This window comes from Pseudomonas sp. ACN8 (genome assembly GCF_002303925.1).
Classification (GTDB): Bacteria; Pseudomonadota; Gammaproteobacteria; order Pseudomonadales; family Pseudomonadaceae; genus Aquipseudomonas.
In genome coordinates this window covers 114303-170579 of sequence record NZ_MRCS01000002.1, presented here as the reverse complement: position 1 = coordinate 170579, position 56277 = coordinate 114303, and the positions used below count along the sequence as shown (strand labels likewise).

Genomic DNA, 56277 nt, shown 5'->3' with positions numbered 1-56277 from the left:
CTTACCCAACGCGATACAGACTCGACGAACCGGCTATCGAACTGCTCAACCACGCCAATGTGTTTTGCCGCGAAGGCCTGGACATCGGCACCCGGGCATTTTTGCCACACCTGCCGAAAAACCTCGGCTCGGCGCGGGTCGCCGACCTCGGTTGCGGCAACGGCGTCCTGGCCATCGCCAGCGCCCTGCAAAACCCCGAGGCCCACTACACGCTGGTGGACGAGTCGTTCATGGCCGTGCAATCGGCGTCCGAGAACTGGCGCGCAGCCTTGGGTGAACGGGAAGTGATCGTACGCGCCGGTGACGGCCTGGCCGGCCAGGAACCGCAATCGCTTGACGTCGTGCTGTGCAATCCACCGTTTCACCAACAACAGGTGGTGGGCGACTTCCTGGCCTGGCGGATGTTCCAGCAGGCCCGCGAAGCGCTGGTCGTGGGCGGCGCGCTGTACATCGTCGGCAATCGTCACCTGGGTTACCACAGCAAGCTGGCGCGGTTGTTCCGTGGCGTCGAGCAAGTGGCGGCCAATCCGAAGTTCGTGATCCTCAAGGCACGCAAGTAACAGAAAAAAAACCTCCGGTCGGAGGGTCGTAAATCCGTGCCCTGAGGCCACGGGAGAGATGTCAGTGCGTGGTCAGGCCGGCCGCGTTCATGAACAGGCGCATCAGGCTGGCGACGATGAACAGGGCGCCCACGCTGCCGACCCAGATCAGGGCCAACCAGCCGAGCCGCTGCCATAGCGGCTTTTTTTCGGCTTCTTCAATGTCGTGCAGGGTGTGTTTACCGGACATGGCTCATTACTCCGTTTAAGGTGGATGGCGTCTGTGAGGACGCCATCGCGAGCAGGCTCGCTCCTACAAAGGTTCGTGGTGCACAGGACTAGTGATAGCCGTCTTCATGGGTGACCTTGCCGCGGAACACGTAGTAGCTCCAGAAGGTGTAGCCCAGGATGAACGGGATGATGAACAGCGTGCCCACCAGCATGAAGCCCTGGCTTTGCGGCGGCGCGGCGGCATCCCAGATCGAGATCGACGGCGGGATGATGTTCGGCCACAGGCTGATGCCCAATCCGCTGTAACCGAGGAAGATCAGCACCAGGGTCAGCAGGAACGGCGTGTAGTGCGCGTTGCGGGCCACGGCACGGATCAGGCCGTACATCGTCACCAGCACCAGAATCGGCACCGGCATGAACCAGAACAGGTTCGGCATGGTGAACCAGCGAGCGGCGATATCCGTGTGGGCCAACGGGGTCCAGATGCTGACGATGCCGATCACCGCCAGCAGTACGAAGGCCAATGGCCGTGCCAGGTCATGCATCTGTTCCTGCAACTTGCCTTCGGTCTTCATGATCAGCCAGGTGCAACCGAGCAAGGCATACGCCACCACCAGCGCTGCACCACAGAACATCGTGAACGGTGTCAGCCAGTCCAGTGAACCACCGGCGAACTGCCGGTTGACCACCGGCAGCCCGTCGATGAACGCGCCAAGCGCAACGCCCTGGAAGAATGTCGCGGTGACCGAGCCACCGATGAACGCCTTGTCCCACAGGTGACGCTTGTCGTCTCTGGCCTTGAAGCGGAACTCGAAGGCCACGCCGCGGAAGATCAGCCCGATCAACATCAGGATCAGCGGCAGGTACAGCGCCGAGAGCACCACCGAATAGGCCAGCGGAAACGCGCCGAACAACGCCGCACCACCCAACACCAGCCAGGTCTCGTTGCCGTCCCACACCGGGGCGACGGTGTTCATCATCACATCGCGATCGGTCTTGCCCGGAATGAACGGGAAGAGAATGCCGATGCCCAGGTCGAAACCGTCCATGACCACGTACATCATGATGCCGAAGATGATGATCACGGCCCAGATCAGCGGAAGATCAATACCCATGATTCAAATCTCCTTGGTCAGGCTGTGATCGGCGTCGGTGTGATCGTCGTCGGCTGCGGAAAACGGCCGGGCCGGCGTGCGTTTCTGGCCGGGGCCACCGTCGTTGGTTTCCTTGCCTTCGTCGGTCTTCGGCCCCTTGCGCACCAGGCGCATCATGTAGCCAAGACCGGCACCAAACAGAGCGAAATAAACCACGACAAACAGGATCAGGGTGATGCTCATCTGCATGAAGCTGTGATTGGACGAGGCATCCGCCGTACGCATCAGGCCATAGACCACCCATGGCTGACGGCCGATTTCCGTGGTGAACCAGCCGGCGAGGATCGCGATCAGGCCGGACGGCCCCATCCACAGCGCCAGGTACAGGAACGGCCGCGAGGTGTAGAGGGTGTCGCGCTTGCGCAGCCACAGGCTCCACAAACCGGTGAAGATCATCAGCATGCCCAGGCCCACCATGATCCGGAACGACCAGAACACGATGGTCGAATTCGGCCGGTCTTCAGGTGGGAACTCCTTGAGTGCCGGCACCTGCTTGTCCAGTGAGTGCGTGAGGATCAGGCTGCCCAGATACGGGATCTCGACGGCGAATCTGGTTTTTTCTTCCTTCATGTCCGGCCAGCCGAACAGGATCAGCGGGGTCGCCTCGTCGCCCTTGTTTTCCCAGTGGCCTTCGATAGCGGCGATTTTCGCCGGCTGATGCTTGAGCGTATTGAGACCGTGGAAATCACCGATGACCGCCTGGATCGGCGCAACGATCAATGCCATCCACATGGCCATCGAGAGCATTTTGCGAATCGCCGGGTTGTCCTTGCCGCGCAGCAAATGCCAGGCCGCGGAAGAACCGACGAAGAAGGCCGTGGCGACGAACGCCGCCGTAGCCATGTGCATCAGGCGATACGGGAACGACGGGTTGAAGATAACCGCCAGCCAGTCGGTGGGTATGACCTGACCGTTGACGATCTCGAAGCCCTGCGGGGTCTGCATCCAGCTATTGGAAGCGAGAATCCAGAACGTGGAGATCAACGTGCCGATGGCCACCATCACGGTGGCGAAGAAGTGCAGGCCACGCCCGACCTTGTTCCAGCCAAACAGCATGACGCCCAGGAACCCGGCTTCGAGGAAGAATGCCGTGAGTACTTCATAGGTCAGCAACGGCCCGGTCACGGAACCGGCGAAGTCCGAGAAACGGCTCCAGTTGGTGCCGAACTGATAGGCCATTACCAGACCGGAAACCACCCCCATGCCGAAGTTGACGGCAAAGATCTTCGACCAGAAATGGTAGAGGTCACGGTAGGTGTCGTTATGGGTTTTCAGCCACAGGCCTTCGAGTACCGCCAGGTAACTCGCCAGGCCGATGGTGATGGCCGGAAACAGGATGTGGAACGAGATGGTGAATGCGAACTGAATTCGGGCGAGATCAAGTGCCTCTAAACCGAACATAAGTCTTCCTCTGTCAGGTAGTACGGCTGCCGGCTTAAAGCCTGCACCCACGGCCCCCACGGATATGGAGTGTGGCGAATCTCTGTTTGTTCTTTTTTTTTGCACGCATCACAACGCAGGGAGTCTGGCCTTGCGGCCGCCGGATCAAATCCTTTTGTGGGTTTTGACCTGGATCAATCAACGTTGAAAGAGTAGTCCCAATTTCGGGGATGAACCGCGTGGTCTTTTGCCGCGTGACAAGTTGCCTCACGGCTTTTGTCATCCTCAGCAACACATTCCCTGTGGGAACCTGGAGAAAATCGATGTCTGGCTAACTAAAATTTTTGTCACGGCAACTTTCTGTTACAGGTTGGTGATAATCTCGCCGTTCCCCTCTCCCCCAGACTTCCCCGCAGATGCCCAGCCAAGAGCCCTTGCTGTTACGTCACCATCGCCCTTTTCTCGCGTTCTGGCTGGCCCGGGTATTTACCGCCAGCGGCTTCCAGATGCTCACCGTGGCCATCGGCTGGAACCTGTACCAATTGACCGGCAACGTGCTCGACCTGGGTCTGGTCGGCCTGGTCGAGTTCGCCCCGCGTGTACTGTTCATGCTGCACACAGGGCACGTCGCCGACCGCTATGACAGGCGCAAGGTCGCGGCGATCTGCCAGTCTTTGCAGGCATTGATCGCCCTGTCGTTGGCCATCGGCAGCGCGACTGATCATGTCACCCGGGAAATGATCTTTATCCTGGCCTTCCTGCTCGGTGCCGCTCGCTCCTTTGAAATGCCCACCACCCAGGCCCTGCTGCCCAGTATCGTGCCCAGCGCGCTGTTTCCCCGTGCGGTCGCCGCCGCGCAATCGGCCCAGCAATCGGCCACCATCGTCGCCCCGGCCCTCGGCGGTTTGCTCTACGCCTTCGGCAGCGTCTGGGTGTATGGCCCGACGGTACTGCTGTATGTCATCGCCTGTTCGCTGATGCTCAATCTGCCGGCCCGGCAAACCCCGTTGAACAAGGGCAAGGCCACTCTGGATTCGCTTCTGGCGGGCATTCGCTTCATCCGCAGTCGTCCGGACATTCTCGGGGCGATTTCCCTCGATCTGTTTGCGGTGCTATTGGGTGGCGCCACGGCGCTGCTGCCGGTGTTCGCCAAGGACATTCTGCTGACCGGCCCGTGGGGGCTTGGCCTGCTGCGTTCGGCACCGGCGGTGGGCGCGCTGCTGATGTCGCTGTTCCTGGCGCGGTTTGCCGTGGAGCGCAACGTCGGGCGAGTGATGTTCACCGCCGTGGGCATCTTCGGTGTGGCAACCATCGCCTTCGGCCTGTCGACCTCGTTCTGGTTTTCCCTGGCAGTGTTGGTGGTGCTGGGCGCGGCAGACATGATCAGCATGGTGATCCGCGCCTCGTTCGTGCAACTGGAAACCCCGGACGAAATGCGTGGCCGGGTCAGCGCCGTGAATGGTCTGTTCATCGGTGCCTCGAACCAGTTGGGCGAATTCGAATCGGGTCTGACCGCCCACTGGTTCGGCACCGTGCCAGCCGTGGTCATGGGCGGGATCGGCACGCTGGTGGTGACCGGGGTGTGGGTCAAACTGTTCCCGACACTGGCGCGCCGCGATCGCATGCACATGGCTAAAGATGAAGAGACGGAAGAGGCGAAAGTCTAAGCAATCTAAACCAACAACTCCCCCGCCACCGCCGCACGTGTGGGTTTTCCGCAGAGTTGTTCCACCAGCGCCAGGGCAAATGCCAACGCGGCAGCCGAGCCTTGGGCGGTGATGCAGTTGCCATCGACCACTACCGGTTGATCGACGAAGTTACAGCCCAACAGTTGATGGCTGGCCGATGGCAGACAGGTCATGCGTCGTTGACGCAATACGCCAAAGGCCTGCAGCGCCACGGCAGGCGCTTCGGCGATGCCGGCGAACAGACGACCGGCCGCTGCCTGATCCTTGATCAATTGTTGCAGGGGTTGGTGGGCTGCCAGGTGCTGCGAACCCACCGCGCCACCGGGCAAGGCAATCAGGTCGAAGGGTTGCGCCAACAGGTCCACCAGCATCGCATCGGACGTCAGGCGAGTGCCGCGGGCGCAGGTGAGCATGCGTCGCCCTTCGATGCTGGCCACCACCACTTCCACTTTGGCGCGGCGCAGTACGTCTATCAGGGTGACGGTTTGCAGGTCATCGGTACCCTCGGCGAGGGCAATCAAGGCTCTAAAGGTCATCAGGGACTGTCCACGGAATGATCTTTTAAGCGTAGTCAGCTTTCCCGACCCTTGTTCGAGAGCCGTGGTTACTTGATGTAAAGCTGCGTCGACATCGTGTTGCCGGGCGCATTGATCGAGGTGTTGCTGAAGGTCAGCGTACCTTCCTGCTTGCCCGCCAGATCGAGGGCATACACGTAACCGACGGTTTTTTCCCCGGGGGTGCAACTGGTCAGGTTGCCGTTCTTGAACGCGCAAACCGGCGTCCGTGTACCGTTCACTTCGAAACCGTCCAGGGCGACATGGGCCTCACGCCCGTAACCCACTTCCAGCACGTACACCATGATGTTCGGGCCATTGTGATCGCAGCGCGTCCGGGCTTGCCCCTCGTCGATATTCTCGACACCACAGGACGGCGACGCGATTTTGAGCACTTTCAATTGCGTCAGCGGTGGAGCCGAGGCCGCCACGGCCGTTTGAGCCCCGAGAAACAACGCCATCCCTACTCCGAAGGCGGCAACCAGACGCTTTTTCATGCAGTACTCATCCCCCCAAAAAACCAGCGCGCAGTATGGCGCACTTGGCTTTGTCGCAAAACATCGACGACGATCACCGCCAAAGCAGCCATATTCCCAAGCTACTGGTATGATGCGCGGCTTTTTCCGGCCCACAGTAATTTCCAGGCGCGTTCTGCTGCCTGTGCTTTGCTGTTGAGGTCGATACATTCACGGCGCCCGGCGCGCCACGGGGAGCAGACATGCTGGAAAGGCTGTTTCAACTCAAGGCACACAACACCAACGTGCGGACCGAGATTCTGGCGGGCGTCACGACCTTCCTGGCCATGGCCTACATTCTGTTCGTCAACCCGAGCATCCTCGGCGAGACCGGCATGGACAAGGGCGCGGTGTTCGTCGCCACCTGCCTGGCCGCCGCCATCGGCTCGACAACCATGGGCCTGATCGCCAACTACCCGATCGCCCTCGCACCGGGCATGGGCCTGAACGCCTTCTTTACCTACACCGTGGTCCTGCACATGGGCCATACCTGGCAAGTGGCGCTGGGCGCGGTGTTCATCTCGGCGGTGTGTTTCTTCCTGCTGTCGATCTTCCGCATCCGTGAATGGATCATCAACAGCATCCCGCTGCCGCTGCGCTCGGCGATTGCCGCCGGCATCGGCCTGTTCCTGGCACTGATCGCCCTGCACAACGCCGGCATCGTGGTCAGCAACCCGGCGACCATGGTCGGCCTCGGTGACCTGAAACAACCGGCCCCGATCCTCGCTACCCTCGGTTTTGCCCTGATCGTCGCCCTCGAAGCCCTTGCTGTGCGCGGTGCGGTGCTGATCGGCATTCTGGTGGTGACCATCATTTCCATCGTGATGGGCTTCACCCCGTTCGGCGGCGTGATGTCGATGCCGCCGTCCCTGGCCCCGACTTTCCTGCAACTGGACATCAAGGGTGCGCTGGACATCGGTCTGGTCAGCGTGATCTTCGCCTTCCTGTTCGTCGATCTGTTCGACAACTCCGGCACTCTGATCGGTGTGGCCAAGCGCGCCGGTCTGATGCGCAAAGACGGCCACATGCCGAAAATGGGCCGCGCGCTGATCGCCGACAGCACCGCCGCCATGGCCGGTTCCCTGCTGGGCACTTCGACCACCACCAGTTACATCGAATCCGCCGCCGGCGTGAGTGCCGGTGGCCGCACCGGCCTGACCGCCATCGTGGTGGCATTCCTGTTCCTGCTGGCGCTGTTCTTCTCGCCCCTGGCCGCCAGCGTTCCGGCCTTCGCCACCGCACCGGCACTGCTGTTCGTCGCCGTGCTGATGACATCCGGCCTGGCCGAAATAGACTGGGACGACATTACCGTCGCCGCGCCGGTGGTGATCACCGCGCTGGCAATGCCGTTCACTTACTCCATCGCCAATGGCATCGCCTTCGGTTTCATTTCCTGGACCGCCATCAAGCTGATGTCCGGTCGCGGCCGTGAACTGAACCCGGCGCTGGTGATCCTGTCGATTCTGTTCGTGATCAAGCTGGGTTGGTTCAACGCATGACTTTTGATTCCCAGGCCTACGCCGTTCAGCTCGAAGAAAAGGTCACGCGTCTGCGTGACCTGCTGGCTCCGTTCGATGCACCGGAGCCAGCCGTTTTCGATTCGCCACTGAAAAACTTCCGCCTGCGCGCCGAGTTCCGCCTGTGGCGCGAGGCCGGCGAGCGTCACTACGCGATGTTTTCCCAGGAAGACAAACGCACGCCAATCCTGATCGAAGAGTTCCCGATTGCCAGCCTGCGCATCAACCAGTTGATGCCGCAGCTGAAGGCAGCATGGCAAGCCAGTGCGCCCCTGAGCCACAAGTTGTTCCAGGTGGAGTTCCTGACCACTCTGGCCGGCGACGCGATGATCACCCTGTGCTATCACCGCCCGCTGGACGAGCACTGGCATGCGGCGGCGTCGAAACTGGCAGCCGAGCTGAACGTCAGCATCATCGGCCGCTCCAAGGGCAAACGCGAAGTTATCGGTCACGATTATGTGGTCGAGAAGCTGGAAGTCGGCGGTCGCACCTTCAGCTATCGCCAACCTGAAGGCGCGTTCACCCAGCCCAACGGCACGGTGAACCAGAAGATGCTCAACTGGGCATACGATGCGCTTGGCGATCGCTCCGATGATTTGCTGGAGCTGTATTGCGGCAACGGCAACTTCACCCTGCCCCTCGCCACCCGCGTGCGCAAGGTGCTGGCCACCGAAATCAGCAAGACCTCGGTCAACGCGGCGCTGAGCAATCTCAGCGAAAACGCTGTGGATAACGTCACCCTGGTGCGCTTGTCCGCCGAAGAGCTGACCGAAGCCCTGAACGAGGTGCGTCCGTTCCGTCGCCTGCACGGCATTGACCTCAAGAGCTACGAGTTTGGTAGCGTGTTCGTCGATCCGCCCCGCGCCGGCATGGACCCGGACACCTGCGAGCTGACCCGACGCTTCGACAACATCCTGTACATCTCCTGCAATCCGGAGACCCTGGCAGCCAACATCGCCCAACTGCACGACACCCACCGCATCTCCCGATGCGCGATGTTCGACCAGTTCCCGTGGACCCATCACATGGAATCCGGGGTGATGCTGACTCGGCGTTGATTGCAAACGCCACCACAAAAAAACCGTCCTCGTGACGGTTTTTTTGTATTCGTGCGCGGGAGACTGATAAATACTGGGTCGGGTACTTCATCTGATCCCCGGTGTAATCAATCATGCAGCGACAATTCGACGATCTTCAGTTGGGCAGCATCGAGCTGTTTTGCCTGGCCGCCGAGGCCGGCAGTTTTACTGCCGCGGCGCTGGTGGCGGGTGTCACTCCCGCTGCCGTGAGCCGTTCGGTGTCGCGCATGGAAGAACGCCTGGGCGTGCGTCTGTTTGCACGCACCACCCGCAGCGTGAAGCTGACCGACAGTGGCCGCCGCTATTACGAGGAGTGTCGCCTGGCCCTGGCACAACTGATCGAGGCCCAGCGTGAGGTGATGGGCCAGCAGCAAGTGCCATCCGGTACCTTGCGCATCAGTATTCCGACCACCTACGCACATCATCGAATCTTGCCGTTGCTGCCAGAATTTCGGGCGCGCTATCCGGCGGTGAAGGTCGAGTCGCACATCAGCAATCGCAACATCGATTTCGTCGGCGAAGGCTACGACATGGCGATTCGCGTGCGAGCCATCCCGGATTCCGGCCTGATCGCCCGACCGCTGGAAGATGCCGCCCTGGTAATGATCGCCAGCCCTGATTACCTGAAACAGGCCGGTACTCCGCAAACCCTCGACGATCTCGAAAAGCACGAGTGCATTCAGTACGAACTGCCCAGCAGCGGCCGGCGCATTGCCTGGTTGTTCAACGATGAAGGCGTGCCCAGGGAGATTCTGGCCGAGGGCAGCCTAAGCTGTTCCGACGATGTGCTGGGCGGTGTCACCTTGGCCAAACATGGGGCGGGGTTGTTTCAGACCTATCGTTTTATCGTGGAAAAGGAACTGGTCGACGGCTCGCTGGTGGAAGTGCTCAAACCCTATGGCGGGCGCTCGCGGCCGTTTACCTTGCTGTATCCGCAAAGTCGGCATGTACCACTGCGCTTGAGGGCGTTCATTGATTTTCTGGTGGAGCATTTGCCGCGCTGAACTGCAAAAGTGTCCGATCACCGCACACAAACCGCCAGTGTGCCTTCACTTCAATTGACCAAATTAACCAGTTAGTACAATTTATCTCCACAGGCCGGGATCCTCGGCCGATTCCAAAAATAATAAGTGGAGAGATTCCGATGTCCCCTATCGTTCTGGTGCTCAACGGCCCGAACCTGAACCTGCTCGGCACCCGTGAACCAGCGACTTACGGCCACGAAACCCTGGCAGACATCTCGGCCTTGTGCGCACGTACCGCCGAAGAGTTCGGCCTGGCAGTTGAGTTTCGCCAGACCAACCATGAAGGCGAATTGCTCGACTGGATTCACGCCGCCCGCGGTCGCTGCGCCGGGATCGTCATCAATCCTGCCGCGTGGACCCACACCTCGGTCGCCATCCGCGACGCCCTGATCGCCAGCGAATTGCCGGTGATCGAAGTCCACCTGTCCAACGTGCACGCCCGCGAGCCCTTTCGCCACCACTCGTTCGTCTCCGCCATTGCAACGGCGGTGATGGCCGGTTTTGGCAGTCATGGCTATCGCCTGGCGCTGGAACACTTCAGTCATCGTTTGAAGGGGTGATCGCCTTGACTCAGAACCACGTGATACTGGCCGGGCTGATTGGCGCCGGCATCCAGGCGTCCCGCACACCGGCCATGCACGAGCATGAAGGCGATGCCCAGGGGCTGCGCTACCTGTATCGCCTGATTGATCTTGATCAGTTGAAGCTCGACATCAACGCCCTGCCCGACCTGTTGATGGCCGCCGAGCGCATGAACTACACCGGGTTGAACATCACCTTTCCCTGCAAGCAGGCGATCATCCCGCTGCTCGACGAACTCTCGCCGGAGGCCCGCGGTATCGGTGCGGTCAACACGGTGGTGCTCAAGGACGGCAAACGCATCGGCCACAACACCGATTGCCTGGGCTTTGCCGAGGGTTTTCGCCGGGGTTTGAAAGGCGTTGCCGTTGAGCGTGTCGTACAAATGGGTGCCGGCGGCGCAGGTGCGGCGGTGGCCCACGCGTTGCTGAGCGAAGGCGTACAACAGCTAAGCATTTTTGACGTGGACATCCGCCGCGCCCAGGATCTGGCTGACAATCTCAATCAGCATTTCGGCGTCAGTCGGGCGGTAGCCGGGTATGACCTGCCCAGCGCCATGGCCCAGGCTGACGGCCTGGTGAACACCACGCCGATGGGCATGAAAAAGCTGCCGGGCATGCCGGTGCCGGTGGAGTTGCTGCGGGCCGAAATGTGGGTGGCGGAGATCGTCTACTTCCCGCTGGAAACCGAACTGCTGCGCAACGCCCGCGCCCTCGGTTGCCGGACGCTGGACGGCGGCAACATGGCGGTGTTTCAGGCAGTGAAGGCATTCGAGTTGTTCAGCGGCGTGGTGCCGGATGCCCAGCGGATGCTCGAGCATTTCCAGAGCATGAATGACTGAAAAGCTTCGCGGGCAAGCCACGCTCCCACAGGATCGGTGTTTGCCCGCGATGGATTCAGGCTTGCAGGTACCGCAGAACCGACTCGCAAATCATCTCCCGATGACGCTGCTTGATGCGTTCGTCCGGCAGGTCGATCTGGAAAATCTCACCAAAGGTGTGGCGGTTCGAGACGCGATAGAAGCAGAACGAACTGATCAGCAGATGCACATCCAGCGGATCAAGACCGGTACGGAACAGCCCTTGCTCGGCGCCGCGGCGCAGAATCTCGCCCAGTGAATCGAGGATAGTGTTGTTCATCGCCTTGATCGCATCGGAGCGCTTCACGTACTCGGCGTTGTGAATGTTCTCGATGCTGACGATGCGCACGAAATCGACGTTGCGATCATGGTGATCGAAGGTGAACTCCACCAGCCGCCGAATGGCTTCGACCGGCGCCAGTTCCGCCAGGTGCAGGCGGTTTTCGGTGTTGCGGATATCGCCGTAGAGTTTCTCCAGCACCTCGACGTAGAGCTGTTCCTTACTGCCGAAGTAGTAATAGATCATGCGCTTGGAAGTGTGGATGCGCTCGGCGATGGCATCGACGCGAGCCCCGGAAAGCCCCTGCTGGACGAATTCGACAATCGCCTCCTGCAGGATGTTTTCGCGGGTCTTTTCCGGGTTGTTCTTGCGACTCTTGCGCGGCTCGGCACCAGGTTCTACGGAGGCTGCGGGGAGTTCTGAAGTCATTGTCATTGCGGGCTCACGGCCATCACTGCACAGGCTGGCGATTATGGGCTGCGCGGCACGGTGAAGGAAGCCGCGCGGCCCACGTTTAATCCCGCGTTTACGAATTACCTACAACTTCGCCTGGCGCAATGCGCCGCTACGGGATTTGGCCATGGCCGCCAGGCGCACCGCGACGTTGGCCGCGCCGTAGCCGGCATAACCGTTTTTACGCTGGATGATTTCGAAGAAGAATCGCCCCTCGAACGGCTCGGTGTACACATGAAACAGTTCACCGCCCTGGGCGTCGCGATCGTACAACACATTGTAGTAGGCCAGTTCGCTCAGGAACTCGTCGTCGAAATCGAACCGCGCCGCCAGGTCATCGTAGTAGTTGAGCGGGATATCCAGCAGCGGCACGCCCGCCTCTTTGGCACGGCTGACCTGGGCAAAGATGTCATCGCAATCAAACGCGATGTGATGCACACCGGAGCCGCGATAACTCGACAGCGCGTGTGAGATCGCGGTGTTGCGGTTCTCGGAAATGTTCAGTGGCAGGCGGATCGAACTGTCGCGACTGCGCAAGGCACGGCTCTTCACCAGACCATAAGGATCCGGCAGCACGACTTCATCGTCCGCCTCGAAATCCAGCAGGCTCTTATAGAACAGCACCCAGCTGTCGAGGCTGTCGGCCGGCAGCGCCATGGCCATGTGGTCGATGCGCTTGAGGCCACCGCTGACCGGCGCATCCGCCAACAGATTGAAGTCGGTGCCGTAGACGTCGGCATCCTGGTCCACCAGATAGATCAGGCTGCCATCCGGCGCACGCACCGCCGCCAGTTCCAATTCATTGGGGCCCACCAGCCCGCGATAGGGCTGGCCCTTGTAGGCCACGGCTCGGGCCAGCGCACTGGCGCTGTCCTTGACCCGCACGGCAGTCGCGCATAACGAAGGGCCGTGGGCTTCGAAAAAGCTGTGGCCGAAGGAGTAAGGCTCTGAGTTGAGGATCAGGTTGATATCGCCCTGACGCATCAGGCTGACGCTCTTGGAGCGATGCTGCCCGGCCTTGACGAAACCCAGTCGCGCCAGCCAATGGGCGAGCTTGGCGCCGAGGCTTTCGTCCACGGCGAATTCAAGAAACTCGATGCCGTCGTACTCGCTGGCCTTGGGCGTTTCGAACAGAATCCCGGGGTTGGCCGCAGGCTTGGCTTCCTGCGCCAGACGCTCGCGGGTTTTCTCTTCCAGGTACAACAACGAGCGCAAGCCGTCGGCGGCGTTGGCCCGTGGAGGCGCGGCGCGGAAACCATCGTTGAAGATTTCCAGTGACAAAGGCCCGGTGTACCCACTCTTGATGATCGGCGCGAGGAACCCCGGCAAATCGAATTCACCCTGGCCCGGGAAGCAGCGAAAATGCCGGCTCCACTCCAGCACGTCCATGGCCAGGATCGGCGCGTCGGCCATTTGCACGAAGAAAATCTTGTCGCCTGGAATCTCGGCAATAGCGCTCGGATCGCCCTTGAGCGACAAGGTGTGAAAGCTGTCCAGCAACACGCCGAGGCTTGGGTGATCGGCCTGCCGCACGATGTTCCACACCTGTTGATATGTGTTCACATGCCGACCCCAGGCCAGCGCTTCATAACCGATGCGCAGGTCGCGTGCCCCAGCATGTTCAGCCAGCAGCCGCAAATCGTCGACCAGAATCTGTTCATCACCGATGGACTCGGCCGAGGCGTTGCTGCACACCAGCACCAGGTCAGTGCCCAGCTCCTGCATCAGGTCGAATTTGCGCTCGGCGCGTTCCAGATTGCGCGACAATCGATCACGCCGACAGCCTTCGAAATCACGGAACGGTTGAAACAGGGTGATGGCGATCCCGAGATCGACGCACATCTGTTTAATTTCCCGCGGACTACCGTCGTAGTAGAGAAGGTCGTTCTCGAAAATCTCGACGCCGTCGAAACCGGCGGCGGCAATGGCTTCGAGCTTTTCCGGCAGGGTACCGCTCAAGGATACGGTGGCAATGGAACGCTGCATGTTTCGGCTCCCGGTGGAGGCTTCGGCTACAGGGAATTTGCGCCGCTTTTAAAAGAGTGAGGGGATTATTGAGGCGGTTGGTGCATTGAGCAATTTAAAGTGTACTACCCAGTTAGTTTTGTGTTCGATTATCGAACATAATGGTGATTAGCGAATTGACGATTTTTTGTCCACTGCCCAACATCGTCCTCACATTAAGTCCGGACACGCAACACCGGTCGCGATGTCCAAAACACCAAATAACAAATTCAAAAAACGGGTGGTACACATGATTCCTTCCCAAAGCTCACGCATGGCTCCGGCCATGAACGTCACTGCCGGTGGCATCGGCGACAAAATTCGCGGCGCCATGGCTGTCGGCAAAACCCGTTGGGGGATGCTGGCACTGGTGTTTTTCGCCACCACCCTGAACTACATCGACCGCGCCGCCCTGGGCGTGATGCAACCGATCCTGGCCAAGGAAATGAGTTGGACGGCGATGGACTACGCCAACATCAACTTCTGGTTCCAGGTCGGTTACGCCATCGGCTTCGTGCTGCAAGGCCGCTTGATCGACCGGGTCGGCGTCAAGCGCGTGTTCTTCTGCGCGGTATTGCTCTGGAGCCTGGCGACCGGCGCCCATGGCCTGGCCACTTCGGCGGTCGGCTTCATGGTTTGCCGATTCATCCTCGGCCTCACCGAAGCTGCCAACTACCCAGCCTGCGTGAAAACCACCCGCCTGTGGTTCCCGGCCGGCGAGCGCGCCGTGGCTACTGGCATTTTCAACGCTGGCACCAACGTCGGCGCGATGTTCACCCCGATGCTGCTGCCGCTGATCCTGCACGTTTGGGGCTGGCAGGCCGCGTTCCTGTGCATGTCGGCACTGGGCGGGATCTGGCTGCTGTTCTGGGGCCTGAAGTACTTCAACCCGGAAGATCACCCGAGCGTCAAACAGTCGGAGCTGGACTACATCCAGAACGAAGTCGAACCGGAACAAACCCGCGTATCGTTCTCGAAAATCCTGCGCATGCGTGGCACCTGGGCCTTCGCCCTCGCCTACTCGATCACAGCGCCAGTGTTTTGGTTCTACCTGTACTGGCTGCCGCCGTTCCTCAACCAGCAATACAACCTGGGCATCAATGTCACCCAGATGGGTATCCCGCTGATCATCATCTACCTCACTGCCGACTTCGGCAGCGTTGGCGGCGGCATCCTCTCCTCGTTCCTGATCGGTCGCGGCGTCAACCCGATCAAGGCGCGACTGATGTCCATGTTCCTCTTCGCCTGCTGCATCATCGGCGTGATCATGGCGGCCGGCTCCAGCAACCTGTGGGTCGCGGTGGCCGCCATCTCCCTGGCCATCGGCGCACACCAGGCCTGGACCGCGAACATCTGGAGCCTGGTGATGGACTACACGCCCAAGCACATGATGAGTACGGTGTTCGGCTTCGGCGGCATGTGTGCGGCGATTGGCGGGATGTTCATGACCCAGCTGGTCGGCCACATCCTGACCATCACCAACAACAACTACACCGTGCTGTTCACCATGATTCCGGCGATGTACTTCATTGCGCTGACCTGGATGTACTTCATGGCACCGCGCAAGATTCCGACCGTCACTGACTAAAGATCGCCGCACTACCCCCTGTAGGAGCGAGCATGCTCGCGAAAAACCTGAGAGCGACGCGGGTATCCAGACAACCCGTGTCATCGTTGACGAACATCGCGAGCAGGCTCGCTCCTACAGGTCGTTTCTCTTTGGGCTTTTACCGGCGGCTTTGTTGCCACGCGGCCGCCAACCCGCTGCAGCAGATCACGGCAATGCCGAGCACGGTGGTCAGTGTCGGTGTATGGGAAAACAGCAGCCAGCCCAAGAGGCCGGCGAAGATGATCTGGCAATAGCTGAACGGTGCCAGCAGTGCCGGTGCCGCGAGGCGGAACGCCTGGGTCAGGAACAGGTGTGCCGTCATCCCGCAGGCCCCCAGCGCCAGCATCATCGCGCCATGCACCAGGTTCGGCGTCTGCCAGAAGAACGGCACCAGCGCACTCATCACCAGCGTGTTGCACAAGCCTGCAAAGAAGTTGCTGGTGGTCGGGCTGTCGATCTCGCTGAGCTTGCGCGTCAGCAGTTGATAGAAGCAGAAAAACAGCGCCGAGCAGAACGGCAGCAACACCGCCGGGGTAAACAGATCACCACCGGGGTGAACGATGATCAGCACCCCACTGAAACCGAAAATCACCGCCAGCCATTGCCCCCGGGTCACCCGCTCGCCAAGCAGCGGTACCGACAGCGCGGTGACCAGTACCGGCGCGAGGAAGTTGACCGACGTCGCCTCGGCCAGCGGGATGTACATCAGCCCCGTGGTGAAAAACAGACTGGTGCCCAGCAGGCACAGCGCCCGGATCACCTGCAGCAATGGCCGCTTGGTACGCAACACCCCCAGCCCGGACTGCGGCAGGAAAATCCCGGCCATCAGCAAGGTGTGAACCACGTAACGCGCCCAGACCACCATGACGATGGGATAGAAACCGGAGAGGTATTTGGAAAAGGCGTCGTGGCTGGAAAACAGGAAGGTTGCGACAACGATCAGCAGGATCCCTTTGAAGGGCTGATTGACGCCGGAAAGCGGGGTGCTGACGGTCATGGGGTTTCCTTACTGAAGTCAAAAGCATCACATGCAGGAGCGAGCTTGCTCGCGATGGTCGTCAACGATGATGATGGCCGCCTGGATAAACACGGCGCCCTCACGTCCCTCGCGAGCAAGCTCGCTCCTACAAGCGAAAGGTGCGCAGCACCGATTACAGCCGCGCCAACAATTCCCGGGTTTTATCCAGCGCCATCTGCGCCCGGTCCAATCCACTCACGCCCTGCTCCAGCAACTGCACGGTGGGAATCTCCAGACTCAATGGAATGTCAGCCGGCAAACCGCGCAACAACCCCTGCAGGTCACAATCGCCATCGCCGGGGAAGCGCCGTTCGTTACGCGCCTGACGCAAGATCTCCGCCATGTCGGCCGGCCGTGGTCCTGCGACGTCACACAACTGTGCATACCGTAACCGTGAGGGGGCAACTTTGACCAGTTCTTCCAGCCGCGATCCTGAGCGGTCAAAGTGAAAGGCGTCCACCAGTACGCCGCCGTTTTCACGCCCGGCGTTTTCCACGATTCGCGCGGCTTGTTGAAGATTGCGCGCATCGGTCCAGGGCATGAACTCCAGATGCGGGTGCAGCCCATAGGCTGCCGCCAGATCACAGAGTTCGGCAAAATGCTGCGTCAGCCGCTGTTCGTCAGGATCGTTACCGGCCACCAGCAACTCACTGGCGCCGAACTCGGCACCCACTGCCAGGATTTGCTCGAAATCGGCGACGACGGTTTCCGGCTTGAGCCGCAGGATTTCGACGTCCAGCACCCGAATTCCGGTATCGCGCAGACGCGCCAGGGTCTGGCGCCGCAATTGATGGTCGCCCACCAGGGCAAAATGGTGCTCCTCAGGAGTCGCCGGCACCAAGCGCAAGCCGACATGGCTGTAGCCGGCCCGCGCGGCGACCTCGACCATATCGGGCGGCGACAACTCCAGCACGGTCAGGCTGGCCAGGGAGAACATACGCTCGCTCATGCTCAACCCTCGATCAAGGATGGCGCGCAGGCACGCCCGGTTTCGGCGGCTTCGCGGATGGCTTCGATCAGCGCCAACGTACGCGCGGCATCGGCGGCACTCACCAGCGGCTCGACCTCCCGACGCACAACACGCGCGAAGTGCTGCAACTGCAAACGCAGGGCCTCATCAGTACTGAAGCTTTCCTGGGTTGCCAGCAACGGTTGATGCCAGCCTCCGTCGACTTCGTTGTAGTGCCAGTGTTTAAGCTGCGGAATGCTCAGCGCCCCACCTGTCCCGGCCAGCAAGTAACACGGTTGATCAGGATGGCGCGGATACACCGGGTTCTCCCCCGAATCCAGCTCCCAGCTCCAAGGCGCGGCCACCGCATCGGAGCCGGTCAGGCTGCCCAGTGCGCCGTTGTCGAATTGCAGCAACACCGCCGCGCAATCCTCGTTGGCAAACCCGCGAATGGCATTGCTGGTGATGGCCTGAACCTGACGCACTTCACCGCACAAGTGTCGCAGAAGATCGAGGTCGTGGATCAGGTTGGTCAACAGCATCCCGGCACCGGCCTCGCGACGCCAGGGTGTTTCAAAATAACTGTCGGGCTTGCGCAACTGCCAGAGCGCCGTGACCGTGGTCAACCGACCCAATGCGCCGCTGTGGACAAGTTCGTGGGCGCGGACGATCAGCGGATTGTGCCGGCGGTGATGTCCGACCAGTACCGGAACGCCACTCACCTTCGAGGCAGCCACCAGCTCCCGGGCTTCATCCAGGTGCACGCCCACCGGTTTTTCCAGCAGCACCGGCACACCGGCCGCGAGGCAATCGAGGGCCGTGTTGACATGCTGCGTGTTCGGGTTGGCGACTATCACGGCGTCCGGCTTCGCCTGCTCCAGCATCTGACGATGATCGGCGAAACAGGCTACGCCCCATTGAGCCGCAAGGCTGGCCGCCTGCGGTCCCGGATCGGCCACGGCACATAACGTCGCTTCAGTCAGGGATTGCAGATGCTGGTAATGCTGCTGGCCCATGTTGCCAGCACCGATCAGGGCGATGCGAAGTGGCGAATTCAAGGTGCGGTCCTCTTGTGAATATTATTGGAGCGATGAATCTCCAATAATTTAGAACCTGGTTCCAGATTCTTACACAGACCTGTCCTGAAAGTGTTCGAACAGCGCACAGCTTCTCAAGTTGAACGCAGTTCAAAATGTGGGAGCGAGCCTGCTCGCGAAGAGGGTGTGTCAGTCGCCATCCAGATCGCATGACACACCGCATTCGCGAGCAGGCTCGCTCCCACAAGGGATTTGCAGTGGCCTTAACTGAACAACTCCGACGCCAGGCTCGCGGCACTCAACTCCTCGGTGTACGCCAGCAACAACGGCGCCAGCTCATGCAGCCGCACCCCCGGCATCCGCGCGCTAGGCCCGGCGATGCTGAGCACGCCGATCACCCGCCCATCGGCGGGATGGCGCACCACGGCCGCAATCGCCGAAGTGCCTACCGCCGAGCTCTCCTCGACCCAGGCGTAGCCCTGCTCCCGCGCCAGACGCAGGCGTTCGAGCAATTCGATGTTCGAGCGCGGCGCGTTCGGCCCCACATGTTCCGGCACCTGCGCACCCTGCCGTTCCACCAGCGACAAGGCTTCGGCATCGCTCATGCACGCCAGCCACGCATGCCCCGAGGCGGTGTAGAACAACGGCGCATCGCGGCCCATGTCCGGGTCGTAACGCAGACCGGAACGCGCGCCCTGGGATTTGGCGATCCAGGTCTGACGCTCACCGTCGATCACCCCGAGACGCACCAGTTCGCCGGTTTCCTGAGCCAGGCGGTCAAGCACCGGCTGCACGATATCGGCACCGCTGCTCGACAGGTAACGGAAGCCCATCGCCACCAGTTTGGTCGAGAGGTGATAACGCAAATTATCCGGATTCTGCCGCACGTAACCGAGGCGAATCAGCTCGGCCAGTAGGCGATGGGTCGCGCTCTTGGGGATGTCCAGTTGCTCCGCCAGGGTCTGCATCGGCAGGCCACGGGGATCGCTGGTGAGGCTTTCGAGCACACTGAAAACACGTTCGATCTGACTGCCGGCCATGGTCGCTTCCACGCAAAATTTGCTCGATTCTAGAAGACAACCGCACGAATGCGAAATCTGGAACTGAGCGTTCGATAACCGCCCGCTTTACGCCCTCCAGACTTGTACGGCTCCACTTGATTCTTATATTTTTTGGAACCAGATTCCAAAACAATAAAACACCGGAGCTCAAACAATGCCTGCCCAAGCGCACGTTCTTCCCGACATCGACTGCGATGTGCTGATCGTAGGCTCCGGTGCGGCGGGACTGTCGGCGGCCGTGACCGCCGCGTGGCACGGGCTGAAAGTCATAGTGGTGGAAAAGGACCCGGTGTTCGGCGGTGCCACGGCCTGGTCCGGTGGCTGGGCCTGGGTGCCTTGCAACCCGCTGGCCCGGCGCGCGGGCATCGTCGAAGACGTTGAACTGCCCCGCACTTACCTGAAACACGAACTGGGCGAGCGCTTTGATCCGGCGATGATCGACGCATTCCTGGAAGCCGGCCCGCGGATGGTGTCGTTCTTCGAGCAGCACACCTCGCTGCAATTCGCCGACGGCAACGCCATTGCCGACATTCATGGCGACACGCCCGGGGCAGGCACCGGTGGACGCTCGGTGATCGCCGCCCCTTACGACGCACGAAAAGTCGGAACACTGCTCAAGCGTCTGCGCAAAACCATGCGGGAAACTTCGTTCATGGGCATGCCGATCATGGCGGGGGCAGACCTCACGGCATTCCTCAACCTGACCCGCTCGCTGTCGGCGGCCTGGCACGTTACGCGGCGTTTCAGCCGTCATCTGTTAGACCTCGCCATGCATGGCCGGGCGATGCAACTGGTCAACGGTGTGGCCTTGGTGGCGCGCCTGGCGAAATCCGCCGATGACCTCGGCGTGTTGCTCTGGGAATCAGCGCCCGTGACCCGATTGCTGCGCGAGAATGATCAGGTACGAGGTGCGGTGATCAGCACCGCCAAAGGCTCTGTGCGCATCCATGCACGCAAGGCCGTGGTGCTCGCCGCAGGTGGTTTCGCCAATGACGTCCAACGCCGCAAGGCACTGTTCCCCCGCACACCGACCGGGCATGAGCATCTGGCCCTGCCGCCCCTCGGCGTTTGCGGCGATGGCCTGCGCCTGGGCGAAAGTGCCGGCGCCCGGATCAATAGCGACATGGCGTCCGCCGTCGCCTGGGCGCCGGTCTCGCAGGTGCCGCACAGCGACGGCAGCACGGGACACTTCCCGCACATCATCGAGCGGGGCAAACCCGGCATCATCGGTGTGCTGAGCAACGGCCAGCGTTTCGTCAATGAAGCCAACGGCTACTACGACTACGTCACAGCCATGGTCGCCGCTGCCCCGCCGGGTGAAGAAGTAGTGTCGTGGCTGATCTGCACCCATGGCTTTCAACGTCGTTATGGCTTGGGCATCTCTCGGCCATTTCCGGTGCCACTGTCATCCTTCATCCGAAGCGGCTATCTGAAAACCGGCAACACTCTTGAGGAATTGGCGGCAGCCTGCGGCATCGACCCGATTGGCTTGCTCAGCACCGTATCGGACTACAACCGCCACGCGCGCAACGGCGAGGATCCGCAGTTCGGTCGTGGCTCCACGCCCTACAACCGCAAGCAGGGTGACGCACTGCAACGACCCAACCCATGCGTCGCGCCGATCGACCAGGGCCCCTTCTATGCCGTGAAAGTCCAGCCGGGCTGCTTCGGCACCTTCGCCGGGCTCAAGGTCAACCAACATGCCCAGGTCCTGGATGGCGCGGCGCAACCCATCGCCGGCCTGTACGCCGCGGGCGGTGACATGGCCAGCATCATGGGCGGCCACTACCCCGCTGGCGGCATCAATCTCGGCCCGGCGCTGACCTTCGGCTACATCGCCGCGCGCCATATCGCAGGCGTCACCGCTTATGAATAATCCGCGAGACCGGCGATCGCCCTCACGATAAAAAACCATCACCCGACGGAATTCGATGGGTTATCCGTGTTCAATACAAGCCTGAAAGCTTCTCGGCAGCCCTTCACGGGTAGCCGGGAATCAACCTGTGCGCGGAAAAAAGACGGACGGCCGGACTGGCGCCGCTCCCACTTGGCAGCAACACTCATCGCACGGAGCTTTACCCGGAACAGAAGAGGATTCCCACATGCTATGGAAAAAAGGCCGACGCAGCGACAACGTGGTCGACGCCCGTGGCGATGATGTTGGCGGCGGTGGCGGCGGCATGCGTTTTGGCGGTGGCAAGGGCCTGAGCCTGACGGCGATCCTCCTGATCGTCGGCATCGGCTGGATCACCGGCCAGGATCCGCTGCAGATCCTCGGACAACTGGCCGGGCAAATGGACCAGCAATCGGCGCCCGCCACCCACCAGAGTCGCAAGGCACCGCCGGTCAATGATGAAAGCGCGGAGTTCGTGCGTTCAATCCTTGGCGATACCGAGGACACTTGGGGTGCGATTTTCCAGCAGGTCGGCCGCCAATATAAGGACCCGACCCTGGTGCTGTTCAGCAACCGCGTGAATTCGGCCTGCGGTCTGGCCACCTCGGCGACCGGCCCCTTCTATTGCCCGGCCGACCAGAAGGTCTACCTGGACATGGCGTTCTTCCAGGAGATGTCCCAACGTTTTTCCGCCGCGGGCGACTTCGCCCAGGCCTACGTGATCGCCCACGAAGTCGGACACCATGTGCAGACCCTGCTTGGGGTGTCCGCAAAAATTCAGGCAGCGCGCCAGCAGGGTCGGCAGATGGAGGGCGACGGTGGCTTGCTGGTTCGCCAGGAACTTCAGGCCGACTGCCTGGCCGGCGTCTGGGCCAACAATGCGCAGAAGCGCCTGAACTGGCTGGAACCGGGCGACATCGAAGAAGCACTGAATGCCGCGAACGCCATCGGTGACGATCGTTTGCAGCAACAGGGTCAGGGCCGTGTGGTCCCGGACTCGTTCACCCATGGTACGTCGGCGCAACGGGTGCGCTGGTTCAAAACCGGTTTCGCCCAAGGCCAGGTTGGCCAGTGCGATACCTTTGCGGCGAAAAATCTGTAAATGAAGAAGTGGTTGTTGGTTGTTCTGTTTACTTGCGCAACGTCCCAGGCCGCCGAGCAGGGGGTCAAAGACCTCAGCTCGGGGCGCCTGCTGTTGAAATCAGGTGAAATCGCGGTGGGCATCAGCCCCGCCCCGGCAAAAATCGAACGGGTGCTGATCATCCTCCACGGTCGCTTGCGCAATGCGCAAACCTATCTGCAGAGCGGTGAGCACGCGGCCGAACTGGCCGGGCAAAGCGCAACGACCCTGGTGATCGCCCCGCAATTTCTCAATGAAACCGATGTTGCGGTCCATCCGGTGGCCGACACCGTTTTGCGCTGGCAAGGCAATGAATGGATGGCCGGCGGAGAATCCACGGCACCGTTTCGGCTGAGTTCCTACGCGGCGCTCGACGAAATCATCGCCCGCGTGGGTGACCGTCAGCAGTTTCCGGAGGTGAAGCAAATCGTCATCGCCGGGCATTCCGGTGGCGCGCAGGTGGTTCAGCGCTATGCATTGCTCGGTCACGCGCAGTCAGAGCTCGATGCGGCCGGCGTGCAGGTGCGCTATGTGATTGCCAATCCGTCCTCCTACGCTTATTTCGATGAGCGCCGGCCCGTGGCGTTCAGCCACGCCGGTTGCCCGCAATTCAATCGCTGGAAGTACGGGCTGGCAGATTTACCGACCTATGCCGAAGGACAAACCGCGGCGCAGTTGCAGGAAAGTTACCTCAAGCGTGAAGTCGTTTATCTGCTGGGGCAGCAGGATACTGACCCGAATCATCCGGCGCTGGACAAGAGTTGTGAGGCCAGGGCGCAAGGGCCGTCTCGATTGACCCGTGGGCGTTTTTACTTCGATTATCTGAAGCGGCTGCAACCGCAAGGGTTGAAGCAGCAGCTGATAGAAGTACCCGGGGTCGGGCATGACGGGGATGGGATGTTTACATCGCCGGAGGGGCAGAAGGCTTTGTTTGGGCAGTAAGATTTTCGGGGCTTGAACTGACGCCATCGCGAGCAGGCTCGCTCCCACAAGGATTTTGCGGTGAACACATCATTTGTGGACACCAGAGATCACATGTGGGAGCGAGCCTGCTCGCGATGGCGGTTGACCAGGCAACGAAGCACTCAAGCCAACAGCATCTGCCGCAACTCAACACAATCCGCCGCATGCCAATCGGTCAATTCCGGCCATGGATTATCCGGCAAATTCACCAACACAGTCCGCGCCCCCGCCGCTCGCCCGCAATCGAGATCGAAGCGGTAGTCACCGACCATCACCATCTCGCTCGCCGGCACCTTCCACGCTTCGGCCAGTTTCAGCAACCCGCCCGGATGCGGCTTGGGCGGCGCATCATCGCGACCCAGCACATCCTCCAGCGCAAAGCAGTCGGCCAGGCCAATGGCCTCCAGCGTGACATGTGCCAGCTCCCGGGCATTGCGCGTGAGAATGCCCAGGCGATAACCGCGCCCGGCCAGCTCGCGCACCAGTTCCACCGCACCCGGTGCCGGTTGCGAACCGAGGGCCAGGTCCCGCTCATGCTCCAGCAGCCAGGCATGTTTGGCTGCGGCCTCATCGGCTGGCAGCGCGGCGAGGTGGGTCAGGATGTCGTGTTCGGCAGGGATCGCCAACGCCACGCGAATCGCCGCGAAGTCGTGCACGGCCACCGTCAGGGTGCCGTCCATGTCGAACACCCAGTGACGCACGTCGGCCAGGCTCATGCCCAATCCTTGCGGTGACGGATCAAGCCTTCCTGGGTGACCGAGGCCACCAGTTGCCCCGCGCGGTTGAACACGCTGCCACGGGAGAATCCACGGGAGTTGCCGGCCCACGGACTGTCCATCGCGTAGAGCAACCAGTCATCGGCACGCAGGTCCTGATGGAACCACAGCGCGTGATCGAGGCTGGCCACCTGCATGTCCTTGTTCCAGACCGTTTTGCCGTGGGGCTGCATCGAGGTGACCAGCAGACCGAAGTCCGAGGCGTAGGCCAGCAGGTATTTATGCAGCGCCGGCGAATCGGCCAACGCCCCGTCGGCGCGGAACCAGACGTACTTGACCGGATCGGAGGGCAGCGGGTTGTAAGGATCCTTCTCGGTCACCGGTCGAAATTCGATCGGCTTCGGGCACAGCAGTTTTTCGCGCATTTTCTCAGGGATCAGGTGCGCGCGCTGCTGGGTGATCTCCAGCTCCGATGGCAGGTTTTCCGGACCGACCACTTGCGGCATTTCGGTCTGGTGCTGAAAGCCTTCTTCGTCGTACTGGAACGACGCACTGCAGGTGAAGATCGGGTGGCCCTTCTGGATCGCCGTCACCCGGCGCGTGCTGAAACTGCCACCGTCACGCACCCGGTCAACCTGATACACCACCGGTAATCCGGCATCGCCCGGACGCAGGAAATAGCCGTGCATCGAATGCACATGGCGCGCCTCTTCAACCGTCTGACTGGCCGCCGACAGCGACTGGCCGAGCACCTGACCACCGAACAGCTGACGAAACCCCAGGTCCTGGCTACGACCACGGAACAGGTTTTCTTCGATCGGTTCCAGGGTCAGCAGGTCGACCAGATCATCCAACACTTGGCTCATTCAGATGCTCCTCAGGCAAAACATGGCCGCGCAGCCTTGGCTGCTACGGTCGATTCAGTTTCGGGACTCTGCCCATGAGGGCCATTGTAAACGTCCGTGTCAGGTTATCCATGCAAGGTTTGCAGCCATTGCTCGCGGCTGATGCGATACAACACATGCCGACGCAACGGGTGATCGGCTTCGAGTCGCGGGTGATCGAAGTCATTTTCCGGATCATGGTGCATGCCGATGGCCTGCATGACTTTCTCTGACGGCAGATTGGTTTGCGTCGTGAAGGCCACGACCTCTTGCAGCGGCAAGCGGTCGAACCCGCAGCGCAGAACGGTCCACGCCGCTTCGCTGGCGTAACCCAAGCCCCAGTGCTCGCGGGCCAGGCGCCAGCCGATTTCCGTGGCCGGGGTAAAGGGTGCGTCGAAACCGACCACGCCAAGCCCGGTAAACCCGATGAACTGGCCAGAATCCTTGCGCTGCAAAGCCCAGAGACCATAACCATGCTCGGCGAAATGACCACGGATTCGCCCGATCAATGATGCGCTTTCCAGCCGGCTCAAGGTTGCCGGGAAATAGCGCATCACCTGCGGATCGGCACACATCGCGGCAAAGTCCGCTAAATCTTCATCGCGCCACTGGCGCAACAGCAGCCGAGCGCTTTCAAGTTCCAGTATTGGCTCCATTGCTCACCGCCCCTCCGTTTGCATGCTGCAAGTCTACAACGCTGATAGGATCCCTCTCTCATTCCTACATGAAATGACCATGCCACTGCCGCTGATTTATCACGAAGACTACAGCCCCGAGTTTCCGGCGGATCACCGCTTTCCCATGGATAAGTTCCGCCTGTTGCGCGATCACCTGGTGGACAGCGGTCTGACCCGCGACGTCGACTTGCTGCGCCCGGATCTGTGTCCGGCAGATATTCTCGCCCTCGCCCATGACCCTTCGTACATCGAGCGCTACATGAGTGGCGAATTATCCCGCGAAGACCAGCGCCGCCTCGGCCTGCCCTGGAACGAAGCCCTGGCCCGACGTACGGTGCGGGCGGTCGGCGGTTCGTTGCTGGCGGCCGAAAAGGCGCTGGAGTATGGCCTGGCCTGTCACCTGGCGGGCGGTACCCACCACGCGCACTACGACTATCCGGCCGGATTTTGCATCTTCAATGACCTGGCGGTGATCAGCCATTACCTGCTGGAAAGTGGAAGGGTGAACCGGGTGCTGATCTTCGATTGCGACGTGCATCAGGGCGACGGGACTGCACGAATACTGCACAACACCCCGGAAGCAGTGACCGTTTCCCTGCACTGCGAAAAGAATTTTCCCGCACGCAAGGCCGAAAGCGACTGGGACATTCCACTGCCCAACGGCATGGGCGATGCCGATTACCTGAAGGTCGTGGACGATGCACTCAACTACCTGCTGCCGCTCTACCAACCGGACCTGGTACTGTATGACGCCGGGGTCGATGTGCATAAGGACGACGCCCTGGGTTATCTGAAGCTGACAGACGAAGGCGTCGCCGCCCGCGATGAAAGCGTGATGCGCCATTGCCTGGGCCGTGACATTCCGCTCGTCGGGGTAATCGGCGGCGGCTACAGCAAGGACCGCCAGGCCCTGGCCCGCCGTCACGGCATCCTCCATCACAGCGCGCAACGCGTCTGGCAGTCATCAGGTTGTCACTGAACTGTGGATGCTTTACCCACAATGCCTGTGGAACTGCCTGTGGATAACCTGAGTGAAAGGGCCTACAGCCCACACGGCGTATAGGCTACAGAACACTGACTGTTTTTTAACCACCCTTCAAAGACACCTCTAAACCCTGTAGGAGTGAGCCTGCTCGCGATAGCGGTCTGTCAGGCCCACAGATGTTGAATGTACCGCCGCCATCGCGAGCAGGCTCGCTCCTACAGGGGGCGGGGCTGGTAGAATGCCCGGCTTATCCCGCCAGACCGCAGCGCATCCCATGACCCAATCTTCGCCAGCCCTTCCCCCTCACGTCGCCATCATCGGCGGCGGCCCCGCCGGACTGATGGCGGCCGAAGTGTTGAGCCAGGCCGGGATCACGGTCGACCTGTACGACGGCATGCCCTCGGTCGGACGAAAATTCCTCCTGGCCGGCGTCGGCGGCATGAACATCACGCACTCCGAAGCCTATCCGGCGTTTCTCTCGCGCTACGCCGAACGCGCCCCGCAGATCGCCCCGCTGCTGCGCGGCTTCGGCGCCGAAGCTTTGTGCCGGTGGATTCATGACCTGGGCATCGATACCTTCGTCGGCAGCTCCGGCCGGGTATTCCCCACCGACATGAAGGCCGCGCCATTGCTGCGCGCCTGGCTCAAGCGCCTGCGCGACAGCGGCGTAGTTATCCACACCCGCCACCGCTGGCTCGGCTGGGACGAGCGTGGCGATTTGCGCATCGACAGTCCGGAAGGTGAAAAGACCGTGCAAGCCGATGCCACCCTGCTCGCCCTCGGTGGCGGCAGTTGGTCGCGACTGGGTTCGGATGGCGCGTGGATGCTGCCACTGGAGCAGCACGGTGTAGGACTGGCGCCGTTGCAACCCAGTAATTGCGGCTTCGAGGTGCAGGCCTGGAGCGAATTGATGGTCAGCAAATTCGCCGGCGCCCCGCTGAAAAATATCGCCATCGGTCTTAATGATGACGTTCCGCGACTAGGCGAATGTGTGATTACTGCCACCGGAATCGAAGGCAGTTTGATCTACGCCCTGTCGGCACCGATCCGCGAGGCGATCAACCGGCACGGCTCGGCAACCATTCATCTGGACCTGTTGCCCGGCCGGCCTGTGGATAAAATTCAAGCGGCGTTGAGCAAGCCACGGGGATCGCGATCCATGGCCAAACACCTGCACAGTCAGTTGGGCATCGATGGCGTAAAAGCGGCGCTATTGCGTGAACTCACGCCTGCCGAAGCGTTTACCGACCCGAGCCTGCTGGCCCAATCGATCAAGGCATTACCACTGACATTGGTGAAACCCCGTCCACTGGACGAGGCCATCAGCAGCGCTGGCGGTGTGTTGTTCGAGGCAATGGATGAGCGATTGATGCTCAAGCAACTGCCTGGCGTGTTTTGCGCGGGGGAAATGCTCGATTGGGAAGCGCCGACCGGCGGCTATCTGCTGACCGCGTGTTTCGCCAGCGGGCGGGCGGCGGGGTTGGGGATGGTGGAGTGGTTGCGGCGCAAGGGTTGATGACCGCGCAGCTCCCATCGCCAGCAGGCTGGCTCCCACACGGGATTTGTGTCGCTCACAAAAAACCTGTGGGAGCCAGCCTGCTGGCGATGACGGCCTAACGGACGCAGTGCGTAATCAAGGCTTGCGCTTACGCGGCCCGGTATTGAACACCGGCACCTTGCGCACAGGCTTGATCGAAGGCTCCGCCGGCGCAACTTCCCCGCTATCCACCCACTTGCCCAGATTGCGTTTACCACCGCCACCACCGGAAGCCTTTGGTTTCTTCGGTTTCTTCGGCTTCTTCACGACCTGGCCACTGGCATCGGTGTCCGGCACGCGGTGCTCAGGTTCGAAGTCCGGCTCGTTCTGCCGCTTCAAGGTCTGGCGGGTCAACATCTCGATGGCCGAGAGCAGATTCACTTCATCGGCGCAGACCAGGGAAATCGCCTCGCCGGTCGAACCCGCGCGGCCGGTACGACCGATGCGGTGGATGTAGTCCTCAGCGACTATCGGCAAATCGAAGTTGACCACCATCGGCAGATCTTCGATATCCAGACCACGAGCCGCCACGTCGGTGGCGACCAGAATCTGCACTTCACTCGCCTTGAAACGATCCAGTGCGCGCTGACGAGTCGCCTGGGGTTTGTCGCCGTGGATGCCGTCGGCATTGATGCCCAGCCCCTGAAGTTTATCCACCAGCGCATCCACGCCGTTGCGGGTCTTGGCGAACACCAGCACCTGCTTCCACTTGCCCTTGCGCATCAGGTGAACGAACAGCTCCGGCTTGCGCTTCTTGTCCACCGTCACGATCCATTGCTTGACCGTATTGGCCGCGACGTTGCGCGGGCTGACTTCGATGGTCAGCGGATCGTTGAGCATCTGCCCGGCCAGCAGGCGGATGTCATCGGAGAAGGTTGCGGAGAACAACAGCGTCTGACGTTTCTTAGGGAGCGCGCGGTAAATGTTCGCCAGTTCCTCGGAAAAGCCCAGGTCGAGCATACGGTCGGCTTCGTCCAGCACCAGGGTTTGCAACTGGTTGAACTTCAGCGCGTTCTGGCGGAACAGGTCGAGCAAGCGGCCCGGGGTCGCCACCAACAGGTCGACACCGCTGCGCAGCTTCATCATCTGCGGGTTGATGCTGACGCCGCCATATACCGCGTAGGTGCGCAGCGGCAGGTTTTCGGCGTACTGGCGCACGGCTTCGTGAACCTGCTCGGCCAGCTCGCGGGTCGGTACCAGGATCAGCGCGCGGACCGAGTTGGCGGTGACTTTCGGCCCTTCCATGGCCAGCAGTTGCAACAGCGGCAGGGCGAAACCGGCGGTCTTGCCGGTGCCGGTCTGGGCGGCGGCCATCAGGTCACGACCGGCCAGCACCGCCGGAATGGCTTGCGCCTGAACCGGCGTCGGAGTCTGGTAGCCGAGCGTCTCGAGGGAGCGCAGCAAGGGTTCGATTAGGCCAAGGGTGGCGAAAGTCATGGGAGTACCGTAGGAAAATTCAGCGCGGGTTGTTCAAAACAAGTGTGCAATACAAGATGCAATGCCGCGCAGTTTACCCTAATTCACACGGGATTCTGTCGGTACTGCCGTCGTTACCACTGGCCGCTCTGGCGTGCGGCGCCATTGTGGCAAGCCGATCAACACCACGGCACTGATGATCACCGCCATCGCCAGGGCTTCCTCGATACCGATGGTTTCGCCGACGAACACGATCCCCAGCAACACCGCCACCGCCGGGTTGACGTAGGCATAGCTCGTGGCAGCAGCCGGACGCACGTGCTTCAACAAGTACATGTAGGCGTTGAAGGCGATGATCGAACCGAACACGGTCAGATACGCCAACGCGGCCCAGCCTTCGATTGGTGGCACCTTTTCCAGATGCTCACCGCTGACTGCGCTGGCAATCAGCAACACCACACCGCCCACCAGCATTTCCACAGCGCTGGCCATCGCGCCCTGAGGCAACGGCAGGTGTTTGCTCCAAACAGAGCCAAAGGCCCAGGTCGCCGCTGCAAAAATCAGCAACGCCGCACCCAATGGACTCGATTGCAGGTTGGAACCGAGGTTGAGCATGCCGATGCCGATCAGCCCGAGCACGATCCCGGCCCATTCGAGACGGGTATTACGCGCGCCCCAGAAATAGCCGCAGAGCAAGGTAAACAGCGGCACCGTCGCCACCGCCAACGCCGCCACCCCGGAGGCCACGCCCGTGTGCTCGGCCACGCTCACCGCGCCGTTGCCGCACGCCAACAGCAGAATCCCGATGATCCCGGCGGCTTTCCACTGCGCCCAGGTCGGCGCCGGCGCTCCGCGCCAGCGCAGGAAGGCATACATCAAGGTTCCGGCGATCACGAAGCGAATGCCGGCAAGCAGCAACGGCGGCCAGGACTCCACGCCGATGCGGATCACCAGGTAAGTCGAGCCCCAAATCACGTACAAGGCAAAGAAGGCAGCGATCAAGGGTAAGGGAAAGCGACGAAGGCCGGACATGGGGGCAGCTCACAGGCAAGGACAAGTGAACGGCTATTCTAGAAAGGCTGGCGTCGGAAAATAAGTTACAAAACCTGTTTAGAGCGCCAGTACACTTTTCAAAACACGGAGTTCAGCGCTATAAACCGTGTTTTCGAAAGTCGGCCATTTTCAGGAGTCACCCCGATGGACAAGTATGACCGCATGCTGCTCAGCGCCCTGCTGGAAAACGGTCGCGCGTCCTACGCGGACCTGGCGCGCAAGGTCAACCTGTCTGCCCCGGCCGTGGCCGAGCGCGTGGCCAAGCTCGAAGCCAGCGGCGTGATCACCGGTTATCAGGCGAAGGTCGACATGGCCAAGCTCGGCCTGCCGATCCAGTGCGTGATCGAATTGCGCCTGAACCAGCACGGCAACCAGAAAGCCTACGACGACCTGATCAAAATCCCGCAATTGACCGAATGCCATCGGGTGACCGGCGACCCGTGCGTGATCATGCAAGCGGCGGTGGGCTCGATGCCGGAACTGGAAGAACTGATCAACCGGATCGCCACGTTCGGCTTCAGCAAGACGTCGATTGTGTTGTCCAGCGCCATCGAGAAGCGGGTGCCGTTGGGACATATCGAAGGCAACGGCAAGCTTTGATCGAACGCGGAACCATAGATGTAGGAGCGAGCCTGCTCGCGATGGTCGCCAACGATAACGCGGGAAACCTGACACCCCGCACCGTTCTCGGGTTCATCGCGAGCAGGCTCGCTCCTACAGGGGACTTGTGGTGTTTTCGGGATCAGCGATAGCGCTTTAGGTGTTCGCCCACTTTCGCCGCAGGCACTTTCTGCAACTTGCACAACAAGTCATGGGACAACTCGCGCAAGCCATGCTTCTGCCGCAGTTCGTCAGCGAGGTGCGCGGTCAGGTTGGCCGCCATCTCGGCATCGGCCATGGCCCGGTGGGCCTTGCCGGTGTGGGGCAGGTTGGCAAACGTGGTGAGGGTGCCGAGCTTGTGGTTCGGTGCGGCGGGCATCAGGCGGCGGGCCAGTAGCAGCGAGCAGGCAAAATTCTGCAAGCGGGTGCGTTTGATTCGCCCCAGTTCGAAGTCCCAGAACTTCTGGTCGAACGCGGCGTTATGCGCCAGCAATGGCGTGGTGCCGACGAATTCGTTGACCTCGTTCATCACCTGCTCGGCCGACGGCGCGGTGCGCAGCATGGCGTTGCTGATGCCGGTGAGTTGTTCGATGAAGGCCGGGACACGTACGCCGGCGTTCATCAAGCTCTGGTAACGCTCGACGATGCGCCCCTGCTCAAGGATCACCACGGCGATTTCCGTGGCCCGGCAGCTGCTGCTCGGGGAGATCCCGGTGGTTTCAAAGTCGATGACTGCTATGCGTTCCAAACCTGGTTCAACTCCGTAAAAATCAATTCTTGAGCAGCAACGCGCCTTCGATCGGCACGTAGCGGCTGGCGGCGCGGATCAGCGAGTTGGCGGTCAGGCCCGGCACACCGTAGGCCACCGCTTGCACCCCGTGTTTGCTGATGATGCGTTCGAGCAGCATGTCGAAATCACCGTCGCCGGAGGCCAGGACGATTTCATCGACATGGTCGGCGGCGTCCATGATGTCGAGGGTGATGCCCACGTCCCAGTCACCCTTGGCCGAGCCGTCGCTGCGCTGGATGTAGGGCTTGAGCTTCACGGTGAAACCGAGGTTGCGCAGGATCTGCTGGAACTGCTGCTGTTTGCTGTCGCCACGGTCGATGGCGTAGGCGTAGGCTTCGACGATCTCGCCCTGTTTGCTGATGTCAGCCCACAGTGCGGCGTAGTTGAAGTGGCAACCATAGGCCTGACGCACGGTGTAGTAGAGGTTCTGGACATCGGCGAACACTGCGATTTTTTTCACCGGCTTTCCTCAAGGCTGAATCAGGCACCAGGCCCGAAAAGTCGCCCAGTATGCCAGCCCGAAGGATTGTTCCGCGAATAATCGGCCCGGAGCGCGGTTGCGCTCCGGACGAATGGCGTATCAGACGAAGGAATCGTCGTCGCCGAAGAACGATGAGTTGTCATCGCTGTAGTCGGCGTCGCTGATCCCGCCCTGATCGTTGCTGTAGGTATCGTTACCGGCCATGCGCTGGTCATCGCCCCAGCCATTGTTGCTCTGGTCGTTGACCTGGGCCGGCTCTTCCTTGATGACTTCGACGACTTCCGGTTGCTGATTGTGATGGAACAGGCTGCTGATGCCCTGTGCCAGCATTACGCCACCCGCCACGCCGGCGGCGGTTTTCAGCGCACCACCAAGGAAACTGCTGCCAGCCGCTGCCGGAGCCTGTTGTTGCGGCGCATAGCCCTGCTGTGGAAAGTTCTGTTGCGGGGCACCGAAGCTCTGCTGTGGCGGCTGCGAACCGAACGACGAGCGTCCCGGCTCACGCCAGCCACCGTTCGACGGCGGTGCGCTCTGGGTTGGCGCGGGCTGTGGCTCGCGGGAGTTGCCGCCAAAGATGCTCGACAAAAAGCCACCGCCACTCGGCGCAGGAGCCGGGGTCGCCTGGGCCTTGGCCTGTTGCAGTTCAGCCTGCAATTGCTGGACTTGCTGGGTCAGTTGTTTGTTCTGCTCATCGAGGCTCTTGATCGCCGCCTCTTGCACCAGAATCGCCTGGGTCATGAAATAACCTGCCGCGGGCTGGCGCGTCAGGTGTTCCTTGATCCGCGCCTCGGCCTGGGCGTCGCGCGGGGCTGAGTCCGTTTCGGCCTGCTGCAGCCGGGAAAACAGTCCATCGATCAGGGTTTGTTCTTCGCTGTTCATGGCGACCTCGTAGATTGCCGGGGAAATCGTTGCCTTTATCCAATGAGGATAAGGCGCTCAACCTTAATGGAGGCTGAAACAAGATGTTTCAATGTCCTTTACCGAACGTTTACGTTTGCTTCCCCCTGCGCTTGATCGGTTAAAGTGAGCCACTGCTTCCAACCTGCGATACCCACTGATGAATCCGTTAGATGTGCTGCGTGACTCCCTGTATTTCTTCAAGCGCAATCTGAGCCAGATCGTGCAGCTGTGCCTGCCGCTGGTGATGTTTGAGGCACTGCTGCAACAAGTGGTCGACCACTCCACGGAGCCGGACAGTTTCCCCGGCATCAGCGTGATTGTCGGCTTGCTGGTGTACCCGCTGTATACCGCCGCGCTGATTCTGTTTCTCGATGCTCGCAGCCGCGGAGAATCGCCGAGCAACCGCGAACTGCTGTCCAGGTCCGCCTACCTGTGGCCGCGCTTCGCCCTGCTGACGGTGCTCAATACCGTGCTGATCCTGCTGGGCCTGTCGCTGTATTTCCTGCCGGGCATCTACCTGATGGTGACGCTGGCGTTTGGCGAATACCTGTTGGTGTTGCGCGGCCTGGCGCCGCTGGCGGCCATGAAGGAAAGCCTGCGCCTGACCAGCGGTCATTTCCTGCGCATCCTGCTGTGCATTCTGAGTGTGATGGGGCCGTTGTGGCTGCTCAAAGGCGTGACACTGGCGGCGTACCCGGAACCGCAGAACCCGGTGATCTCACTATTGATCGACAGTGCCCACAGCTTCCTTCAGCTGTTTACCAGCGTGGTGCTGTTCCGGCTGTTCATGCTGATCAACCCGCTGCCTGAGAGAAATGACAACTCGCTCTGACGTTGGGCGCGACCATCGCTCTCGGGTATCCTCGGGAACAATCCTGTAACGCTAATAAGCCGAGCCATGACCCGTCTACTGCGCTACACCCTGCTGGGCCTGCTGATCGTGATCGGCCTGATCACCGTAATGATCTACAGCCTGACCTGGCGCCCCGATGCCAAAGAAGTATTGCCCGTCAGTTGCAGTGCCCAGGCCCCCTCCCTGGTCCCCGGGCAGGCGTTGAAAGTGATGACCTGGAACGTCCAATACCTGGCCGGCAAGCGTTACGTATTCTGGAATGACCTGGCCGCTGGTACCGACGAACGTCCCACAGCGGAAGACATGGCTTTCAGCCTCGACGAAGTGGCGCGGGTGATTCGCGACGAACAACCGGACATCGTGCTGTTGCAGGAACTGGACGACGGCGCCAAGGCCAGCGATTACCAGCACCAGTTCAAACTGCTGCAAGAACGGCTCGCCGACTTGTATCCGTGTGGCACCAGCGCGTTCGACTGGAAGGCTGACTTCGTGCCGAACCCGCACATCTTCGGCAGTGTCGGCCGGCAACTGGCGACCCTGAGCCGTTACCAGATCGAACATGCCGAACGGCTGCAACTGCCCATCACCTCGGGCAATCCACTCAGCCGCCAATTCAAACCCAGAGATGCCTTGCTGGTGAGCTACTTGCCGTTGAGTGATGGCGGGCAAATAGCGGTGCTCAATACCCATCTGGACCGCGCCAATCGAGCCGACAACACCTTGCAAAACCAGGTGAACGCCGTGGCCAGGACCCTCGATAAACTCGAAAGCCGTGGCACACCGTGGCTGATCGGTGGGGATTTCAACCTGTTGCCGCTGGGCCAGTATCGACGCCTGTCCGACGCACAACGCGCGCCCTACTCTGCCGACAGCCCGTTGCACCTGCTGTGGGACAAGTACCCGATGATCCCGACCAACAACGAAGCCAGTGGTATCGACCGCGAACGCTGGCTGACCCATTACCCGAACGATCCCGGGCTGAACGGTCCGGACCGGACTGTCGACTACCTGTTCTACAGCCCGCGGATCAAACGGGTCGAGGCGATGGTGCGGCAGGATGATACGTTGCGTATCTCCGATCACCTGCCGGTGATTGCGCGGTTCCTGTTGCCGGCTGCGCCTTAGTTCCGAATCCACATAAAACCTGTGGGAGCGAGCCTGCTCGCGATTGCGGTGTGTCAGACAGATCAATATTGACTGACACTACGCCTTCGCGAGCAGGCTCGCTCCCACAGGGTCATGCATGGGCTGAAATCAGGTTTAATGCACCTCCTCCAGATCATCGTGCAGCAGCCCGAAGATCTCGCGCTTCATCTCGATGAACGAGCGCTCCATGACCATATCGAGGTTGCGTGGACGTTCGATCGGCACATCCAGAATCTGCTTGATCCGCCCAGGCCTGGCGCCCATGACGTAGACCCGGTCGCCGAGCAGGATCGCCTCGTCAATGTCGTGGGTCACGAACAACACGGTCTTCTTGCTGTTGCCCCACACCCGCAGCAACAGTTGCTGCATTTGCAGGCGCGTCTGACTGTCGAGGGCGCCGAAGGGCTCGTCCATCAGCAGGATCTGTGGATCGTTGGCCAACGCCCGGGCGATGGCGACACGCTGCATCATACCGCCGGACAACTGCTTGGCGTAGTTGTCGGCAAAGCCGCTCAGGCCCACTTCGTTGACGTAGTAATCGACGATGTCCTTGCGTTGCGCCGCCGGCATGCCGCGCCGCTTGAGGCCGAACTCGACGTTCTGGCGCACCGTCAGCCACGGGAACAGCGTGTAGCTCTGGAACACCATGCCGCGATCCGCACCGGGGCCTTCCACCTGCTGGCCGCCGACGTAAATCTCGCCCGAGGTCGGTTCGGCCAGGCCGGCGGTGAGGTACAGCAGGCTCGACTTGCCGCAACCTGAAGGCCCCACCAATACAGCAAATTGCTGGTCCGGCACCTCGAACGACACTTGCTCCAACGCGGTAAAGGTACCGCCATCGGGTTTCCTGTAACGCAGGCTGACCTTGTCCACCTTCAGCCGTGGCGCGTTCACCGGGGCAGCCTGAGGGGCGACAAAACGATGAGTGGCGGCGGTTACTGAGCCCATGCGGTGATCCTCAGACGTAGGAAACGGAACAGTTGATCGGTGACCAGGCCCAGCAGGCCGATGATCGCGATGGCGAGGAAAATCACATCCACCTGGAAGCCACGCATGGCCTTGAGGCTCAGGTAACCCAGGCCACTGGAAGCGGCGACCAGTTCAGCCACCACCAGGTAAGTCCAGGCCCAGCCCATGGTCACCCGCAAAGTGTCGAGCACGCCCGGCAGGGACGCCGGGGCGATGACGTGCAGCACCGCATCACGACGGTTTGAACCGAGGGTGTAGGAGGCGTTGATCAGGTCCTTGGAGATGCCTTTGGACACGTCCGCGATCATCACCAGTTGCTGGAAGAACACGCCGAAGATGATCACCGACACCCGCTGCTCCAGACCGATGCCGATCCACAGGATGAACAGCGGCACGAACGAGGTCACCGGCAGATAACGAATGAAATTCACCAGCGGCTCAAGAAAGGCCTGGACGATGCGGAAACTGCCCATCAACATTCCCAGCGGCACCGCCACCAGGGACGACACGATGAAACCGACCATCACCACTTCGACACTGGCCCACACGTGCTGGCCGAGGGTGCCGTCGCGACCCAGGCGCACGGCGGCCTCGACCACCGCGCCCGGCGTCGGCAGGAACATGCCCGGCACCACGCCACCGTAGGACAAACCGGCCCACAGGCCGACCAACAGCACCCAGGCCAGGCCGCTTGCGCTCCAGATCACCGAGACCGGCAAACCGGTCTTGGGCGTGATGCAGCGGCTCAGCCATGAATTGCGCTTGAACATGCAGCCTCCTAGAGCGGGGTGACGAAACGGTTGTCGATCAGGTCGTCATTGCTGACGTTGTAGGGCTTGCCTTGCAGCTCGCTGGCGGTCTCGTTGGCCAGTTTGATCAGCGGTGCGCTGTCACCCGGCTTGCCCGGTGAGCCCAGCAGTTTTTCGCTCATGGCCTGATCGTAGAAGCGCACGCCTTGCGCTGCGGCCTCCATTTCCTTCGGATCGGCCAGGTAACCGCCAACACCCTTGGCCATGATTTTGTAGGCTTCCTGGGGATGATCCTTGGTGTACTGCACGGCTTTGTACAAACCGGCCACCAGGGCCTTGACGTCTTCCGGCTGCTTTTCGATCACGCTGCAGTTCAGTGCGACCACATCGACGATCACCCCCGGCGTGCTGCTGCTGTCGATCAGTACCTTGCCCTGTTTTTTTTCGCGAACCATCGACAAGTGCGGCTCCCAGGTCACGGCGGCCGGTACTCGGCCGGCGATGAACGCAGTGGCGGCGTCGTCGGCCGTCATGTTCTGCACGGTGATGTCGCTCATGCTCATGCCGTGTTTTTTCAGCAGATACGACAGCCAGAACTGCGAGGTCGAACCTTCGTTGACCGCAACGGCCTTGCCCTTGAGTTCCTGCAGGCTCTTGACATCCTTGCCCACCAGCACGCCGTCGCCTCCATGGCTGTCGTCCAATGCTGCAACAGCCTTGAAGCAGAATTGCGGACGGTACTTGAGCACTTCGTCGATGGTCGACGCCGAGCCGGACAACTCGCCGGACGCTTGTGCGGCCATGTACATCGCCGCTTCTTCGACCACCGGCAATTCGACGGTCAAACCGTTTTCCTTGAAGTAGCCAAGGTCCTGGGCCAGGTACAGGGTGCCGTAGCCGACCCAGGTGGTATGACCGATGGACAGGGTGCCGGCCTGGGCGCTGGTGGCGACCGTCGCGGCGATGGCGGTGACCGCCAGTGGATGGGCAACGCGGGTAAGCAAGGACTTGATCATGGAGCACTCCCAAAGCTGTTGATTTAGTTTTGTCATGGGCAGTACGGCGAGCCCTGAATCGGCTGCGACCTGTGGTCTCTCGGGGACCCTTCGGCGGGCAGCATTCGGCGGGCTGGCGAGATCGATGTTGGCCCAAGGGCGGGATCAGGAAAACGAGGAAATATGTGGATGCGAGTGATGAAAAAGCTGGTTAGTGAGCACTGTGAAAGGGCGTTGTGGGCGGGGATGCCCGACATGGGTGCAAGACTTGAGAGGTCTGTTGAATCGACAAAAGCAATCGCGAGCAGGCTCACTCCTACAGGGATCTATGTCGACCTCGTTTCCGATGATCGACACAAATCCAATGTGGGAGCGAGCCTGCTCGCGATAAGCCGCAGGACCTTCAGGCGATATCAGAGCCGGCCGTATTCCTGCGCCGTGCGATCCACCGATTTCAAGGTCTTACTGATCAGCTCATCAATCTCTTCACGGCTGGCAATCAGCGCCGGCGCCATGATCATCCGCCCCAACGTCGAGCGAATGATCACCCCCTCCTCGAAGCCAATCGTGCGGCAGCGCCAGGCGATGTCGTTTTCGTTGGCAAAGCGCTTGCGAGTGGATTTGTCTTCGGCCAGTTGCAGCGCCGCGACCATGCCGGTGCCCTGGATGTCACCCACCAGCGGGTGCTTGCCGAACACTTCGCGCAGACACTGTTGCAGGTACGGGCCGATGTCGTCCTTGACCCGCGTCACCACGCCTTCATCACGCAGCGCCTTAAGGTTGGCAATCGCCACCGCCGCCGCCACCGGGTGCCCGGAATAGGTCAGGCCGTGGGCAAACACGCCGCCCTGTTCCACCAGCACTGAGGCCATTTTCTTCGACAGGATCAGGCCGCCCATGGGGATGTAGCCCGAGGTCAGGCCCTTGGCGATGGACAGGGTGTCCGGCTCGAACCCGAAGTACTCGTGGGCGAACCATTCGCCGGTACGACCGAAGCCGCCGATCACTTCATCGGCGCACAGCAGCACGTCGTACTTGCGGCAGATGCGCTGGATTTCCGGCCAGTAGCTTTCCGGCGGGAAGATCATGCCGCCGGCGCCCTGGAACGGTTCGGCTATGAAGCCCGCGACCTTGTCCGCCCCCAGTTCGAGAATCTTCGTTTCCAGTTGCTGTGCCGCGCGCAGACCGAATTCGGCCGGGGTCAGGTTGCCTTCGTGGGCGAAGAAGTACGGCTCGTCGATGTGCTCGATGTCCGGAATCATGCCGCCCATTTCGTGCATGAATTTCATGCCGCCCAGCGCCGTCGCGGCCAGGGTCGAACCGTGGTAACCGTTCCAGCGGCCGATCATGATTTTCTTCTCGGGCTTGCCGAGTACCTGCCAGTAACGACGCACCGTGCGGATCAACACCTCGTTGGCTTCAGAGCCGGAGTTGGTGTAGATCGCGTGGCTGTAGTGAGCCGGCAGCAAGCTGAACAACAGCTCGGACAGCTCGATCACCTGCGGGTGGGTGGTGTGGAAAAACATGTTGTAGTACGGCAGCTGTTCCAGCTGCTGGCTCGCAGCAAGGGCAAGGTCCTTGCGCCCGTAACCGAGGTTGGTACACCACAACCCGGACATGCCGTCGAGGTAACGCCGGCCATCGTTGTCCCACAGGTGCAGGCGCTCGCCACGGACCATCACCCGTGGCCCCTCGTCGTTGAGGGCTTTCTGATCGACGAACGCATGGATGTGGTGCGCAGCGTCGGCGGCCTGGTAGTCGCGGGTATCACGTGGTGTGGTCATCGCCAGTTCTCCGTTTTGTTATCAGCGCAATTGAAACCAGGTGGTCTTCAACTGGGTGTATTTATCGAATGAATGCAGGGACAGGTCGCGGCCGAAACCCGACTGCTTGCCACCGCCAAAAGGCACGGTCACGTCCAGCGCATCGACGCTGTTGACCGACACCGTACCGGCCCGCAATTGTCGCGCCACACGGTGGGCGCGGTTGAGGTCGTCGGTCCACAGCGAAGCCGCCAGACCGTAGACGCTGTCGTTGGCCAATTGCAGAGCGTGGGCTTCGTCGTCGAACGCCGTGACGGCGAGAACCGGGCCGAACACTTCATCGCGAAACAGCGGCATGTCCGGGGTCACGCCGGTAAAAATCGTCGGCTGGATGAAGTTGTCCGAACCGTTGAAAATCGACTGCCGACCGCCACAGACTTTGGTCGCGCCTTGCTGTTCGGCCTGCTGGATGAACTTCATGATGCGCGCGGTCTGACGGCTGTCGACGATGGCTCCGGCGGCGCTCGACGGGTCCAGCGGATCGCCCGGCAACCAGCGTTCGGCCTGGGCCTTGAGGCGTTCGACGAACTCGTCATGGATCGAACGCTGCACCAGCAACCGCGAGTTGGCCGAGCACACTTCACCCTGATTGAAGAAGATGCCGAACGCGGCTTTTTCCGCTGCCAGATCGAGGTCCTGACAATCGGCGAACACCAGGTTCGCACTCTTTCCGCCGCACTCCAGCCACACCTGTTTCAGGTTCGATTGCGCCGAGTACTGCATGAAATATTTGCCGACTTCGGTGGAGCCGGTGAACACCAGGCAATCGACGTCCGGGTGCAGACCGAGGGCCTTGCCGGTTTGTTCGCCGAGGCCCGGCAGTACGTTGAGCACGCCTGCCGGAACCCCCGCCTCCAGCGCCAGCTCATCCAGGCGCAGGGCGGAAAACGGCGACTGCTCGGCCGGTTTGAGTATCACCGAGTTACCGGCGGCCAACGCCGGGGCGAGTTTCCACGCCGCCATGTCCAGAGGGAAATTCCACGGCACCACGGCAGCCACCACGCCGAGGGCTTCACGAGTAATGGTTGCCAGCACGTTCTGCGCACTCGGCGCGACCTGATCGTAGAGTTTGTCGAGGCTCTCGGCGTACCAGCGGAACACTCCCGCGGCACCCGGCACGTCGATATTGTAGGCATCGGCGACGGGCTTACCCATGTTCAGCGAATCGAGCAGCGCCAGCTCTTCACGGTTTACGAGGATCAAGTCGGCCAGGCGCAACAGCACTTGCTTGCGTTCGGTCGGCGAGCGCGCAGCCCAGGTGCCAGCCTCGAAAACCTGCCGCGCATTGTGCACCGCCGCGTTCACCTCTTCTTCGCCGCAGGCGGCAACGTTGGCCAGGCATTGCCCGGTGGCAGGGTTGATCGCGGCGAAAGTCTGCCCCGACTGCGCCGCGCGGCGCTGGCCGTCGATCACGGCCTGATCGGGAAACCGCAGGGAAGCGGCCTTGCGTTGCCAATACTCAAGCTCGAACACGTTCAGATGCTCCAGAGGACATTCTTGTGTATTGGATAGTCGCTCAGGCCCGGGCGGTGGAAAACCAGTAAAAATGTGTTCGCAGGCCAAGAAAAAACTACGTAGCCAATCTCCCTTCTGGCGCAGCATGTGGTTATTGTTCAAACACAACAAATCGCTACCCGAGCGGATAGGGGTGGCGCGCAAATTGCCAGGATGCCTGGTCCGTTCTCCCCCGAGGTTTGCTGTGGCTGCCTACAATCTGCGTCAACTGAAATACTTCATCACCACCGTCGAGTGCGGCAGCGTCGCCGAGGCCTCGCGCAAGCTGTACATCGCCCAGCCTTCGATCTCCACGGCCATCAAAGGGCTGGAAGACAGTTTCGGCGTGCAACTGCTGATTCGCCACCATGCACAGGGCGTGTCGTTGACCCCAAGCGGTGCACGTTTCTATCGCAAGGCCCAGGAACTGCTGCGCATGGCCAAGGAGTTCGAGCAGAACGCCCTGGCCGACAACGATGTGGTGTCCGGGCAGATCGATATCGGCTGTTTCGAAACCGTTGCGCCGCTGTACCTGCCGCAATTGATCGCCGGTTTTTCGGCGTTGTATCCGGGGGTGGAAATCCGCATCCGTGACGGCGAGCAACAAGAGTTGGTGCAGGGCCTGACCTCCGGCGCCTTCGATCTGGCGATCCTCTACGAGCACGACCTCGACGGCACCATCCAGACCGAACCGCTGATGCCGGCGCAACGACCTTACGCGCTGCTGCCGGCGGATCACCGCTTTGCCCAGCAGGCGCAGGTATCGCTGCGGGATTTGTGCCTGGAGCCGATGATTCTTCTGGATGTGCAGCCGAGCCGGACCTACTTCGTCAGCCTGTTCGATGAGCTGGGCCTGACCCCACGCATCGCCTTCAGCTCGCCATCGATCGAGATGGTGCGCGGCATGGTTGGCCAGGGCTTCGGGTTCTCGATCCTGGTGACCAAACCGCATTCGGAGTGCACCTACGACGGGCAGAAAGTGGTGTGCGTGGACATCGCCGAAGACGTCACTGGGTCCGGGTTGGTGGCGGCATGGCTCAAGCGCGGGCAACTGACTAAACCGGCTCAGATGTTTGCTGACTATTGTCGCGAACAACTGACCGCCAAATCCGAAAGCTCAACGCCGTCCGTGTAGGAGCTGCCGCAGGCTGCGATCTTTTGACTTTTTAATGCCAGCACAACCACCCGATAAACAGCGCAAACAACTCCGACTGCGATCCCACTTCCAGTTTCAGGTACCGGTTTTTGCGGTACATGCGCACGCTTTCCGGTGAGATGTTCATCTGGCAGGCAAAAGAACTGACTGGCAGAACGACGTTCAAGACGCCTGCTTCAAAAGTGGTGACACCGGAATCAACACCGTACCCTATAGACCCGCCGCAGCCGCGCCGCCACTGTAAATGAACTGCGACCCGGCACCGCGCCGAATCGCCTGCGTCCCGGCAGCGACAGCCAACCAAGGCGAAGCGCAACCTGGATGACCCCGCATTGCATCGAGGTTGCACAATCCCGGTCTATTCACTGACATGGGTATTTCAGACATCACGCCTGCAATGGCGCCCGCCCCTCGCGCATCAACACCCGCTCGCCAAACCTGATCGATTGATGTCGATTCAAGCGGCACCCACCCAATCGCCTGGCGCGTAGCGTAAAGCAGGTCATCGGAGGTGGGCTCGCGCGCCTGCTCCGGGCGGTGCAAAAAAGCAATCGGCGATAACGTGGCCTGCGTCAGACGGTTGCCAAACAACAACCCGACCGCAACTTCCGCCGTGCCATCCGGCTGCTGCGGCGCAAACTGCACGGCCAACACCAATAGCAACGCCCGATCACCGATACGCTGGTCCAGCCAGTGGTCCAGTGCGGCCAACCCGCGACCCTCGACGGGGGTTGCAGGCTGGCGAATGCCGGATTCGCGCCATGCCTGTCGCCACACTCGGCGCCATTGGTGCTCCGGCAAAGCGGTATCGACGTCCAGCAACAGGGCCAATGGTTGATCGGCGGGCAACTGCGCCAAAGTGGGTGCCAGGTCGGCGAGCGTCTGCGCCCATATACTCAGCAATATTTCTTCCGGATTTTCATCTGCATCGCAGGATAAACAACTATGGCGCAGTGTTGCTCCATCCACCCTGGACGCTTGTGATCTCAGCGCCGTCGTCCCACTCAGCAGAGCATCCCGTTGTATTTCCGGATCATCCGCAGGCTCTTCAAGAGCAGTCTGCACGCTCACGCCCAGCACCTGTTGCGAGCGGCGGCCCTGACGCATCTTCCGACTCAAGTCTTCTTCGCGAGCGTCATCCCAGCCATCGGCGGCCCCCTGTTCACCGGCGTACAACAGCACTCGCCCGAATCCCAGCACGCACCAACCCAGGATTGGAATGCCCAAGGCCAGGCTCTAGAAATCCGAAGGCCGCTGGGATAAGGTTTCGTCGCCGAACAACGGTGTTCCTCCGACGCCCAGCAAACAACACAGCAACAACAGGCCCATCCAAATCAAAAAATCGAGGTGGTTGAGGACGTACGGCAGGAGGAGGCATTTTATCCAGTCTAATTGGCATGATTAGATTATCCTCGCTTCAAATTAGAATCTATCTCGTCTAAATGACATGACGCGCCCGCATTGCGCACCATCAATCTTCTATAAAGAAACTTTCGTAACCCGCTCTCCGCACCTCCGAATCATCATTGAGGCACTTTATGGAATTGATAACTTCCTCATCACGCCTGACTATTATTTCGCTGAAACCTTCGAAACCCTCCTCCGCCACTGGAGCATCTCGTTCATGAATGGTGTACAAAAACCCATTATTTGAAAATTTAATTTCAACATCAATTCCACCCGGCAGCGGCTGAGTCTCCATAATGAAATTTCGGCCGGGGGGTATCGGCTTTTCTGGAAAAACAAATTCGATCATGTTTTTACCTATATCAAAAACTCGGTATTGAGCAAACCCTGTTGAGTTGCTAAGGCTTTTAGATGCACAGACGCCTGCAACTTTATGCTCTGCCTTGCAGAAGAAGATGGTTTGCTCTTCTGATGAACATATATCATTTTTCTTGGTAATAACTGATTCCGCAGCAGCAATGGCCGTAGAAACAAACAAAAAGAAAAATACCAAAAATTTTCCCATTCCCTCATACCCCCATAATCTTTTTTATACTGTTCAGATTTTCTTTTCGCTCATGCAGGCCATTGTATCCACCGTTAATTATCAGGGTTGTCTTTTTTATATCGTCTTCATCCGCAGCCAAATTAAAATTAGTCATTGAACAATACACAAATGCCGACTCCACTCCATATTGCAAATCATCAATTATGAGGTCGGGATTCTCTACGAAATCTTTCAAGTCACTTGGATTTGCGGCGTTGTGAATTCTAGTGTAGCGCTCGTAGTTAAAGCGCCCGGTAAGTTGAATAATTCCTCTGCCACGGTATTTATATCCGTCCTGCGTTTCTTCTCGCCCATTGCCCATTCGATCGGCATACACATAGCTAAGCAAGTTAATCGCATTGTTAGCGTAGGTATTTTCATGGCTCCAAAGTTTGCTCCGAAGCCGACCAAAATCGCAGTCATCCTCTCCGGTATTGTAATTTTTTTTACCTCCTTTACATCCAAATATTTCGCGCATTCTCCTAGGGCTAAAGTTACCGTTTTCGCTTTTTACTTTGAATCTGCTTTCATGGCCAACTTGCGCAAGAAAATGTGCAATACGCAATGGAGTATCGATTTTATATGTAGGAGCATACATATTTAGATAAGGCAAAATTTCCTGGTGATAATTGGAGGCCCCATGCGGATCTGCTGCTCTCAGCATCTCCATGGTGATCACCTCACGCTTTTCCAAAAACAAACCGACTAACCCAATCGGATGAAAGTGATACGCACTCCCCCACGAAGGTAGTCCCACCTTTTCCGCGACGTCCCTCCACCACCCCATCTGTGCAATCCGCTGCTTCTCCGCCAGCCAATTCAAGTGCGGTGTCGAGCCGCTATGGCCGAGCAACTCATCCAGTGCGTCCCATATCTTTGGCTGCTGAAACCACTCGCTTTCCTTGTAAAGGACCATCTGCGAAATCGACTGAGCATGAGCCGGTCGCTCAAGGGCCGCCAGCAATTCAGAGACCATTAGCGTGCCGTCGGGGTTGCGACCGATGATTTCGTACAACCGGCTTTTCATCGGGCCCTTGTCGTCTTTTTCGGCAATGGAACGATAGCGCTCGCGTTCCTCGTCGCTGAAACGGCCAATGGCGCTGAGAAAAGAGGCCAGCAAATGTTTGGGTCTGCTGTAGTCGATGATGACGCCATAGCCTTCCCAAGCCCAAGGACTGACCCAAGGCGTTACGCCTGGCTCTTCACACACCCAGCCATCAAGAAGGTTGTTGTCGGCATCGTGAAACAAGTGTTTCAGGTGATACCAGGTACGAGCTTTGCGCGTAGGAGTCGCGGGCACCTGGATTTTTCGGTCCGCCGGCAGATCATCGAGCAACTTCCTGGGGACCAGCAAATCGGCAGCACTGACCGGGCTGGAAGTACTCGACGCCTGCAATTGTGCAGCGGTGACATTTCCTTCGTGCGCCACCACGGGTGCGCCCTTGGCGAACTTCAGCCAGGTTCTGTCTTTCTCCGGCAGGCGTTGGGCCCACAATCGACTGGCTTCGATGAATTCCTCGACGTCATCACCACTGAAGGTTTCCAGGTGTAGCTTCTTATCCGGCTGATTCGCGCCGCCGTCCTGATACAGACCGAGATGGCCGATGAGGTCACCGGCCTTGATTGCGACGGGCTCATCAAGCACCACTACCTGATCTGTCGCTACCGGCTCAATGGCACCTTCCAGCGAGTCAAAATGCACATACTGGTTGATGCGTTCAAGCTTGCGAAACTCGCCTTCGCCACTGACCGTGACTTCCGATTCAACCGGTAAATCGAAAATTACGTTATCGGCAATCACCGGTTCGGCCCGGACGTTGACTGTCTGCTTCGACGAACTGATGCGGGTTTCTTTGCGGTCTGGGTGTTTGAGCACCTGAGTAGAGAGATAGCCCTTGATCGAGCCATCGGGGTTGAGCAGTTTGGCCGGTCCCAGGCTGCTCTCTAACTTGCGAAATTGTCCGGTGCCGCTGATAGCCACTTCGGCGCCTCTCGGCAGAACATCGATTACCTGGCCATTCAACTTATTGCGCACGTTCAGACCACGTTGTTCAGGCCGGTCGGGAAAGACGTCCTTCGCCGTCTGCTTGACGCGAAAGGTCGGACGCTCGGGCCAGAATCTTGGGCGAGCGAGGGTGGAATCCTTCTGGTACGTCGCCCAATCCTGCAGATGCATGTAGAGGCTATAAAAAATCAGGCTTGGTGGAGTGTCCGGGCTGCCTTCGATCTTCGGCGGTTGAAGGTGATGGCGAACCAACACGAAGTTGCGCGAAAAGGGCTTCTCGACCGTTCGATCGTTGGCGAAGTAAGCGGTTTTCGGCGACTGCGTATCGATGCGGTAGGCCACCACCTCGCCGTCGGCCAGGCAATGCACGCTGGATTGCTCCAGGGTACCGGCGGTGCCGCTGTCGAAGTGCACGCCGCCGTGCCACAGGCCACCGCGTCCGAGTGGGTAGTAGCCGGCCACCGCGTTGGCCAGGTGGGTCAGTTGCCTCAGGGAATCGCGCGAGTCCTGGAACGGATGGCTCCAGTTTTCCAAGGGTCGCAGTGTATGGGTGGTGGGCTCTGCCGCCGTCGATGTGGGGAGAGGACGTGTATCAGGCACCGGCGAGTTTGGGATCTGCGGTGCACCAGACCGCGAAGTAGCGTCGTACTTGTGGAGTCCAAAAAGTCGAGAAAGAACGCTGGCCATGTTGTATGTCGCTCCTTGTTTTCCAAAAGGGGTCAACCAGAGAAATGCGTACGTCCCGGAACATCGGATTCATGCTCGGTCAATTCAGAGCGATGACGGTCCGACAGCTTTCCGGAAGCTGGTAAACGTTGAAATAGGAAATGTCCCGAAAGCACGTAGGATGGGTCCGGGATGGCGGCGCGCCTGGTCTGTCAGGTTTTGTATGGACTTGTCGACTGGATGTGGCGAGGGGCTTTCGGCTTTTGTTCGCAGCGGTTTTGCGCGCGAGCAACTACTTTTTTAAACGCCTTCAAGGTCATTTCACGAAAGCTACATCACCTTGCGTCGTTGCCTACGGTTACGCCAGAATCCGCCGGCTTGTGCGCTCTGGGGTCGCTCGGTAACTTGATTCGCGTCACTGATGGTCAGTGATCGGGTTTAGTAGCCCGGCCAAGGTTATAGCGGTCGCATGAGCATTATCAGTCAGGTATTCGCCTGCACTTGATGGTAGCTGTGCGCATGGCGTCCTCGGGCGCGCCGGTTTTTGCTTACCCTTGCCGGTCTACTAACTTGCGCACAGCTGCCACCCTTTCGTGTAGTAGCGAGATGGTGCGGCCCAACTACTAAAGGGAAGCACTTATGAACAAACCAACACCGAATCCCCCGGACGCAGATCCGGCAAAACTTTCAGAAGCCCTCGACTCAAACAATACCCACGAGCGGTCCGAACGCATCCCCTCTGCCGCCGACATCCAGGCCACTCCGCGCAAACTCTGCACGATGTTCATCGTCAATCCGGAACTCGATAGTGAAACTCTGCTGGCTCACGCCTGCGAATCACTGGCATCGGCCAATGTCATGACGATGGATCTGGCGGACCGGACAGAGGGACCGAGTCGCAATACGCTGTTGGGTATCGCGCAAGTCATCATGCTGGGCGAGTTGGCGGTAAACCGGGTGCTGGACCGGGTCGATCCGCCTGAGTAGAAGATCAAAAGATCGCAGCCTGCCGCAGCTCCTACGTTATCGAGCTGCGATTACTTGCGCGGTTTTATCCGCGCAGTCGCCTCCGCCACCAGCGGATCATCCGGCCAGTAATGCTTGGGATAGCGTCCCTTCAAATCCTTCTTCACCTCCGCATAGGTGCTGCGCCAGAAGTTGGCCAGGTCCTGAGTCACCTGCACCGGCCGGCGCGCCGGGGACAACAGGTGCAGCTTGACCACCTGCCGGCCGCCGGCGATGCGCGGGGTTTCGGCCAGACCGAATAACTCCTGCAATCGCACCGCCAGAATCGGCGGCTGTTCGCTGTAGTCCAGACGAATCGACGACCCCGAAGGCACGCTCAAATGATGCGGTGCCAGCTCGTCCAGCCGTTGCGGCAGCGGCCACGGCAGCAGATTGCGCACGATGCTCGACAGGTCGAGATTGGCGAAGTGACTGAGCCGCGAAACCTTGCCCAGATACGGCATCAGCCAGTGTTCCAGACTCTTGATCAATGCCGCATCGCTGACATCCGGCCACTCGCTCTCGCCTTTGCCGGCGAGGTCCAGTTGCCGCAACAACGCGACCCGCGCCTGCCACTGACGCAGCTCCGGGGTCCACGGCAACAGTTCCAGGCCTTTGCGCCGCACCAGGTTCACCAGCGCCTGGCTGCGAGCGGTTTCGTCGAGGCCGGTCAGTGGCTCGCGACTGAGGATCAGTTCGCCCACCTTACGTTGACGCTCGGCCCGCAGCACGCCTTCACGTTCATCCCAATCCAGTTGATCGACACAGTGAACCTGCTCGGCCAGCACTGAATCGAAGAGCGCCGGGTCGAAGTCCGTCGCCAGATAAATCCGCTCCTCGCGCTGGCCCTGGCGACTCCCCAGATCGGCGATCACCAGCCACGCTTGCTTCATCAGGCTGTCGGCCTCGGCGAACAGTGCGGCACGTCCGTTGGCCAAGCGATATTCCGCACCACCGGCGCGCCGTTGCTGGGCGACCCGGTCGGGATAGGCCAGCGCCAGTAGCGCGCCGAGCCAGCGCGGATGATCCGGATCGCTGACCGGCTCCGCCGCTTTGCCCCGCAGATAACCACGATACTGCCGCGCCAGTTGTCGCGCGCGCTGCACCCCGCCCAGGGCACCGCGCGCGGCGCGCTCTTCGCCAGACAGCAATACCAGTCGACTGTGCAAGTCCGCCCCGGCACCGCGCAAGATATCGCGCTCGCCGAGCAGTGCCGCGACGTCGCAGACCATGTCCGCCAGCCCCAGCGCCTGGCCGCGCAACAGTAAATGCGCGATGCGCGGATGCGCCGGCAGTTCGGCCATGGCCTGACCGTGACGGGTCAGCGCTTCACCTTCCAGAGCCCCCAGACGTTCAAGCAGATCCTGAGCCTGTGCATAAGCGGCGGCCGGGGGTACGTCAAGCCATACCAGTTGCCCGGGCGTCACACCCCAGCGCCCCAGTTGCAAGGCCAGCCCGGCGAGGTCCGCCGAAAGGATTTCCGCACTGCCATAGGCCGCCAGTTGCTCGTGCTGATCCTGGGACCACAGGCGATAACACACGCCGGGTTCCAGTCGCCCGGCCCGGCCCGCACGTTGTGTGGCGCTGGCTTTGGAGATGCGCTGGGTGTCGAGGCGGGTCATGCCGCTGCCGGGGTCAAAACGCGGCACCCGTGCCAGCCCGGCATCGATCACCACGCGCACGCCATTGATGGTCAAACTGGTTTCGGCGATGTTGGTGGCCAGCACCACTTTGCGTTTGCCCACCGGTGCCGGATCGATTGCCGCCCGTTGCGCGGCGAGGTCCAGTTCGCCGTGCAACGGGCACAGTAGAACCTGAGTGTTTTCGCCCAAGGCATCGGCCAGTTGTTGATGCACGCGACGGATTTCCGCCTGCCCCGGCAGGAACACCAGCACGCTGCCGGTCTCGTCGTTCAAGGCTTCGAGGATGGTCTGCACCAGACGCGGTTCGATGAATTCACCGGCCTGGAACGGCCGCCCCCAGCGCATCGCCACCGGGTACATGCGCCCTTCGCTGCGCAGGATCGGCGCGTCGTCGAGCAACCCGGCCAAGCGTTCGCCTTCGAGCGTGGCGGACATCAAGAGTATTTTCAGCGGCTGATCGTCACGGAACAGTTCGCGGCCATTGAGACTCAGGGCCAGCGCCAGATCAGCGTCGAGACTGCGTTCGTGAAATTCGTCGAAGATCAGCAGGCCCACGCCTTCCAAAGCCGGGTCGTCCTGCAAACGCCGGGTGAGGATGCCTTCGGTGACCACTTCGATACGAGTGTTGGGGCCGACCTTGCTGTCAAGCCGAATGCGATAGCCCACGGTTTCGCCGACCTTCTCCCCCAGCTCGCTGGCCAGCCGTTCCGCCGCTGCACGTGCGGCCAACCGGCGGGGCTCGAGCATCAGGATGGTCTGCCCGGCCAGCCACGGTTCGTTGAGCAAGGCCAAAGGCACCCGGGTGGTTTTACCGGCGCCGGGCGGCGCTTCGAGCACGGCTTCGTGGCGTGTAGCGAGGGCTTCACGCAGGGCGGGTAAAACTTCATCGATCGGCAAAGAAATCATGCTGGCTCCCAAACAGAGCGGCGAGTATAACGGCGAACTGTTTGGCGTAGTCTGGGCTCTAACCAGTAACGTTATTGGCGTTCTACTCAGGAGATTTCATATGCGTGCTCCCTTTCGCCTGATTGGCGGTGTTCTGGTCGCAACCTTGCTGACTCAAGTAACCGCCTGCGGGTCGATCTTCTACCCGGATCGCCGTGGCCAGATCGAAGGCAAGATCGACCCGGCTATCGCCGCGCTCGACGCCGTGGGCCTGCTGTTCTACATCATCCCCGGCCTGATCGCGTTTGCCGTGGACTTCGCCACCGGTGCGATTTACTACGCGCCAGGAGAGACCGCCCAGGTCGACCCGCAAAAACTCAAGGACGCCATCGGTCCCGACGGAAAAGTCGATAACCGCAAGTTGCAGACTATTCTGGAAAGCGAACTGGGCCGCAGCTTCCCGCTGGACGATCCACGCTTGATCCAGAGCAAAGGCAGCGCCCGGCAACTGGCGATGTTCGGCCTGCAACCAGCGGCGTAATCCCTACGCGCGAAAGGACTCTTCAAGGAATGATGGCCCCTATGACCTCCAGCTCCGAACACGCCCGCCTGCTGCGGCTGGCGACCCGTGCCTCGGTGGCGGTGGCGTGCATCCTGATCGTCGCCAAGGCCATCGCCTGGTGGCTGAGCGGCTCGGTGAGCATGCTTGCCGGGCTCACCGACTCGACACTCGACGGCGTCACGTCATTGCTCAACCTGCTGGCGGTGCATTACGCCCTGCGCCCCGCCGACAATGATCATCGCTACGGGCACGGCAAGGCCGAGTCGCTGGCGGGCATGGCCCAGGCGTTGTTCATTGGCGGCAGTGCGGTGCTGATCGCGTTGCAAGCCTATGATCGGCTCAAACATCCCGAACCGGTCGGCGCGCCGTGGATCAGTATCGGCGTGATTGTGTTCTCCCTCGTCCTGACCCTGGCGTTGTTGATGTTTCAACATAAGGTGGTCAAGGCCACCGGCTCCAACGCGGTGCACGCCGACTCCCTGCACTACCGCTCGGACATGCTGCTCAACGGCAGCATTCTGATCGCACTGGTGTTGGCCGGGTTTGGACTGCATCAGGTCGACCCCTGGTTTGGCCTGGGGATCGCCGCCTACATTCTCTGGAGCGCGGTACAGATCGCCCGGGAGAGCTTTGCGGTGTTGATGGATGAAGAACTGCCGCCGGAGGTCAGCCAGCACATGCTGGAATTGGCATGCAGCGTGCCCGGTGTGCTGGGTGCCCATGACCTGCGCACGCGGATCTCCGGCAACCAGTGGTTTGTGCAGTTGCATCTGGAGCTGCCGGGGGAGCTGACGTTATCCGTTGCCCACGGCATCAGCGATCAGGCGGCCGCAGCGATTCATACCGCCTACCCGCGAGCCGAAGTGCTGGTGCACGCCGACCCGCAGGAAGTGGTGAAAGCCGCCAAGGATCAGTAAGTCACCTGATAACCGCGACTGCTCAGGCAGTTGCCCTGGGCCTGTCGGTAGGTTTGCACCACCGACGGGTCTGGCTGGTAGGTGGCGGTTCGTGGATCGAAACCACTCTGCTGCACCGCGTATTGATAGCACTCGTAGCCATCCCGACTGACCTGCTCCGGCGACTGACCATTGGCTGGATACGCCACCACGTCATAACCATTGTTGCCGGCGGGCGGTTGCGGTTGGCCAACCGGCGGTTCGACCACGACATAGTCCTGAGTGCTTTCCTGATAGGCGTAATAGGAACCCGCCGCCAGGAACAGCAATACCCCACCGATCCACACTTGCTGGGCGTAATCGGGCAGGTATCTGACGCGAATCCCGCGCGGTGGCTCTACCACCTCATAACGAGGGCCCAGCGGTCGATACCAGTAGCCACCGGAATAGTAGTAATCCATGCCACGGTAAGGCACGCGGAAGTTGCGCTCGGGGAAGCGGTCGATCACCTGGCCGGGGCGATACCTGGGGCCTGGCCCCCAGCCGTTACCATGGTCACTCGGGTGCCCTTGCCTGTGATTATCATAGGACGGTGCGATTGTGTAGCCATTCCAGCGCTGGTTGTAATCGTTGCGACGCGGCTGGTCCTGGTAGTAACCGCGCTGCGGCTGCTGGGTCTGGCGCACGGTGTCGGGCCGGGGCTGGATTGGCATGTCAGTGGCCGGCATCTGTGGCATTGGCAGCGGCGAGCGCACCTGGCTGTTGAAATCCGGCGCTGGACGGCTCTGCCTCTGGTCATTGTTTTGACGTTGATCCTGGCCGCGGTGCTCGTATTGGCGATTGTCGTTGTTCTGCGCCCGGGGTTGATTCTGCTGCTGGCCGTTTTGCGGATGCGGCTGGTTGCCGCCGCCATGGCCCTGGTTATCGCCCTGATGACCATCCTGGCCGTGTCGCCCGCCATCATGGCCACGGTTTTGCTGCTCATCGGCCATCGTTTGCGCGCAGACACTGACACACAGCAAACCAACGCCGGCCAAACGCCAGATGCGCGATTTCATGCTTTACCTCATTGCGGGTAAGGGCCTGTACGTAAGACTGGGAAAGCAGTGGCCGGTTCTGCGACAGGTTATCTGTCACGCAACTTATTTTTTGAGGCCGGCTCTTCAATTCACGGCAGCAAATTCCACACGCAAGAAAAAGGGGAGACCCGTCGGCCTCCCCTTGGAGAACTTCGTCCTGGCTCGACGCTTGTGGCGTCGGCTCACCTCACGCCGTCTTCTGGACAGTGTGTAGCTCGGGGGCCGGCACATCCCCGGTGGGGGTGGCGACCGCGGCGGGCCTGATTCGGCGAGCCGCACTGGACTGTTTGTCCGAGCAGTGATTCTGGTGATAAGAATAGGCCGAGAGCGTTGGCAGAAGATTGCGAAGATTGCTGAATTAAACATCACTTGCGCAATTTTTAACCCAGGATACATAATCCTCCGCAATAGTTACGACAAAGGACCGTTTGATGAGCAAGCTCGACCGTTACGACCTGAGTATTCTGGCGGAATTGCAGCGCGACGCACGCATCTCCAACCAGGAGCTGGCCGAGCGCATTGGCCTGTCGCCTTCGCCGTGCTCGCGGCGGGTCAAGCAACTGGAAGACGACGGCTACATTTCCCGCCAGGTCGCCCTGCTCGACCGCAAGATGCTCGGCCTGAGCCTGACCGCTTACGTGCTGATCGGCATGGACCGTCACACGCCGGAGCGTTTCGAGAATTTCGAAGCGGCCATCCGCACCTTGCCCCAGGTGCTCGAATGCAGCCTGGTGACCGGGATGGATGCCGACTATCAACTCAAGGTCGTGGTGCCGGACATGGACCACTACCAGAAACTGCTGCTGGGGCATCTGACGCGGATTGAAGGCGTGACTAGCGTGCGTTCGAGTTTTGTATTGAATCAGGTTTTGAACAGCACCGAACTGCCTTTGACTCATCTGCGTAGCTGAAGACGCTTTCGCGAGCAGGCTCGCTCCCACAATGAATCTCCAGCGCATGTGAGATCCCTGTGGGAGCGAGCCTGCTCGCGAAGAGGCCTGCACGGGCGACGAATGACTGCGACACACCGACGCAGGTCAATACAGCGCGAACCCGCGCAGGCGTATACTCCCCGCGCCCTTTTAGCCACGCCCGCGCTGGAGATGTTCGATGGATCCTGCCGTTTTCGAAGAATGGATGATGACCGGTCTGGTCAGCATCCTGATCATTTTCATGGGTTTCATCGTCTGGGATCTGGCAAAGAAGTCCAAGGCCGGGCGCTTTGGCTCGTTCATTCTGTTCTTCGTACTGGGCCTGGGCGTGGCGGCGTTCATCATCAAGAGCGTGGTGATCGGCCTGATCGAATCCGGCGCCTTATAAGCTCGCCGGTACTTCTTTCCACTGCCCTTGATCGAGCCCTTCGATCGTCCAGTCGCCGATTCTGACCCGCACCAGACGCAAGGTCGGTAACCCGACCGCCGCCGTCATGCGCCGCACCTGCCGGTTGCGCCCTTCGCGAATCACCAACTCCAGCCAACTGGTCGGCACGCTTTTACGAAAGCGCACCGGCGGATTGCGCGGCCACAGCTCGGGCTCGTCCAGTTGCCGCGCCTCGGCGGGCAAGGTCATGCCGTCATTCAATTCGACGCCGTCACGCAAGCGCTGCAACTGCTCAGTGCTCGGTTCGCCTTCGACCTGTACCCAATAGGTCTTGGCCAGCTTGTGTTTCGGGTCGGCGATCCGCGCCTGAAGCTGGCCGTCGTTGGTCAGCAGCAGCAAGCCTTCGCTGTCGCGGTCCAGCCGTCCGGCCGGATAGATTCCCGGTACATCGATGTAATCCTTGAGGGTCGCGCGCCCTTCGCCATCACTGAATTGCGTCAGCACATCGAAAGGTTTGTTGAACAGGATCAACTTCGGCTCGGCCGGTGGTGCCTTGGCGACACGGCGAGGGGCTGAAGGTGAAGGTTTCGCGCCAGGGCGGCGGGAAACGGGGCGTTGAGGACGGGACATGGCGGAGAGAACATCTAGCGATCAGGGCTGCTAATGCTAGTGCCCTGACCGCCAAATGACCATGACAAACGTTAGCGGAACGGCGGCTCGTCGAAGCTGCGCAGTTTGCGCGAGTGCAGCGAGTTGAGTTCGGTGCGCAACAGATCCACCGCCTCGATACCGATCTTCAAGTGCTGGCTGACCGCGCGTTCATAGAAGGCGTTGGCCGAGCCCGGCAACTTGATTTCGCTGTGCAGCGGTTTGTCCGAGACGCACAGCAACGTGCCGTACGGCACCCGCAAACGATAACCCTGGGCTGCGATGGTGCCACTTTCCATGTCCACCGCCACGGCGCGGGACAGGTTGATCAGCGGCCGCTCCTGCGCCCAGCGCAGCTCCCAGTTACGGTCGTCGTAGGTCAGCACGGTGCCGGTACGCAGGCGTTTCTTCAGTTCGTCGCCCTTCTCGCCGGTGACGTTGGCCGCCGCTTGCTGAAGCGCGAGCTGTACTTCGGCCAACGCTGGAATCGGAATGTTCGGCGGCACTACCCGGTCGAGAATCCCGTCGCGACGCATGTAGGCGTGGGCCAGCACGTAATCGCCAATGGTCTGCGACTGACGCAGGCCGCCGCAGTGACCGATCATCAACCAGCAATGCGGGCGCAGAACGGCGAGGTGGTCGGTGATGTTCTTGGCGTTGGACGGGCCGACACCGATGTTGATCAGGGTCACGCCGTGGCCATCGCTGGCGATCAGGTGATAGGCCGGCATCTGGTAGCGGTGCCAGACCACCCCGGCGGCAATCGCCGAGGCTTCGCCGTGGTCCATGCTCTTGTCGATGATCACGTTGCCCGGCAGCACCATGCGCACGAAACGCGGATCG

General features: G+C 60.6%; 53 protein-coding genes and 1 pseudogene (2 of these 54 running past the window's edge). 22 read left to right on the top strand and 32 right to left on the bottom strand.

Annotated features, from left to right (window positions below):
- On the top strand, positions 1–560 hold the 3' end of the coding sequence (locus BSF44_RS02060; protein WP_095942045.1) for a methyltransferase. 565 nt of this gene lie to the left of the window's left edge; 560 of the gene's 1125 nt are visible here — the last part of the coding sequence; the start codon falls outside the window, past its left edge; the stop codon is at positions 558–560.
- 61 nt (positions 561–621) lie between these two features.
- Here BSF44_RS02060 and BSF44_RS02055 read toward each other — a convergent pair whose 3' ends face one another.
- The 3 genes from BSF44_RS02055 to BSF44_RS02045 all read right to left on the bottom strand — a co-directional run bounded on the left by BSF44_RS02055 (position 622) and on the right by BSF44_RS02045 (position 3325).
- Positions 622–789, bottom strand: a complete 168-nt coding sequence (locus BSF44_RS02055; RefSeq protein WP_095942044.1) for a DUF2474 domain-containing protein — start codon at positions 787–789, stop codon at positions 622–624.
- An 88-nt stretch (positions 790–877) separates the two neighbouring features.
- On the bottom strand, positions 878–1885 hold the full coding sequence (gene cydB, locus BSF44_RS02050; protein WP_056728750.1) for a cytochrome d ubiquinol oxidase subunit II: 1008 nt from the start codon (positions 1883–1885) through the stop codon (positions 878–880).
- A 3-nt stretch (positions 1886–1888) separates the two neighbouring features.
- The gene (locus BSF44_RS02045; protein ID WP_095942043.1) at positions 1889–3325 is read right to left on the bottom strand and encodes a cytochrome ubiquinol oxidase subunit I; all 1437 of its coding nucleotides are present in this window, start codon (positions 3323–3325) and stop codon (positions 1889–1891) included.
- Between the two features lie 395 nt (positions 3326–3720).
- On the opposite strand from BSF44_RS02045, the gene BSF44_RS02040 reads away from it, so the two are divergent.
- Positions 3721–4971: an MFS transporter gene (locus tag BSF44_RS02040; RefSeq protein ID WP_095942042.1), complete on the top strand. Its 1251-nt coding sequence runs from the start codon at positions 3721–3723 to the stop codon at positions 4969–4971.
- Positions 4972–4976: 5 nt separating this feature from the next.
- Here BSF44_RS02040 and BSF44_RS02035 read toward each other — a convergent pair whose 3' ends face one another.
- Positions 4977–5528 carry a DJ-1 family glyoxalase III gene (locus BSF44_RS02035; protein ID WP_095942041.1) on the bottom strand — a complete coding sequence of 184 codons (552 nt, stop codon included), beginning with the start codon at positions 5526–5528 and terminating at the stop codon, positions 4977–4979.
- A 68-nt stretch (positions 5529–5596) separates the two neighbouring features.
- Positions 5597–6043 carry a DUF4879 domain-containing protein gene (locus BSF44_RS02030; RefSeq protein ID WP_095942040.1) on the bottom strand — a complete coding sequence of 149 codons (447 nt, stop codon included), beginning with the start codon at positions 6041–6043 and terminating at the stop codon, positions 5597–5599.
- Between the two features lie 221 nt (positions 6044–6264).
- Between BSF44_RS02030 and BSF44_RS02025 the strand changes: the two genes are divergently transcribed.
- The 5 genes from BSF44_RS02025 (at position 6265) to BSF44_RS02005 (ending at position 11102) form a co-directional block, all read left to right on the top strand.
- The gene (locus BSF44_RS02025; RefSeq protein ID WP_008050771.1) at positions 6265–7560 is read left to right on the top strand and encodes an NCS2 family permease; all 1296 of its coding nucleotides are present in this window, start codon (positions 6265–6267) and stop codon (positions 7558–7560) included.
- A complete protein-coding gene (trmA, locus tag BSF44_RS02020) occupies positions 7557–8636 on the top strand; it encodes a tRNA (uridine(54)-C5)-methyltransferase TrmA (RefSeq protein WP_095942039.1) in 1080 nt (359 codons plus the stop codon). The genes BSF44_RS02025 and trmA overlap by 4 nt, the downstream gene beginning before the upstream one ends.
- A 113-nt stretch (positions 8637–8749) precedes the next feature.
- Complete coding sequence (locus BSF44_RS02015; RefSeq protein ID WP_095942038.1) at positions 8750–9661, top strand: LysR family transcriptional regulator; 912 nt, start codon at positions 8750–8752, stop codon at positions 9659–9661.
- Positions 9662–9801: 140 nt separating this feature from the next.
- A complete protein-coding gene (aroQ, locus tag BSF44_RS02010) occupies positions 9802–10242 on the top strand; it encodes a type II 3-dehydroquinate dehydratase (RefSeq protein ID WP_095942037.1) in 441 nt (146 codons plus the stop codon).
- 5 nt (positions 10243–10247) lie between these two features.
- Positions 10248–11102: a shikimate dehydrogenase gene (locus BSF44_RS02005; protein ID WP_095942070.1), complete on the top strand. Its 855-nt coding sequence runs from the start codon at positions 10248–10250 to the stop codon at positions 11100–11102.
- 55 nt (positions 11103–11157) lie between these two features.
- Here the strand turns inward: BSF44_RS02005 and BSF44_RS02000 are convergent, their stop codons facing one another.
- Together BSF44_RS02000 and quiC are read right to left on the bottom strand one after the other, a co-directional pair.
- Positions 11158–11835, bottom strand: coding sequence for a TetR family transcriptional regulator (locus BSF44_RS02000; protein ID WP_057713206.1), 678 nt, complete (start codon positions 11833–11835; stop codon positions 11158–11160).
- A 102-nt stretch (positions 11836–11937) separates the two neighbouring features.
- Positions 11938–13839: a 3-dehydroshikimate dehydratase QuiC gene (gene quiC / locus BSF44_RS01995; RefSeq protein ID WP_095942036.1), complete on the bottom strand. Its 1902-nt coding sequence runs from the start codon at positions 13837–13839 to the stop codon at positions 11938–11940.
- Between the two features lie 268 nt (positions 13840–14107).
- On the opposite strand from quiC, the gene BSF44_RS01990 reads away from it, so the two are divergent.
- Positions 14108–15445, top strand: a complete 1338-nt coding sequence (locus tag BSF44_RS01990) for an MFS transporter (protein ID WP_095942035.1) — start codon at positions 14108–14110, stop codon at positions 15443–15445.
- Positions 15446–15584: 139 nt separating this feature from the next.
- On the opposite strand, the gene BSF44_RS01985 is transcribed toward BSF44_RS01990, so the two are convergent.
- From BSF44_RS01985 to BSF44_RS01970, 4 genes are all read right to left on the bottom strand, one after another.
- Entirely contained in the window at positions 15585–16463 is an 879-nt protein-coding gene (locus tag BSF44_RS01985) for a DMT family transporter (protein ID WP_095942034.1), read from the bottom strand.
- Between the two features lie 154 nt (positions 16464–16617).
- Entirely contained in the window at positions 16618–17433 is an 816-nt protein-coding gene (locus BSF44_RS01980; RefSeq protein WP_095942033.1) for a sugar phosphate isomerase/epimerase, read from the bottom strand.
- Between the two features lie 2 nt (positions 17434–17435).
- Positions 17436–18491 carry a Gfo/Idh/MocA family protein gene (locus BSF44_RS01975; protein WP_095942032.1) on the bottom strand — a complete coding sequence of 352 codons (1056 nt, stop codon included), beginning with the start codon at positions 18489–18491 and terminating at the stop codon, positions 17436–17438.
- 242 nt (positions 18492–18733) lie between these two features.
- A complete protein-coding gene (locus BSF44_RS01970; protein WP_095942031.1) occupies positions 18734–19510 on the bottom strand; it encodes an IclR family transcriptional regulator in 777 nt (258 codons plus the stop codon).
- Positions 19511–19685: 175 nt separating this feature from the next.
- On the opposite strand from BSF44_RS01970, the gene BSF44_RS01965 reads away from it, so the two are divergent.
- The 3 genes from BSF44_RS01965 (at position 19686) to BSF44_RS01955 (ending at position 23487) form a co-directional block, all read left to right on the top strand.
- Positions 19686–21407: an FAD-dependent oxidoreductase gene (locus BSF44_RS01965; RefSeq protein ID WP_095942030.1), complete on the top strand. Its 1722-nt coding sequence runs from the start codon at positions 19686–19688 to the stop codon at positions 21405–21407.
- A 226-nt stretch (positions 21408–21633) separates the two neighbouring features.
- Positions 21634–22527, top strand: coding sequence for a neutral zinc metallopeptidase (locus BSF44_RS01960; RefSeq protein WP_095942029.1), 894 nt, complete (start codon positions 21634–21636; stop codon positions 22525–22527).
- Positions 22528–23487: an alpha/beta hydrolase gene (locus BSF44_RS01955; RefSeq protein WP_095942028.1), complete on the top strand. Its 960-nt coding sequence runs from the start codon at positions 22528–22530 to the stop codon at positions 23485–23487.
- A 143-nt stretch (positions 23488–23630) separates the two neighbouring features.
- Here the strand turns inward: BSF44_RS01955 and BSF44_RS01950 are convergent, their stop codons facing one another.
- The 3 genes from BSF44_RS01950 to BSF44_RS01940 form a co-directional block, all read right to left on the bottom strand.
- Positions 23631–24224 carry an HAD family hydrolase gene (locus tag BSF44_RS01950; protein ID WP_095942027.1) on the bottom strand — a complete coding sequence of 198 codons (594 nt, stop codon included), beginning with the start codon at positions 24222–24224 and terminating at the stop codon, positions 23631–23633.
- Positions 24221–25090: an acyl-CoA thioesterase II gene (gene tesB, locus BSF44_RS01945; protein ID WP_095942026.1), complete on the bottom strand. Its 870-nt coding sequence runs from the start codon at positions 25088–25090 to the stop codon at positions 24221–24223. The genes BSF44_RS01950 and tesB overlap by 4 nt, the downstream gene beginning before the upstream one ends.
- Positions 25091–25194: 104 nt before the next feature.
- The gene (locus tag BSF44_RS01940) at positions 25195–25764 is read right to left on the bottom strand and encodes a GNAT family N-acetyltransferase (RefSeq protein WP_095942025.1); all 570 of its coding nucleotides are present in this window, start codon (positions 25762–25764) and stop codon (positions 25195–25197) included.
- Between the two features lie 79 nt (positions 25765–25843).
- Between BSF44_RS01940 and BSF44_RS01935 the strand changes: the two genes are divergently transcribed.
- The gene (locus BSF44_RS01935) at positions 25844–26764 is read left to right on the top strand and encodes a histone deacetylase (RefSeq protein WP_095942024.1); all 921 of its coding nucleotides are present in this window, start codon (positions 25844–25846) and stop codon (positions 26762–26764) included.
- Between the two features lie 280 nt (positions 26765–27044).
- A complete protein-coding gene (locus tag BSF44_RS01930; RefSeq protein ID WP_178081854.1) occupies positions 27045–28286 on the top strand; it encodes a TIGR03862 family flavoprotein in 1242 nt (413 codons plus the stop codon).
- Between the two features lie 117 nt (positions 28287–28403).
- Here the strand turns inward: BSF44_RS01930 and BSF44_RS01925 are convergent, their stop codons facing one another.
- Both BSF44_RS01925 and yedA read right to left on the bottom strand, forming a co-directional pair.
- The gene (locus tag BSF44_RS01925) at positions 28404–29744 is read right to left on the bottom strand and encodes a DEAD/DEAH box helicase (protein ID WP_095942022.1); all 1341 of its coding nucleotides are present in this window, start codon (positions 29742–29744) and stop codon (positions 28404–28406) included.
- Between the two features lie 78 nt (positions 29745–29822).
- Positions 29823–30755, bottom strand: a complete 933-nt coding sequence (gene yedA / locus BSF44_RS01920; RefSeq protein WP_095942021.1) for a drug/metabolite exporter YedA — start codon at positions 30753–30755, stop codon at positions 29823–29825.
- Positions 30756–30920: 165 nt separating this feature from the next.
- Here yedA and BSF44_RS01915 point away from each other — a divergent pair, with 165 nt between their 5' ends.
- Positions 30921–31376: an Lrp/AsnC family transcriptional regulator gene (locus BSF44_RS01915; RefSeq protein ID WP_007994028.1), complete on the top strand. Its 456-nt coding sequence runs from the start codon at positions 30921–30923 to the stop codon at positions 31374–31376.
- Positions 31377–31518: 142 nt separating this feature from the next.
- On the opposite strand, the gene BSF44_RS01910 is transcribed toward BSF44_RS01915, so the two are convergent.
- The 3 genes from BSF44_RS01910 to BSF44_RS01900 form a co-directional block, all read right to left on the bottom strand.
- Positions 31519–32124 (bottom strand): PolC-type DNA polymerase III, encoded by a 606-nt coding sequence (locus BSF44_RS01910; RefSeq protein ID WP_095942020.1) that lies wholly within the window; start codon positions 32122–32124, stop codon positions 31519–31521.
- A gap of 22 nt (positions 32125–32146) precedes the next feature.
- On the bottom strand, positions 32147–32626 hold the full coding sequence (locus BSF44_RS01905) for an NYN domain-containing protein (RefSeq protein WP_007990686.1): 480 nt from the start codon (positions 32624–32626) through the stop codon (positions 32147–32149).
- 120 nt (positions 32627–32746) lie between these two features.
- Complete coding sequence (locus tag BSF44_RS01900) at positions 32747–33526, bottom strand: DUF2076 domain-containing protein (protein WP_095942019.1); 780 nt, start codon at positions 33524–33526, stop codon at positions 32747–32749.
- A gap of 178 nt (positions 33527–33704) precedes the next feature.
- Between BSF44_RS01900 and BSF44_RS01895 the strand changes: the two genes are divergently transcribed.
- Both BSF44_RS01895 and BSF44_RS01890 read left to right on the top strand, forming a co-directional pair.
- Positions 33705–34379: a YciC family protein gene (locus BSF44_RS01895; protein WP_095942018.1), complete on the top strand. Its 675-nt coding sequence runs from the start codon at positions 33705–33707 to the stop codon at positions 34377–34379.
- Between the two features lie 66 nt (positions 34380–34445).
- Positions 34446–35525 (top strand): endonuclease/exonuclease/phosphatase family protein, encoded by a 1080-nt coding sequence (locus BSF44_RS01890; RefSeq protein WP_095942017.1) that lies wholly within the window; start codon positions 34446–34448, stop codon positions 35523–35525.
- Between the two features lie 135 nt (positions 35526–35660).
- On the opposite strand, the gene BSF44_RS01885 is transcribed toward BSF44_RS01890, so the two are convergent.
- The 5 genes from BSF44_RS01885 to BSF44_RS01865 all read right to left on the bottom strand — a co-directional run bounded on the left by BSF44_RS01885 (position 35661) and on the right by BSF44_RS01865 (position 41555).
- Positions 35661–36494: an ABC transporter ATP-binding protein gene (locus tag BSF44_RS01885; RefSeq protein ID WP_095942016.1), complete on the bottom strand. Its 834-nt coding sequence runs from the start codon at positions 36492–36494 to the stop codon at positions 35661–35663.
- Entirely contained in the window at positions 36482–37285 is an 804-nt protein-coding gene (locus tag BSF44_RS01880; protein WP_095942015.1) for an ABC transporter permease, read from the bottom strand. Before BSF44_RS01880 ends, BSF44_RS01885 begins: the two co-directional genes overlap by 13 nt.
- 8 nt (positions 37286–37293) lie before the next feature.
- Positions 37294–38280: an ABC transporter substrate-binding protein gene (locus BSF44_RS01875; protein ID WP_095942014.1), complete on the bottom strand. Its 987-nt coding sequence runs from the start codon at positions 38278–38280 to the stop codon at positions 37294–37296.
- 392 nt (positions 38281–38672) lie between these two features.
- Positions 38673–40043: an aspartate aminotransferase family protein gene (locus tag BSF44_RS01870; RefSeq protein WP_095942013.1), complete on the bottom strand. Its 1371-nt coding sequence runs from the start codon at positions 40041–40043 to the stop codon at positions 38673–38675.
- Between the two features lie 21 nt (positions 40044–40064).
- Complete coding sequence (locus BSF44_RS01865; protein WP_095942012.1) at positions 40065–41555, bottom strand: aldehyde dehydrogenase; 1491 nt, start codon at positions 41553–41555, stop codon at positions 40065–40067.
- Positions 41556–41781: 226 nt separating this feature from the next.
- On the opposite strand from BSF44_RS01865, the gene BSF44_RS01860 reads away from it, so the two are divergent.
- On the top strand, positions 41782–42711 hold the full coding sequence (locus tag BSF44_RS01860; protein WP_095942011.1) for a LysR family transcriptional regulator: 930 nt from the start codon (positions 41782–41784) through the stop codon (positions 42709–42711).
- Positions 42712–42742: 31 nt separating this feature from the next.
- Here BSF44_RS01860 and BSF44_RS29405 read toward each other — a convergent pair.
- The 4 genes and pseudogenes from BSF44_RS29405 to BSF44_RS01840 form a co-directional block, all read right to left on the bottom strand.
- Positions 42743–42874 (bottom strand): annotated as a pseudogene (locus BSF44_RS29405) (helix-turn-helix transcriptional regulator); the annotation flags it as partial.
- A gap of 68 nt (positions 42875–42942) precedes the next feature.
- The gene (locus BSF44_RS01850) at positions 42943–43959 is read right to left on the bottom strand and encodes a hypothetical protein (protein ID WP_256588932.1); all 1017 of its coding nucleotides are present in this window, start codon (positions 43957–43959) and stop codon (positions 42943–42945) included.
- Between the two features lie 244 nt (positions 43960–44203).
- On the bottom strand, positions 44204–44704 hold the full coding sequence (locus BSF44_RS01845; RefSeq protein WP_095942009.1) for a hypothetical protein: 501 nt from the start codon (positions 44702–44704) through the stop codon (positions 44204–44206).
- A 4-nt stretch (positions 44705–44708) separates the two neighbouring features.
- Positions 44709–47417, bottom strand: a complete 2709-nt coding sequence (locus BSF44_RS01840) for a glycoside hydrolase family 19 protein (protein ID WP_095942008.1) — start codon at positions 47415–47417, stop codon at positions 44709–44711.
- 618 nt (positions 47418–48035) lie between these two features.
- On the opposite strand from BSF44_RS01840, the gene BSF44_RS01835 reads away from it, so the two are divergent.
- Positions 48036–48383 carry a DUF6124 family protein gene (locus BSF44_RS01835; RefSeq protein ID WP_095942007.1) on the top strand — a complete coding sequence of 116 codons (348 nt, stop codon included), beginning with the start codon at positions 48036–48038 and terminating at the stop codon, positions 48381–48383.
- Between the two features lie 50 nt (positions 48384–48433).
- Here the strand turns inward: BSF44_RS01835 and hrpB are convergent, their stop codons facing one another.
- Positions 48434–50950 (bottom strand): ATP-dependent helicase HrpB, encoded by a 2517-nt coding sequence (hrpB, locus tag BSF44_RS01830; protein WP_095942006.1) that lies wholly within the window; start codon positions 50948–50950, stop codon positions 48434–48436.
- A 100-nt stretch (positions 50951–51050) separates the two neighbouring features.
- Here hrpB and BSF44_RS01825 point away from each other — a divergent pair, with 100 nt between their 5' ends.
- Both BSF44_RS01825 and BSF44_RS01820 read left to right on the top strand, forming a co-directional pair.
- Complete coding sequence (locus tag BSF44_RS01825) at positions 51051–51470, top strand: polyribonucleotide nucleotidyltransferase (RefSeq protein WP_095942005.1); 420 nt, start codon at positions 51051–51053, stop codon at positions 51468–51470.
- Between the two features lie 41 nt (positions 51471–51511).
- Complete coding sequence (locus tag BSF44_RS01820; protein ID WP_095942004.1) at positions 51512–52408, top strand: cation diffusion facilitator family transporter; 897 nt, start codon at positions 51512–51514, stop codon at positions 52406–52408.
- Here the strand turns inward: BSF44_RS01820 and BSF44_RS01815 are convergent.
- Complete coding sequence (locus tag BSF44_RS01815) at positions 52402–53445, bottom strand: DUF6515 family protein (protein WP_095942003.1); 1044 nt, start codon at positions 53443–53445, stop codon at positions 52402–52404. The genes BSF44_RS01820 and BSF44_RS01815 overlap by 7 nt on opposite strands.
- Positions 53446–53897: 452 nt before the next feature.
- Between BSF44_RS01815 and BSF44_RS01810 the strand changes: the two genes are divergently transcribed.
- Together BSF44_RS01810 and BSF44_RS01805 are read left to right on the top strand one after the other, a co-directional pair.
- Positions 53898–54377 (top strand): Lrp/AsnC family transcriptional regulator, encoded by a 480-nt coding sequence (locus BSF44_RS01810; protein ID WP_007937367.1) that lies wholly within the window; start codon positions 53898–53900, stop codon positions 54375–54377.
- Positions 54378–54576: 199 nt separating this feature from the next.
- Entirely contained in the window at positions 54577–54786 is a 210-nt protein-coding gene (locus BSF44_RS01805; protein ID WP_003228500.1) for a DUF2788 domain-containing protein, read from the top strand.
- On the opposite strand, the gene BSF44_RS01800 is transcribed toward BSF44_RS01805, so the two are convergent.
- Together BSF44_RS01800 and amn are read right to left on the bottom strand one after the other, a co-directional pair.
- Positions 54781–55416 (bottom strand): pseudouridine synthase, encoded by a 636-nt coding sequence (locus BSF44_RS01800; RefSeq protein WP_095942002.1) that lies wholly within the window; start codon positions 55414–55416, stop codon positions 54781–54783. The two genes, BSF44_RS01805 and BSF44_RS01800, sit on opposite strands and share 6 nt — an antisense overlap.
- Positions 55417–55487: 71 nt before the next feature.
- Positions 55488–56277, bottom strand: the 3' portion of a protein-coding gene (gene amn / locus BSF44_RS01795) for an AMP nucleosidase (protein WP_172435290.1). Its footprint extends 710 nt past the window's final position; 790 of the gene's 1500 nt are visible here — the last part of the coding sequence; its start codon lies beyond the right edge, outside the window; the stop codon is at positions 55488–55490.

Excerpts from the sequence above, each read along its gene's own strand:
- BSF44_RS02055 (WP_095942044.1), bottom strand. The coding sequence starts at position 789 with ATGTCCGGTAAACACACCCTGCACGACATTGAAGAAGCCGAAAAAAAG.
- cydB (WP_056728750.1), bottom strand. The coding sequence starts at position 1,885 with ATGGGTATTGATCTTCCGCTGATCTGGGCCGTGATCATCATCTTCGGC.
- BSF44_RS02045 (WP_095942043.1), bottom strand. The coding sequence starts at position 3,325 with ATGTTCGGTTTAGAGGCACTTGATCTCGCCCGAATTCAGTTCGCATTC.
- BSF44_RS02040 (WP_095942042.1), top strand. The coding sequence starts at position 3,721 with ATGCCCAGCCAAGAGCCCTTGCTGTTACGTCACCATCGCCCTTTTCTC.
- BSF44_RS02035 (WP_095942041.1), bottom strand. The coding sequence starts at position 5,528 with ATGACCTTTAGAGCCTTGATTGCCCTCGCCGAGGGTACCGATGACCTG.
- BSF44_RS02030 (WP_095942040.1), bottom strand. The coding sequence starts at position 6,043 with ATGAAAAAGCGTCTGGTTGCCGCCTTCGGAGTAGGGATGGCGTTGTTT.
- BSF44_RS02025 (WP_008050771.1), top strand. The coding sequence starts at position 6,265 with ATGCTGGAAAGGCTGTTTCAACTCAAGGCACACAACACCAACGTGCGG.
- trmA (WP_095942039.1), top strand. The coding sequence starts at position 7,557 with ATGACTTTTGATTCCCAGGCCTACGCCGTTCAGCTCGAAGAAAAGGTC.
- BSF44_RS02015 (WP_095942038.1), top strand. The coding sequence starts at position 8,750 with ATGCAGCGACAATTCGACGATCTTCAGTTGGGCAGCATCGAGCTGTTT.
- aroQ (WP_095942037.1), top strand. The coding sequence starts at position 9,802 with ATGTCCCCTATCGTTCTGGTGCTCAACGGCCCGAACCTGAACCTGCTC.
- BSF44_RS02000 (WP_057713206.1), bottom strand. The coding sequence starts at position 11,835 with ATGACAATGACTTCAGAACTCCCCGCAGCCTCCGTAGAACCTGGTGCC.
- quiC (WP_095942036.1), bottom strand. The coding sequence starts at position 13,839 with ATGCAGCGTTCCATTGCCACCGTATCCTTGAGCGGTACCCTGCCGGAA.
- BSF44_RS01990 (WP_095942035.1), top strand. The coding sequence starts at position 14,108 with ATGATTCCTTCCCAAAGCTCACGCATGGCTCCGGCCATGAACGTCACT.
- BSF44_RS01985 (WP_095942034.1), bottom strand. The coding sequence starts at position 16,463 with ATGACCGTCAGCACCCCGCTTTCCGGCGTCAATCAGCCCTTCAAAGGG.
- BSF44_RS01980 (WP_095942033.1), bottom strand. The coding sequence starts at position 17,433 with ATGAGCGAGCGTATGTTCTCCCTGGCCAGCCTGACCGTGCTGGAGTTG.
- BSF44_RS01970 (WP_095942031.1), bottom strand. The coding sequence starts at position 19,510 with ATGGCCGGCAGTCAGATCGAACGTGTTTTCAGTGTGCTCGAAAGCCTC.
- BSF44_RS01965 (WP_095942030.1), top strand. The coding sequence starts at position 19,686 with ATGCCTGCCCAAGCGCACGTTCTTCCCGACATCGACTGCGATGTGCTG.
- BSF44_RS01960 (WP_095942029.1), top strand. The coding sequence starts at position 21,634 with ATGCTATGGAAAAAAGGCCGACGCAGCGACAACGTGGTCGACGCCCGT.
- BSF44_RS01955 (WP_095942028.1), top strand. The coding sequence starts at position 22,528 with ATGAAGAAGTGGTTGTTGGTTGTTCTGTTTACTTGCGCAACGTCCCAG.
- BSF44_RS01950 (WP_095942027.1), bottom strand. The coding sequence starts at position 24,224 with ATGAGCCTGGCCGACGTGCGTCACTGGGTGTTCGACATGGACGGCACC.
- tesB (WP_095942026.1), bottom strand. The coding sequence starts at position 25,090 with ATGAGCCAAGTGTTGGATGATCTGGTCGACCTGCTGACCCTGGAACCG.
- BSF44_RS01940 (WP_095942025.1), bottom strand. The coding sequence starts at position 25,764 with ATGGAGCCAATACTGGAACTTGAAAGCGCTCGGCTGCTGTTGCGCCAG.
- BSF44_RS01935 (WP_095942024.1), top strand. The coding sequence starts at position 25,844 with ATGCCACTGCCGCTGATTTATCACGAAGACTACAGCCCCGAGTTTCCG.
- BSF44_RS01930 (WP_178081854.1), top strand. The coding sequence starts at position 27,045 with ATGACCCAATCTTCGCCAGCCCTTCCCCCTCACGTCGCCATCATCGGC.
- BSF44_RS01925 (WP_095942022.1), bottom strand. The coding sequence starts at position 29,744 with ATGACTTTCGCCACCCTTGGCCTAATCGAACCCTTGCTGCGCTCCCTC.
- yedA (WP_095942021.1), bottom strand. The coding sequence starts at position 30,755 with ATGTCCGGCCTTCGTCGCTTTCCCTTACCCTTGATCGCTGCCTTCTTT.
- BSF44_RS01915 (WP_007994028.1), top strand. The coding sequence starts at position 30,921 with ATGGACAAGTATGACCGCATGCTGCTCAGCGCCCTGCTGGAAAACGGT.
- BSF44_RS01900 (WP_095942019.1), bottom strand. The coding sequence starts at position 33,526 with ATGAACAGCGAAGAACAAACCCTGATCGATGGACTGTTTTCCCGGCTG.
- BSF44_RS01895 (WP_095942018.1), top strand. The coding sequence starts at position 33,705 with ATGAATCCGTTAGATGTGCTGCGTGACTCCCTGTATTTCTTCAAGCGC.
- BSF44_RS01890 (WP_095942017.1), top strand. The coding sequence starts at position 34,446 with ATGACCCGTCTACTGCGCTACACCCTGCTGGGCCTGCTGATCGTGATC.
- BSF44_RS01885 (WP_095942016.1), bottom strand. The coding sequence starts at position 36,494 with ATGGGCTCAGTAACCGCCGCCACTCATCGTTTTGTCGCCCCTCAGGCT.
- BSF44_RS01880 (WP_095942015.1), bottom strand. The coding sequence starts at position 37,285 with ATGTTCAAGCGCAATTCATGGCTGAGCCGCTGCATCACGCCCAAGACC.
- BSF44_RS01875 (WP_095942014.1), bottom strand. The coding sequence starts at position 38,280 with ATGATCAAGTCCTTGCTTACCCGCGTTGCCCATCCACTGGCGGTCACC.
- BSF44_RS01870 (WP_095942013.1), bottom strand. The coding sequence starts at position 40,043 with ATGACCACACCACGTGATACCCGCGACTACCAGGCCGCCGACGCTGCG.
- BSF44_RS01845 (WP_095942009.1), bottom strand. The coding sequence starts at position 44,704 with ATGGGAAAATTTTTGGTATTTTTCTTTTTGTTTGTTTCTACGGCCATT.
- BSF44_RS01840 (WP_095942008.1), bottom strand. The coding sequence starts at position 47,417 with ATGGCCAGCGTTCTTTCTCGACTTTTTGGACTCCACAAGTACGACGCT.
- BSF44_RS01835 (WP_095942007.1), top strand. The coding sequence starts at position 48,036 with ATGAACAAACCAACACCGAATCCCCCGGACGCAGATCCGGCAAAACTT.
- hrpB (WP_095942006.1), bottom strand. The coding sequence starts at position 50,950 with ATGATTTCTTTGCCGATCGATGAAGTTTTACCCGCCCTGCGTGAAGCC.
- BSF44_RS01825 (WP_095942005.1), top strand. The coding sequence starts at position 51,051 with ATGCGTGCTCCCTTTCGCCTGATTGGCGGTGTTCTGGTCGCAACCTTG.
- BSF44_RS01820 (WP_095942004.1), top strand. The coding sequence starts at position 51,512 with ATGACCTCCAGCTCCGAACACGCCCGCCTGCTGCGGCTGGCGACCCGT.
- BSF44_RS01815 (WP_095942003.1), bottom strand. The coding sequence starts at position 53,445 with ATGAAATCGCGCATCTGGCGTTTGGCCGGCGTTGGTTTGCTGTGTGTC.
- BSF44_RS01810 (WP_007937367.1), top strand. The coding sequence starts at position 53,898 with ATGAGCAAGCTCGACCGTTACGACCTGAGTATTCTGGCGGAATTGCAG.
- BSF44_RS01805 (WP_003228500.1), top strand. The coding sequence starts at position 54,577 with ATGGATCCTGCCGTTTTCGAAGAATGGATGATGACCGGTCTGGTCAGC.
- BSF44_RS01800 (WP_095942002.1), bottom strand. The coding sequence starts at position 55,416 with ATGTCCCGTCCTCAACGCCCCGTTTCCCGCCGCCCTGGCGCGAAACCT.